General features: G+C 71.4%; 49 protein-coding genes and 1 pseudogene (2 of these 50 running past the window's edge). 13 read left to right on the top strand and 37 right to left on the bottom strand.

Translation table 11 applies throughout. The features are described from left to right. From BGO91_RS00870 to BGO91_RS00815, 12 genes are all read right to left on the bottom strand, one after another. Positions 1-322: the 5' portion of a PaaI family thioesterase gene (locus BGO91_RS00870; protein WP_290471146.1), read on the bottom strand. Its footprint begins 113 nt before the window's first position; 322 of the gene's 435 nt are visible here — the first part of the coding sequence; it begins with the start codon at positions 320-322; its stop codon lies beyond the left edge, outside the window. 53 nt (positions 323-375) lie between these two features. After that, positions 376-2,109 (bottom strand): APC family permease, encoded by a 1,734-nt coding sequence (locus BGO91_RS00865; RefSeq protein WP_290470992.1) that lies wholly within the window; start codon positions 2,107-2,109, stop codon positions 376-378. An 80-nt stretch (positions 2,110-2,189) separates the two neighbouring features. Next, positions 2,190-3,107, bottom strand: coding sequence for an oxygenase MpaB family protein (locus BGO91_RS00860; protein ID WP_290470991.1), 918 nt, complete (start codon positions 3,105-3,107; stop codon positions 2,190-2,192). Next, complete coding sequence (locus tag BGO91_RS00855; RefSeq protein WP_290470990.1) at positions 3,104-3,661, bottom strand: YbaK/EbsC family protein; 558 nt, start codon at positions 3,659-3,661, stop codon at positions 3,104-3,106. Before BGO91_RS00855 ends, BGO91_RS00860 begins: the two co-directional genes overlap by 4 nt. A gap of 113 nt (positions 3,662-3,774) precedes the next feature. Continuing rightward, positions 3,775-5,274, bottom strand: a complete 1,500-nt coding sequence (gene gatB, locus BGO91_RS00850; protein ID WP_290470989.1) for an Asp-tRNA(Asn)/Glu-tRNA(Gln) amidotransferase subunit GatB — start codon at positions 5,272-5,274, stop codon at positions 3,775-3,777. Further along, on the bottom strand, positions 5,274-6,821 hold the full coding sequence (gatA, locus tag BGO91_RS00845; RefSeq protein WP_290470988.1) for an Asp-tRNA(Asn)/Glu-tRNA(Gln) amidotransferase subunit GatA: 1,548 nt from the start codon (positions 6,819-6,821) through the stop codon (positions 5,274-5,276). The genes gatB and gatA overlap by 1 nt, the downstream gene beginning before the upstream one ends. Positions 6,822-6,823: 2 nt before the next feature. Next, positions 6,824-7,120, bottom strand: a complete 297-nt coding sequence (gene gatC, locus BGO91_RS00840) for an Asp-tRNA(Asn)/Glu-tRNA(Gln) amidotransferase subunit GatC (RefSeq protein WP_179702324.1) — start codon at positions 7,118-7,120, stop codon at positions 6,824-6,826. Between the two features lie 62 nt (positions 7,121-7,182). Further along, entirely contained in the window at positions 7,183-8,979 is a 1,797-nt protein-coding gene (locus tag BGO91_RS00835; RefSeq protein ID WP_290470987.1) for an alkaline phosphatase family protein, read from the bottom strand. Positions 8,980-9,007: 28 nt separating this feature from the next. Further along, on the bottom strand, positions 9,008-10,264 hold the full coding sequence (locus tag BGO91_RS00830; protein WP_290470986.1) for an alpha/beta hydrolase: 1,257 nt from the start codon (positions 10,262-10,264) through the stop codon (positions 9,008-9,010). A gap of 192 nt (positions 10,265-10,456) precedes the next feature. Beyond that, positions 10,457-12,829, bottom strand: coding sequence for an NAD-dependent DNA ligase LigA (gene ligA, locus BGO91_RS00825; protein WP_290470985.1), 2,373 nt, complete (start codon positions 12,827-12,829; stop codon positions 10,457-10,459). A gap of 121 nt (positions 12,830-12,950) precedes the next feature. Beyond that, positions 12,951-14,051 (bottom strand): tRNA 2-thiouridine(34) synthase MnmA, encoded by a 1,101-nt coding sequence (mnmA, locus tag BGO91_RS00820; protein WP_290470984.1) that lies wholly within the window; start codon positions 14,049-14,051, stop codon positions 12,951-12,953. A 45-nt stretch (positions 14,052-14,096) separates the two neighbouring features. Next, the gene (locus BGO91_RS00815; RefSeq protein WP_290470983.1) at positions 14,097-15,275 is read right to left on the bottom strand and encodes a cysteine desulfurase family protein; all 1,179 of its coding nucleotides are present in this window, start codon (positions 15,273-15,275) and stop codon (positions 14,097-14,099) included. Positions 15,276-15,344: 69 nt separating this feature from the next. On the opposite strand from BGO91_RS00815, the gene glgX reads away from it, so the two are divergent. Genes glgX through BGO91_RS00800 form a run of 3 tightly spaced genes read left to right on the top strand, consistent with a single transcriptional unit; the run spans position 15,345 to position 18,417 of the window. Beyond that, a complete protein-coding gene (glgX, locus tag BGO91_RS00810) occupies positions 15,345-17,420 on the top strand; it encodes a glycogen debranching protein GlgX (protein ID WP_290470982.1) in 2,076 nt (691 codons plus the stop codon). Beyond that, complete coding sequence (gene ybaK, locus BGO91_RS00805; protein WP_290470981.1) at positions 17,420-17,917, top strand: Cys-tRNA(Pro) deacylase; 498 nt, start codon at positions 17,420-17,422, stop codon at positions 17,915-17,917. The genes glgX and ybaK overlap by 1 nt, the downstream gene beginning before the upstream one ends. Next, on the top strand, positions 17,914-18,417 hold the full coding sequence (locus BGO91_RS00800; RefSeq protein ID WP_290470980.1) for a GNAT family N-acetyltransferase: 504 nt from the start codon (positions 17,914-17,916) through the stop codon (positions 18,415-18,417). The genes ybaK and BGO91_RS00800 overlap by 4 nt, the downstream gene beginning before the upstream one ends. Before the next feature lie 10 nt (positions 18,418-18,427). Here the strand turns inward: BGO91_RS00800 and BGO91_RS00795 are convergent, their stop codons facing one another. Together BGO91_RS00795 and BGO91_RS00790 are read right to left on the bottom strand one after the other, a co-directional pair. Continuing rightward, the gene (locus BGO91_RS00795) at positions 18,428-19,102 is read right to left on the bottom strand and encodes a helix-turn-helix domain-containing protein (protein WP_290470979.1); all 675 of its coding nucleotides are present in this window, start codon (positions 19,100-19,102) and stop codon (positions 18,428-18,430) included. Next, entirely contained in the window at positions 19,099-20,598 is a 1,500-nt protein-coding gene (locus BGO91_RS00790) for an APC family permease (RefSeq protein WP_290470978.1), read from the bottom strand. Before BGO91_RS00790 ends, BGO91_RS00795 begins: the two co-directional genes overlap by 4 nt. 203 nt (positions 20,599-20,801) lie before the next feature. Here BGO91_RS00790 and BGO91_RS00785 point away from each other — a divergent pair, with 203 nt between their 5' ends. The 3 genes from BGO91_RS00785 to BGO91_RS00775 are packed head-to-tail and all read left to right on the top strand — an operon-like array spanning position 20,802 to position 24,858. Beyond that, positions 20,802-22,304 (top strand): APC family permease, encoded by a 1,503-nt coding sequence (locus tag BGO91_RS00785; RefSeq protein WP_290470977.1) that lies wholly within the window; start codon positions 20,802-20,804, stop codon positions 22,302-22,304. 14 nt (positions 22,305-22,318) lie between these two features. Beyond that, the gene (locus BGO91_RS00780) at positions 22,319-24,334 is read left to right on the top strand and encodes a primary-amine oxidase (protein WP_290471145.1); all 2,016 of its coding nucleotides are present in this window, start codon (positions 22,319-22,321) and stop codon (positions 24,332-24,334) included. After that, positions 24,331-24,858 (top strand): hypothetical protein, encoded by a 528-nt coding sequence (locus tag BGO91_RS00775; protein ID WP_290470976.1) that lies wholly within the window; start codon positions 24,331-24,333, stop codon positions 24,856-24,858. The genes BGO91_RS00780 and BGO91_RS00775 overlap by 4 nt, the downstream gene beginning before the upstream one ends. Before the next feature lie 97 nt (positions 24,859-24,955). Here the strand turns inward: BGO91_RS00775 and glgP are convergent. Next, a pseudogene (glgP, locus tag BGO91_RS00770) lies at positions 24,956-27,530 on the bottom strand (alpha-glucan family phosphorylase). Between the two features lie 186 nt (positions 27,531-27,716). Between glgP and BGO91_RS00765 the strand changes: the two are divergent. Beyond that, on the top strand, positions 27,717-29,696 hold the full coding sequence (locus BGO91_RS00765) for an alpha-1,4-glucan--maltose-1-phosphate maltosyltransferase (RefSeq protein WP_290471144.1): 1,980 nt from the start codon (positions 27,717-27,719) through the stop codon (positions 29,694-29,696). A 51-nt stretch (positions 29,697-29,747) separates the two neighbouring features. Beyond that, entirely contained in the window at positions 29,748-31,955 is a 2,208-nt protein-coding gene (glgB, locus tag BGO91_RS00760) for a 1,4-alpha-glucan branching protein GlgB (protein WP_290470975.1), read from the top strand. Here the strand turns inward: glgB and BGO91_RS00755 are convergent. The 3 genes from BGO91_RS00755 to BGO91_RS00745 are packed head-to-tail and all read right to left on the bottom strand — an operon-like array spanning position 31,939 to position 35,640. Beyond that, positions 31,939-32,724, bottom strand: a complete 786-nt coding sequence (locus BGO91_RS00755) for an SDR family oxidoreductase (RefSeq protein ID WP_290470974.1) — start codon at positions 32,722-32,724, stop codon at positions 31,939-31,941. The genes glgB and BGO91_RS00755 overlap by 17 nt on opposite strands. 49 nt (positions 32,725-32,773) lie before the next feature. Beyond that, positions 32,774-33,757, bottom strand: a complete 984-nt coding sequence (locus BGO91_RS00750) for a tetratricopeptide repeat protein (RefSeq protein WP_290470973.1) — start codon at positions 33,755-33,757, stop codon at positions 32,774-32,776. Next, positions 33,754-35,640, bottom strand: a complete 1,887-nt coding sequence (locus BGO91_RS00745; protein ID WP_290470972.1) for a hypothetical protein — start codon at positions 35,638-35,640, stop codon at positions 33,754-33,756. The genes BGO91_RS00750 and BGO91_RS00745 overlap by 4 nt, the downstream gene beginning before the upstream one ends. A gap of 183 nt (positions 35,641-35,823) precedes the next feature. Here BGO91_RS00745 and BGO91_RS00740 point away from each other — a divergent pair, with 183 nt between their 5' ends. Next, complete coding sequence (locus tag BGO91_RS00740) at positions 35,824-38,592, top strand: DivIVA domain-containing protein (protein ID WP_290470971.1); 2,769 nt, start codon at positions 35,824-35,826, stop codon at positions 38,590-38,592. A gap of 20 nt (positions 38,593-38,612) precedes the next feature. Next, complete coding sequence (locus BGO91_RS00735) at positions 38,613-39,650, top strand: AI-2E family transporter (RefSeq protein ID WP_290470970.1); 1,038 nt, start codon at positions 38,613-38,615, stop codon at positions 39,648-39,650. Here BGO91_RS00735 and BGO91_RS00730 read toward each other — a convergent pair. From BGO91_RS00730 to BGO91_RS00685, 10 genes are all read right to left on the bottom strand, one after another. Beyond that, on the bottom strand, positions 39,647-40,372 hold the full coding sequence (locus tag BGO91_RS00730; protein ID WP_290470969.1) for an alpha/beta hydrolase: 726 nt from the start codon (positions 40,370-40,372) through the stop codon (positions 39,647-39,649). The two genes, BGO91_RS00735 and BGO91_RS00730, sit on opposite strands and share 4 nt — an antisense overlap. Before the next feature lie 35 nt (positions 40,373-40,407). After that, positions 40,408-40,716, bottom strand: a complete 309-nt coding sequence (locus BGO91_RS00725) for a hypothetical protein (RefSeq protein ID WP_290470968.1) — start codon at positions 40,714-40,716, stop codon at positions 40,408-40,410. 35 nt (positions 40,717-40,751) lie between these two features. Beyond that, complete coding sequence (locus BGO91_RS00720) at positions 40,752-41,462, bottom strand: lytic transglycosylase domain-containing protein (RefSeq protein ID WP_290470967.1); 711 nt, start codon at positions 41,460-41,462, stop codon at positions 40,752-40,754. Positions 41,463-41,533: 71 nt separating this feature from the next. Further along, complete coding sequence (locus tag BGO91_RS00715; protein WP_290470966.1) at positions 41,534-42,076, bottom strand: DivIVA domain-containing protein; 543 nt, start codon at positions 42,074-42,076, stop codon at positions 41,534-41,536. 12 nt (positions 42,077-42,088) lie between these two features. Then, the gene (locus BGO91_RS00710) at positions 42,089-43,087 is read right to left on the bottom strand and encodes a phosphatidate cytidylyltransferase (protein WP_290470965.1); all 999 of its coding nucleotides are present in this window, start codon (positions 43,085-43,087) and stop codon (positions 42,089-42,091) included. Between the two features lie 2 nt (positions 43,088-43,089). Continuing rightward, positions 43,090-43,644, bottom strand: a complete 555-nt coding sequence (gene frr / locus BGO91_RS00705; protein WP_021763577.1) for a ribosome recycling factor — start codon at positions 43,642-43,644, stop codon at positions 43,090-43,092. A gap of 97 nt (positions 43,645-43,741) precedes the next feature. Next, positions 43,742-44,455, bottom strand: a complete 714-nt coding sequence (gene pyrH, locus BGO91_RS00700) for a UMP kinase (RefSeq protein ID WP_290470964.1) — start codon at positions 44,453-44,455, stop codon at positions 43,742-43,744. A 129-nt stretch (positions 44,456-44,584) separates the two neighbouring features. Next, complete coding sequence (tsf, locus tag BGO91_RS00695; RefSeq protein ID WP_290470963.1) at positions 44,585-45,415, bottom strand: translation elongation factor Ts; 831 nt, start codon at positions 45,413-45,415, stop codon at positions 44,585-44,587. Between the two features lie 45 nt (positions 45,416-45,460). Then, a complete protein-coding gene (gene rpsB / locus BGO91_RS00690; protein ID WP_290470962.1) occupies positions 45,461-46,378 on the bottom strand; it encodes a 30S ribosomal protein S2 in 918 nt (305 codons plus the stop codon). Positions 46,379-46,632: 254 nt separating this feature from the next. Then, positions 46,633-48,132 carry a sugar porter family MFS transporter gene (locus BGO91_RS00685; protein ID WP_290470961.1) on the bottom strand — a complete coding sequence of 500 codons (1,500 nt, stop codon included), beginning with the start codon at positions 48,130-48,132 and terminating at the stop codon, positions 46,633-46,635. A gap of 309 nt (positions 48,133-48,441) precedes the next feature. Here BGO91_RS00685 and BGO91_RS00680 point away from each other — a divergent pair, with 309 nt between their 5' ends. Continuing rightward, positions 48,442-49,137, top strand: a complete 696-nt coding sequence (locus BGO91_RS00680) for a M23 family metallopeptidase (protein WP_290470960.1) — start codon at positions 48,442-48,444, stop codon at positions 49,135-49,137. 43 nt (positions 49,138-49,180) lie between these two features. On the opposite strand, the gene BGO91_RS00675 is transcribed toward BGO91_RS00680, so the two are convergent. Further along, on the bottom strand, positions 49,181-50,086 hold the full coding sequence (locus tag BGO91_RS00675; protein WP_290470959.1) for a tyrosine recombinase XerC: 906 nt from the start codon (positions 50,084-50,086) through the stop codon (positions 49,181-49,183). A 338-nt stretch (positions 50,087-50,424) separates the two neighbouring features. Here BGO91_RS00675 and BGO91_RS00670 point away from each other — a divergent pair, with 338 nt between their 5' ends. Further along, a complete protein-coding gene (locus BGO91_RS00670) occupies positions 50,425-51,036 on the top strand; it encodes an ABATE domain-containing protein (RefSeq protein WP_290470958.1) in 612 nt (203 codons plus the stop codon). Then, positions 51,033-51,656, top strand: a complete 624-nt coding sequence (locus BGO91_RS00665) for a LysE family translocator (RefSeq protein WP_290470957.1) — start codon at positions 51,033-51,035, stop codon at positions 51,654-51,656. The genes BGO91_RS00670 and BGO91_RS00665 overlap by 4 nt, the downstream gene beginning before the upstream one ends. 12 nt (positions 51,657-51,668) lie before the next feature. Here BGO91_RS00665 and dprA read toward each other — a convergent pair whose 3' ends face one another. The 8 genes from dprA to BGO91_RS00625 form a co-directional block, all read right to left on the bottom strand. Further along, positions 51,669-52,940, bottom strand: a complete 1,272-nt coding sequence (gene dprA, locus BGO91_RS00660) for a DNA-processing protein DprA (protein WP_290470956.1) — start codon at positions 52,938-52,940, stop codon at positions 51,669-51,671. Further along, the gene (locus BGO91_RS00655; RefSeq protein ID WP_290470955.1) at positions 52,937-54,478 is read right to left on the bottom strand and encodes a YifB family Mg chelatase-like AAA ATPase; all 1,542 of its coding nucleotides are present in this window, start codon (positions 54,476-54,478) and stop codon (positions 52,937-52,939) included. Before BGO91_RS00655 ends, dprA begins: the two co-directional genes overlap by 4 nt. Further along, the gene (locus BGO91_RS00650) at positions 54,478-54,834 is read right to left on the bottom strand and encodes a YraN family protein (protein WP_290470954.1); all 357 of its coding nucleotides are present in this window, start codon (positions 54,832-54,834) and stop codon (positions 54,478-54,480) included. The genes BGO91_RS00655 and BGO91_RS00650 overlap by 1 nt, the downstream gene beginning before the upstream one ends. A gap of 104 nt (positions 54,835-54,938) precedes the next feature. Continuing rightward, complete coding sequence (locus BGO91_RS00645; protein ID WP_018190696.1) at positions 54,939-55,262, bottom strand: DUF2469 family protein; 324 nt, start codon at positions 55,260-55,262, stop codon at positions 54,939-54,941. A 29-nt stretch (positions 55,263-55,291) separates the two neighbouring features. Then, positions 55,292-55,954, bottom strand: a complete 663-nt coding sequence (locus tag BGO91_RS00640; protein WP_290471143.1) for a ribonuclease HII — start codon at positions 55,952-55,954, stop codon at positions 55,292-55,294. After that, entirely contained in the window at positions 55,954-56,700 is a 747-nt protein-coding gene (lepB, locus tag BGO91_RS00635; RefSeq protein ID WP_290470953.1) for a signal peptidase I, read from the bottom strand. The genes BGO91_RS00640 and lepB overlap by 1 nt, the downstream gene beginning before the upstream one ends. An 88-nt stretch (positions 56,701-56,788) precedes the next feature. Then, positions 56,789-57,136, bottom strand: coding sequence for a 50S ribosomal protein L19 (rplS, locus tag BGO91_RS00630; RefSeq protein ID WP_290470952.1), 348 nt, complete (start codon positions 57,134-57,136; stop codon positions 56,789-56,791). Between the two features lie 195 nt (positions 57,137-57,331). Then, positions 57,332-57,341 carry the 3' portion of a hypothetical protein gene (locus BGO91_RS00625; RefSeq protein WP_290470951.1) on the bottom strand. 485 nt of this gene lie beyond the right edge of the window, so the window shows 10 of its 495 coding nt (coding positions 486-495); the start codon falls outside the window, past its right edge — the gene reads right to left on this strand; its stop codon occupies positions 57,332-57,334.

Genomic DNA, 57,341 nt, shown 5'->3' with positions numbered 1-57,341 from the left:
TTCCGACGCAGGTGAGCGGGCCGGAATCGGCCAGCACCGGGCGGAGGTAGTTCACCTTGATCTCGATGGAGGTGTAGCCCTGCCCCTGCGGGAGCGTGGTCTGCACCGCGCAGCCGAGGACCGAATCCAGCAGGGTGCAGACGAGGCCGCCGTGGACGGTGCCGATGGGGTTGTAGTGCGATTCGCCGGGTTCGCAGACGAACGTCGCCGTGCCGGGCGCGGCCTCCACCAGGGTCATGTCCATGAGGCTCGCGATCGGCGGCGGCGGGAGCACGCCGTCGATCATGGCCCGGAGGTAGTCGAGACCGCTCAGCGTGGGCATCACCGCCACTCCCGGTGCCGGGTCCTCCCATTCGACGATGCGCTGGCGTTCCGTCACGTGCCGTCCTCTCGCGGGGTCGTCGAGCCGTTCTCCGGCTCGACCGGCTCCAGTGTCTCAGCATTCAGCGGGATCTGCCCAGGGGGCAGATTCGAGCGGTCGGGCGCGATGACCGTGCGGGCCGGGGTGGAGTCGGGGAGGCCGAACGTCGGCACGCCCGCCGGGGCCAGCACCAGGGCGTGCGAGCGCATCGGGAGGGTCTTGCCGCGGAAGTAGTCCGGCTTGCGCCACCACCAGATCGCCATCAGGACCGCGCCGATGAGCAGGCCGCCGACGCCCACCACCGCTTCGGCGCCGATCCCGAAGATCGTCACGTTCTTGCCGTTCTCGTCGGTCAGCCAGTCGGGGGCCGCGAAGCTGATCAGGCCGTACACGAACACGCCCAGCAGCATCACGCCGCCCAGGAACGGGAACACGCCGCGCATGATCACGTGCCGGAACGAGGTGAAGAGCGTCCTCCGGTAGAACCACACGCAGGCGAACCCGGTGAGGCCGTAGTAGAACGCGATCATCAGGCCGATCGAGCCGATCAGGGCGTTCAGCAGCACCGGGCTGATGAACGTGAAGATCAGGTAGAACACCGCCGAGACGATCCCCATGCCGATGGTCGCCCAGGTCGGCGTCAGGAAGCGCGGGTGGATGCGGGCGAACTGCGTCGGGATCGCCTTGTACGCCGCCATGGAGAGCGCGGTGCGGGCGGTCGGGAGGATGGTCGTCTGGGTCGACGCCGACGCGGAGGTCAGGATCGAGAAGCCGAGCAGCGCCATCAGGATCGACCCGAGGATCCCCCCGCCGAACAGCGTCGGCCCGATCGCCGAGAACACGTCGCCGGAGTTGGCCGGGTTCGCGAGGCCGATGCCCTTGTCGCCGACGCCCGCGAACGCGACGGTCGCGACCGTGACGACGGCGTACGTGGCGAGCAGCAGGAGGGTGCTGATGATGGCCGCGCGGCCCGGGGTCTTGCCCGGGTCCTTGGTCTCCTCGTTGATCGAGACCGCGGTGTCCCAGCCCCAGTAGATGAAGATCGCGGTCAGCATCGCGGGAGCGATCGTCTTCGCGAAGTCGAGCGTGAACGGGTTGAACCAGTCCCACTGCGGGATCAGCGAGTACGGCTCGGCGTTGCCCGTGTACACCTTCACCAGCGCGAACACCGCGAAGAAGATGAGGATGAGCACCTCGAACGACAGCAGCACGTACTGCAGCCGCGCCGAGATCTCGATGCCGCGATAGCAGATCCAGGTCATGATCGCGATCCAGAGCAGGCCGGCGATGGTCGTGGCCACGACGTTGCTCGCCAGCGCCGAGACGGCGGGCAGGCCGAAGCTGCCGACGAAGGTGAACGAGTACGACCCGGCGATCTGCGCCAGGTTGGCCATCACGATCACGTCGGCGACGATGATCCCCCAGCCGCCCATCCACCCGGTGATCGGCCCGAACGCCCGGGTCGCCCAGGTGAAGGTGGTGCCGCAGTCCGGCTCCGCCTTGTTCAGCTCCTGGTAGGCCACCGCGATCAGGTACATCGGGATGAAGGCCAGGAGCACGATGCCCGGCGCCTTCACGCCGGCGGCGAGCGTGCCGCCGACCACGATGAACCCCAGGCTCGCCGCGAGGCTGTAGGCCGGGGCGGTGGACGCGACGCCGACGACGACGCTGGACACCAGTCCGAGTGCGCCGTCTTTCAGGCCCTTGGACTCGACGTCGTCCGGTTTGGATGGAACGGTCGCGGTCATGTGCACCTCCACAGCTGAGGTCCGCTCATCTATGGGCGGGCGCAGGACTCAGCGTAACGCCGATCGGCCCGGATGAGCCGCTATGCGCGACCGCGCTCTTCTGACAGTCTGCTCAACCGGCTGCGGGCCGAGAGCTCGGCCTGGGGAATCGGCCCGAGCAGTGCGCCGGCACCGCCCAGCACGGCCGCCGTGGCGCGATCGATGGGGATGAAGCGGTCGCCGGCCCGCTCGCGGAACCCGAGCATCGCCCGATGCCGCGGCTCGAGGGTCGAGACGGCCGCGCGGAACAGCACGCGATACGACGGGCGCAGCATCCGGCGCAGCGGGGGTCGGCGGATGAAGCGGACGATCTCCTCGACCTCGGGGCCTCCCCGCAGCTCGCCCGCGTCGGTGACCGCGTCGATCGCGGCACGCAGCTCGGCGGCGGTCGTGGGAGCATCCTCCACCCCCATCAGGCGGGCGGCACGCGTCCACTCGCCCACGTACCCGTCCGACCCGCCCGGGATGGGGGCGCCCCAGCGCTCGTGTGCCGTCAGGAAGGCGTCCGTGAACGCCAGGTGGACCCAGGAGGCGAGCTCGGGATCGTTGGCCGAGTACGGACGCGTGACGCCGTGGCCGTCCACGAACGTGCCCGCCACCCGCTTGTGCAGCGAGCGGACCATCGCGGAGCTCGCGACGGCCTGCTCGGTGCTGCCGTAGGTGACGGTGTGGATCCAGCGGATCGTCCCGGCGAGGCGGCCGAGCGGATCCTCCCGGTAGCGGGAGAACTCCCGCACCCCGGCCAGGGCGCCGGGGTGCAGCGCCTGCAGCAGGAGCGCGCGGATGCCCGCGACGAGCGTCGGCATCCCGCCGTGCACGACCCACGCGGCGCTGCCGGGACCGAAGTAGCCCTCGTCGTCGCCGCGTTCGAGCTCGACGATCCACTCCGGGACCGCGTCGGAACGGCCCGCGAGCGTCTCGATCAGGCGCGAGCGCACCGGCTGGAGGAGTCCGCTCATGCCGAGGGGATCTCCAGCCCGAGGCCGTCGATGACCTGCGCGTCCGGCAGGGCGGCGAGGAGGCGGCCGGGCACGAGGATCTTCGACCGGCGCACTCCGGAGCCCACGATCACGACCTCCGCCTGCTCGACGCGGGAGTCGACGAGGACCGGCCATCCGTCGGGCAGGCCGATCGGCGTGATGCCGCCGTACTCCATCCCGGTCAGCTCGACCGCGCGGTCCATCGGGAGGAACGACGCCTTGCGCACATCCAGCAGCCGCTTGACGGTGCCGTTGACGTCGGCGCGGGTCGTCGAGAGCACGACGCACGCCGCGATCCGCTCGACGCCCTCGCGCTTGCCGCCGACGACGACGCAGTTGGCGAGGGTCGCGGCATCCAGGCCGAACTCCTCGCGCGTCGCAGCGGTGTCGGAGACGTCGGGGTCGATCTCGACCACGCCGACGTCGTCCAGCCAGCCGAGCGCGGTCAGCGTGTCGAGCGCGGCCGGAGCGAGCAGGTCGGTGCGAGAGGAGGCGGGAGCCGAGGTCAGCCCGCCGAGAGTGAAGACGCCCATGCGTCTACTCTGCCGCGCGAGGCTGGGAGTGTCCACGCGAGAGCATCCACCTGACGAGACACGCCGTGCGAGCGGATGCTCGCACGGCGTGTCTCGACCACTCGATGGGGGCGCTACTGCGCGGCGCGCTCCAGGACGAGCTCGCGCACGCGTGCGGCGTCGGCCTGGCCCTTCATCGCCTTCATGACCGCGCCGATGACGGCGCCGGCGGCCTGCACCTTGCCGTCGCGGATCTTCGCGAGCACGTCCGGCTGGGCGGCCAGCGCCTCATCGATCGCGGCGATGAGCGCGCCGTCGTCCGAGACGACCGCGAGGCCGCGGGCGTCCACGACCTCCTGCGGGCGGCCCTCGCCGGCGACGACGCCCTCCAGCACCTGGCGGGCGAGGCGGTCGGTGAGCGTGCCTGCCTCGACCAGCCCGGCCAGCTCGGCGACGTGCGCCGGGCTCACCAGCGTGCCGGCGGGGACGTTCGACGCGTTCGCCAGGCGGGCGATCTCACCGGTCCACCACTTGCGCGCGGCGGCCGGGTTCGCGCCCGCGGCGACGGTGGCCTCGACCTCGTCGAGCAGATCGGCGTTCTCGACGTCCTGGAACTCCAGAGCGGTGAAGCCCCAGTCGGCGGCCAGGCGCTTGCGGCGGAGGGAGGGCTGCTCGGGCAGCGTGCCCCGCAGCTCCTCGACCCACTCGCGGCTCGGGGCCACGGGCACCAGGTCCGGCTCCGGGAAGTACCGGTAGTCGTCCGCGTCGCTCTTCGGGCGGCCGGCGCTGGTCGTGCCGGTGTCCTCGTGCCAGTGGCGGGTCTCCTGGGTGATCGTGCCCCCGGCGGCCAGGATGGCGGCCTGGCGCTGGATCTCGTACCGCACCGCGCGCTCGACGGAGCGCAGCGAGTTGACGTTCTTCGTCTCGGTGCGGGTGCCCAGCGTGCCGGAGCCGCGGGGACGGAGCGACACGTTCGCGTCGCAGCGGACGTTGCCCTCCTCCATGCGCGCGTTGGACACGCCCAGCGCCTTGACGATGTCGCGGATCGCCCGCACGTAGGTGCGACCGATCTCCGGCGCGTCGGCCTCGGCGCCCTCGATCATCCGCGTGACGATCTCGACGAGCGGGACGCCGCCGCGGTTGTAGTCGACGAGCGAGTAGTCCGCGCCCTGGATGCGGCCGGTGGCGCCGCCGACGTGCGTCAGCTTGCCCGCGTCCTCCTCCATGTGGGCGCGCTCGATGAGCACGGTGACCTCGCGGCCCGACTCCAGCTCGATCGTGACCGAGCCGTCGTGCGCGATCGGCTCGTCGTACTGCGAGGTCTGGAAGTTCTTCGCGGTGTCCGGGTAGAAGTAGTTCTTCCGGGCGAAGCGGCTCGTCTCGGCGATCCCGCAGCCGAGCGCGAGGCCCAGGCGGATGCTGGACTCGATCGCCTTCTCGTTCACCTGCGGCAGACCGCCGGGCAGGCCCAGGCAGGTCGGGCAGGTGTTCGTGTTCGCGCCCGAGCCGAACTCGTTGGCACAGCCGCAGAACATCTTCGTCTTGGTGTTGAGCTCGACGTGCACCTCGAAGCCGAGCACCGGCTCGAACAGCTCCAGGGCCTTGTCGAAGTCCATCAGTTCCGCACCGGCCATCAGACGGCTCCCTCTTCGCTCGCGAACATCTCGGTGGCGGCCAGGTCAGGGGCCTGGCTCAGCAGGGTGCGACCCCACTTCTCCTCCAGCAGCCGCTCGAGGGCGGCGCCGATCGTGTAGAGCCGGGCGTCGGCACGGGCCGGCGCCATCAGCTGCATGCCGACGGGGAGGCCGTCCTCCGGCGCGAGGCCGATCGGCAGGCCCATCCCGGGCACACCGGCGAGGTTCGCCGGGATGGTGGTGATGTCGTTGAGGTACATCGCCATCGGGTCGGCGAGCTTCTCGCCCAGCTTGAACGCCGTGGTCGGCGCGCTCGGGCTGACCAGCACGTCCACCTTCTCGAACGCGGCGGAGAAGTCGCGCTGGATGAGCGTGCGGACCTTCTGCGCGCTGCCGTAGTAGGCGTCGTAGTAGCCGGCGCTCAGCGCGTAGGTGCCGAGGATGATGCGGCGCTTCACCTCGGGGCCGAAGCCGGCGTCGCGGGTGGAGGCCATGACGCGCTCGACCGTGACCGGGCCGTCCTGCGGGTCGACGCGGAGGCCGAAGCGCACGGAGTCGAAGCGCGCCAGGTTGCTGGACGCCTCGGCCGGCAGGATCAGGTAGTAGGCGGCGACGGCGTACTCGAAGCTCGGGGCGCTGACCTCGACGACCTCGGCGCCGGCGCTCTCGAGGAGGGCCACCGCCTCGTCGAAGCGCTGCTTCACGCCGGCCTGGAAGCCCTCTCCGGCGATCTCCTTGATGACGCCGACGCGGACGCCGCGCAGGGCGCCCTCGGCCTGCCCGGCGCGGGCGGCGGCGGCCATCGACGGCCAGGTGTCGGAGAGCGAGGTCGAGTCGAGCGGGTCGTGCCCGGCGATCACGTCGTGCAGCAGCCCGGCGTCGAGCACCGTGCGCGAGACGGGGCCGACCTGGTCGAGGGAGCTGGCCAGCGCGATCGCGCCGTACCGGCTCACGCCGCCGTAGGTCGGCTTGACGCCGACCGAGCCGGTCACGGCGGCGGGCTGGCGGATGGAGCCGCCCGTGTCGGACCCGAGCGCGAACGGCGCCTCGAAGGCCGCCACGGCCGCGGCCGAACCGCCGCCGGAGCCGCCGGGGATGCGCTCCAGGTCCCACGGGTTGCGGGTGGGGCCGTACGCGGAGTGCTCGGTGGAGGAGCCCATCGCGAACTCGTCCATGTTGGTCTTGCCGAGCGGGACGAGGTCGGCCTCGCGCAGCTTGCGCACGACGGTCGCGTCGTACGGCGGCAGCCAGCCCTCGAGGATCTTCGATCCGGAGGTCGACGGCATGTCGTTGGTCGCGAGCACATCCTTGATCGCCACCGGCACACCGGCGAGGGCCCCGAGGGCGTCCCCGGCGGCGCGGCGGCCGTCGATCTCGGCGGCGGTGCGGAGGGCCTTCTCCCCCGCCACGTGCAGGTACGCGTGCACGTCGGTGTCGACCGCCTCGATGCGCTCGAGGTGGGCGCGGGTCGCCTCGACGGACGACACCTCGCCCGCCGCGAGCAGGTCGGCCAGGGCGGCGGCGCTGAGTCTGGTCAGGTCCGTCATGGTCACTCCTCGTCCAGGATGGCGGCGACCTTGAAGCGGTCGCCGTCGCGTGCGGGGGCGCCCGAGAGCGCCTGGTCGACCGTCAGCGACGGCACGACCTCGTCGCGCCGGAAGACGTTCGTCAGCGGCAGCGGGTGGCTGGTGGCCGGCACGTCGGGCCCGGCGACCTGCTGCACCTTGGCGACCGACTCCACGATCTGGCCGAGTTCGCTCGTGAGGCTCTCGATCTCTTCCGGGCTGAGGTCGATCCTGGCGAGACTCGCCAGGTGCGCGACCTGTTCTGCGCTGATTTCGGACATACGTCTCCGTCGGTGCTGGTGTGTTGAGGTGCCGCGGGTGCGCCCGGCGGCCTACATCGATTCTATTGCTCGCCGAAGAGCCCGAGGCCGAGCCGGTGCACGGCCTCGTACGCCTCCTGGTACGTCACCGGGACGGCGTCGCCCGGCTTGCCGTAGCGAGCGGTCAGCAGGCCGACCAGTCCCACCCCGGGCGGGCTCAGCGGGCGGTCCTGGTCGCCGGGCGCCGGGGCGTCGGCCTCCGGGTTCGCCGGAAGGTACTGGGGGTGCGTGTCCGGCCAGGTCCCCGGCTGGCGCGGCGTCGACAGGTTGACGGCGTCGCGCAGCGTGCGAGCACCGCGATCCCGCTCCGTCAGGTTCTCCAGCCCGTACATCTCGCACAGCGTGGCGATCACCGCGCCGTGGTGCATCTCCTCGTGCAGGATGGACCCGCGCTCCGTGTAGGCGGAGATCGCGATGGCCGGCACGCGCAGGCCGAGCCGGTCGAACAGGAAGCCGTTCTCCCCGGGACCGCTCCGGTCCGGCGGGGTCGCGGGGCCCGGGGGCACGTGGTCGTACGTGCCGCCGTGCTCGTCGAAGGTCACCAGCAGCATCGTGTTCAGCGCGTTGGAGCCCTTCGCGCTGCGCGAGGAGCGCATCGCCTCGTACACGTTGTGGAGCAGCAGGTCGCCCGCGCGCACGTCGGAGATGGCGCCTCCGACGATGACCTCGCCGCCGACCTCCTCCTCGGTGGCCGGGCCGCCCGGCGGGTGCATGTCGTTGTGGTCGTAGAGCAGTCGCGGCTCGACGAACGCGTAGTCGGGCAGCGTGCCCTCCTCGACGTCCTTGTAGAAGTGCGACATGGTCCGGAAGTTGGTGTGCCAGTACGGCTCCAGCGCAGGGGCGTGGATGAAGCCCGTCAGCGAGATCAGCTGGCGGTCGTCGAAGTACACGCGCCAGGTGCGCCCCGCCTCCTCCAGCCGGTTGAAGATCGTGGGCGCGTCGTTGGCGGGATCGAACCACTTGCGCAGTCCCCCGTCGCCGGCGTTGTCGACGTAGCCGTGGGAGGTGGAGGCGTGGAAGAACGACCGGTTGCAGAAGGTCTGCGACGGCACCGCGCAGTGCCAGTCGTCGTAGACCGCGAACTGGCGGGCGAGGGTCGAGAACACCGGCAGCATGTCCGGGGTGAAGGACCCCATGATCCGGCGGTAGTCGTCCACCCCCGGCTCCTGCCCGGTGTCTTTGCGCAGCACCCCGATGTAGTCGCGGACGAAGCCGTCCATCCCCGGCTTCTGCCCGGGCCGCGGCGCGTTGTACGGCGGCAGCATGTCCTTGACGAGGGCGTCGGCGTTCGACGGCGGATCCACGACGTCGAAGAGCTGGGTGTTGACGTGCGGGTACACCTCGCCCGGGTCGGGCGACGGCTGGCGCATCACGAAATCGGTGGTGCCCTCATAGGCGTGCACGGCGATGTCCGGGCCGCCGTTGGGATCGGGGTTGGCGTAGTCGCCGAACGCCAGCCCGTCGAAGCGCTTGCCCTTCGGGAGGCTCTTCTCGTCGTAGAGCCAGCCCAGGAGGTTGTCGAACGACCGGTTCTCGTACATGAGCACGATCAGGTGGTCGAAGCCCGGCGTCGCCCGCGGGGGCAGCGGCGGGTACTCCTCGCCGGGCTCGGCGCGCGGAGCCTCCCCCGGCACGGGACGGGACGCGAACGCGGCACCGGCCGCCGCTCCCCCGGTGCCGCCGGCGACGGCGCCGGCCGCCACGAGTCCGGCGCTCTTGAGGAAGGCGCGGCGCGACGAGCCGCGCTTCTCCTGCTGCGCGCCGTCCGCCTGCGCGCCATCCCGCTGCGCAGCGTCCCGCTGCTCGTCGTCGGATCCCATCCCGTCCATTATGCGGGCGTCGGCCGGATCAGAGGACGAGGCGCCCCTGATCGATCCCGATCATCGCGAGGTTGCGCATGCACTCGGTGCCGGCGGTGAAGTACTCGTTGTGGCCGCTCGACCCCGCGAGCGTGCGGTGGGTGATCGGGTCGACCGCCCCGCCGACGCCCATCTTCTTCGCGCCGTAGGACGGCGAGCCCGGATCGCTGCCGAAGAACGCGCTGTCGACGATCGGGTCCATCGGTGCCTCGCCGACCCAGACGTTGCCGCCGCGCACCGAGAGGTCCTTCACCGACTGCGCGTCGCTGCCGGGCGACCCCATGAGCGCCAGCGCGTCGACCTGCACCGTTCCCCGCTCCAGGGCGAGGAGCGCAGCGGTCGAGCCGTACGAGTGGGCGAAGACGCTGAGGTAGGGCGGGTCGGCCGCGCGGAGGCTCCTGATCCCCTCCAGCGTGCGCTCGAGGCTGTCCGCCCCCTGCTGGGCGAGCGCCAGCCCGCCGATGTTGGTGAGCACCGGCGTCTGGTAGCCGATCCAGGCGACGACCGCGACTCCGGGAGTGCTCCCTCCGGCGCGGGATCCGGCCACGCGCTTCAGGAAGCCGGCCTCCTGGTCGTGCAGGTCCTGTGCGACCGCGGCCCACGCCTCGATCTGCTCCCCGACGGACATGTACATGCCGGGGACGAGCACGCTCACGTACTTCGCCGTGCTCAGGTCGCCGACGACGATGGCCGCCTTGGCGTCGGAGGAGGTGTCGAGCGAGACGAGGGTCCGTGTGACGCCGTCCTTCTTCTCCAGCGCCGCCTTGACGTTGCCGAGGGTCGTCAGCTGCCGCTGGAGGACGAGGCGCTGGGTCTTGCCCCGCTCGGACTTGAGGTCGCTGGTCGCGGACGCGATGGTGCGCTTGAGGTCGAGCGCGTTGGCGCGGCCGCGGACCGTGTACGGCACGCCCTCGAGGTTGCCGATGAGGTGGGGGGCCTCTTTCAGGAGCACCGCCTGCTGCTTGGCGTCGAGGATCGACCAGACCCGGCTGACGTCGGTCGCCGCGGGCGGGTCGGCGATCAGCTTGTCGATCTCGGAGCGGTGTCCCGAGAGGAAGGCGGGGAGGGCGGAGGCGCTGATGCCGGCGAGCCGCCCGAGGGTCGAGGACGCCGTGACGGAGGAGGCTCCCGACACCGGAGCGTCGGAGGTGATCCCGGCGACCGCGACGGTGTGCGACACCGGCGCGACGACGGTGTCGACGGGCACGACGAAGGCCCCGGTCAGTCCCGAGACTGCCGAGGTCACAATGGAAACAGCTGCAAAGCCGACCAGCACTCCGTCCGGGTCCCTCCGAGAGCGAGCGAGCTAAGCCCTTGCAGTGCGCACCGGGTGAGCGCACCCCTGAATGCTACCGGGGAAAACATGGACGTCGGCAGGCCGTTCTACCCCCGATTCAGGGGGAGACTTCGGATCCTGTCCGCGCTTTGACTGACAGTTTCAGGCCTCTCCGAGGGCATCCGGACCCTGTTCGACGAGGATGCGGAACTGGGCGGCGTCGAGGACCCGGAGCCCGAGCTCCTCGGCCTTGGTCAGCTTGGACCCCGCGCCGGGACCGGCGGCGACGAAATCGGTCTTCTTCGAGACGCTGGAGGCGGCTTTGCCGCCGGCCGCGATGATCGCCTCCTGGGCCCCCTCGCGGGTGTACCCCTCGAGCGATCCGGTGGCGACCACGGTCAGTCCCGCGAGCACGCCGCCGGCCTCCGCCGCGGCACCCGGGCCGGGGTGGCCGGGAGTAGAGAACTGCACGCCCGCCTTCGTCCAGCGGTCGACGATGTCGACGTGCCAGTCGACGCCGAACCAGTCGATCACCGCGTCGGCGATGATGCCGCCGACGCCGTCGACCTCGGCGAGCTCCTCCCGGGTCGCCGCGCGGATCGCGTCGAGCGAGCCGAAGTAGTCGGCCAGCGCACGGGCCGCGACCGGGCCGACGTGGCGGATGTTGAGGGAGACCAGGATGCGCCAGAGCGGCTTGGTCTTCGCCTTCTCGAGCTCGGCGAGCAGCTTGGTCGCGGCCTCCGAGGGCAGCACCACCTGGTGGTCCTTCCGGATGCCGCGGCGGCGACGCTCCGCCGGGTCGAGGTCCTCGGTGCCGGGCGGGTAGGTCTTGGCGCCGAGGCGCTGGAACGGGGACCGGCGGATGGGCTCGCCCGTGACCTCGTCGAGCTTGATCTCCCCCGTCTCCGAGTCACGCACGAGCACCTCGATCGGGACGAGCTCGTCGATCTCGAGGTCGAACAGCCGGGCCTCGGTGGCGAGCGGCGGCGTCGCGGGCACGACCGGCTGGGTCAGTGCCGCCGCGGTGACCTCGCCGAGCGCCTCGATGTCGAGGCCGCCGCGCGAGCCGATGTGCTCCACGCGCCCGCGCACCTGCGCCGGGCACGACCGCGCGTTCGGGCAGCGGAGGTCGATGTCGCCCTCCTTCATCGGGCGCAGCGGCGTGCCGCATTCCGGGCAGACCTCGGGCATCTGCCACTCGACCTGGGTGCCGTCGCGCTGCTGCTCGACCGCGCCGAGGATCTCGGGGATGACGTCCCCCGCCTTGCGCAGCACGACGGTGTCCCCGATCATCACGCCCTTCGCGCGGACGACCTGCTGGTTGTGCAGCGTCGCCTGGCGCACGGTCGAGCCGGCGACCTTCACCGGCTCCATCACGGCGTACGGCGTCGCACGCCCGGTGCGGCCGACGCCGACGACGATGTCGAGGAGCTTGGTGTGCACCTCCTCCGGCGGGTACTTGTACGCGATCGCCCAGCGCGGGGCACGGCTGGTGGCGCCGAGCTCGACGTGGAGGTCGAGCTCGTCGACCTTGACGACGATCCCGTCGATCTCGTGCTCGACGTCGTGCCGGTGCTCGCCGCGATCGGCGATGTAGCCCGCGACCTCCTCCACCGAGTCGAACACGCGCGAGTGCGGGGACACGGGCAGACCCCAGCCGGCGAGCAGCCCGTAGATCTCGGACTGCGCGACGACGTCCGGGTGCTGCCAGGCGCCGATGCCGTGCAGGTAGAGGGAGAGGCGCCCGAGCCGCTCGCGCATGAGCTCGAGCTCGAAGGCGTTCTTGTTCTCGCGGCGCTGGCGGAGGCTGCCTGCCGCGGTGTTGCGGGCGTTCGCGAACTCGGGGAAGCGCGTCTTGATCCGCTCCTCCGGCCGCCCCTTCGCCCGCTCCTCCGCCTCGTACGCGGCCTGCAGGTCGCGCTGGCGCTCGTTGAGGGCCTCGAAGTCGACCGTGCGCAGGAAGACCTCGCCGCGCACCTCGAAGAAGGCCGGGTAGCCCGTGCCGGTCAGCTGCCGCGGGATGGTCGGGATCCAGTCGACGTTCTCGGTGATGTCCTCGCCGACGCGCCCGTCGCCGCGGGTCGTCGCGGTCTCGAGCACGCCGTCGCGATAGGCGAGGCTGATCGCGAGGCCGTCGATCTTGAGTTCGGTGAGCCAGCGCACGGGTCGCCCGGCTGCGGCGGCCGTCTTGGCCGCCCACTCCCGGAACTCGTCGATCGAGAAGACGTTGTCGAGACTGAGCATGCGCTCGGCGTGCTCGTGCTCCGGGAAGCCGACGGAGGCCACGACGGCGCCGACCTGCTGGGTGGGGCTGTCCTGCCCGGCGAGCTCGGGGAACGCCCGCTCGATCGCCTCCAGCCGGTGGAAGTCGGCGTCGTACTCCGCGTCGGAGAGCGCCGAGTCGCCGTCGCCGTAGTACGCCACCCGCGCGCCCTCGATGCGCCCGGAGAGCCGCTCGGCCTCCGCGCGTGCGGCGTCGAAGTCGAGGTCGCCGAACTCGACCGGGGTGTCACTCGTCTCAGAGGTCTCGCTCACGGACCAATACTAGGCAGCGCCGCCGACACCGCCACGGCGCCTCCCCGGCCCGTGCGCATTCGGCACGAATCGCGGGATACCGCGCGCCATACCCCGCATTCGTGCCGAATGTGCGGGCGGGTCAGGCGGGGACGGCGGAGACGGTGCGGTCGATCGTGGTCTGGCCGAGCACGCGGGTGCCGACGTAGACGACGGCGGTCTGGCCGGGGGCGACGCCGTCGAGCGGGGTGTGCGGGCGCACGACGAGCTCGCCGTCCGCCACGAAGGCCACCGCGGGCACGGGGTCGGAGTGGGCGCGGATCTGCACGTCGCAGTCGAACGGCGTGGCCGGATCGGCGGGCGCGAGCCCGGCCCAGGTGAAGCGCGACCCCGCGATCTCCGCGATGTCCAGCGCCTCCTTCGGGCCGACGACGACCGTGTTGTCCTTCGGCCGCACCTCCAGCACGAAGCGCGGACGGCCGTCGGCGGACGGGTAGCCGATGTTGAGCCCCTTGCGCTGCCCGACGGTGAACGCCAGCGCGCCCTCGTGGCTGCCGATGCGGTTGCCCTCGCGGTCCAGGATGTCGCCGGTCTCGGCACCCACGCGCTCGGCGAGCCAGCCGCGGGTGTCGCCGTCCGGGATGAAGCAGATGTCGTGCGAGTCGGGCTTGTTCGCGACGCTGAGGCCGCGCGCTTCGGCCTCCGCGCGGACCTCCGCCTTCGACGGGGTCGCGCCGAGCGGGAACATCGCGTGCGCGAGCTGGTCGGCGGTGAGCACTCCGAGCACGTAGGACTGGTCCTTGGCCCAGGCGCTGGCACGGTGCAGCTCGCGGTTGCCGTGCTCGTCGGTGACGACGGCGGCGTAGTGCCCGGTGCACACGGCGTCGAAGCCGAGGTCGAGGGCCTTCTCGAGCAGCGCGGCGAACTTGATCCGCTCGTTGCAGCGCATGCACGGGTTGGGGGTGCGGCCGGCGGCGTACTCGGCGATGAAGTCGTCGACGACATCGAGCTTGAACCGCTCGGAGAAGTCCCACACGTAGTACGGGATGCCGATGATGTTCGCCGCGCGCTGGGCGTCCATCGAGTCCTCGATGGTGCAGCAGCCGCGGCTGCCGGTGCGCAGCGTGCCGGGCATCCGGCTGAGGGCGAGGTGCACGCCGACCACGTCGTGGCCGGCCTCGACCGCACGCGCCGCCGCCACTGCGGAGTCCACTCCCCCGCTCATCGCTGCCAGAACCTTCACCCCGGGATTCTACGCCGTCGGGGCTGAGGGTCGGCCGGGCGGCGCTCAGGCCAGGCGGGACGCCCGCTCGGCGTGTCCGGCGCGGGCCGCCTGGGCGTACGCCGCGGGCAGAGCGGCGAGCAGCGCGTCCACGTCCGCGTCGGTGGAGGTGCGGCCCAGGGTGAACCGCAGCGCGCTGCGGGCATCGAGCTCGCTGCGCCCCATTGCGAGCAGCACCTGGGACGGCTCCGGGATGCCGGCGGTGCACGCCGATCCCGTCGAGACCGAGAGGCCCGCCATGTCGAGCAGGAAGAGCAGGGAGTCGCCCTGCGCCCCCGGGAACACGAAGTGGGCGTTGGACGCCACCCGCTCCCCCGACGCCGGCTCCGGACCACTCAGCACGGCCTCCGGGACCGCCGAGCGCACGCCGGCGATGAGGCGGTCGCGCAAGGCCCCGAGCCGCGCGGCCTCGGCGACGCGCTCGGCCTCCGCCGCGCGGGCCGCGACCGCGAACGACACGGCCGCCGCGACGTCCTGCGTGCCGCTGCGCACCTGGCGCTGCTGGCCGCCGCCGTGGATCAGCGGTACGACCGTGGAGGTGCGGCTCAGCACGAGCGCACCGATGCCGACCGGGCCGCCGATCTTGTGGGCGGAGACGCTCAGCGCATCCACACCGAGCGCCGCGAAGTCGATCGGCAGGTGGCCGTAGGCGGAGACCGCGTCGACGTGCACGGGCACACCCGCCTCGCGCGACGGAGCCGCCAGGTCGACGACCGGCTGGATCGTGCCGACCTCGTTGTTGACCGCCAGGAAGGTGAGCAGCGCCGTCTCGTCCGGCGCGGTGATCGGCGCGGGCACGATGCGCCCCTCGGCGTCGAGCTCCAGCCACTCGGCGTGCGCGCCCTCGGCCCGCTCCAGCCACTCGATCGTGTCGGTCGTCGCGTGGTGCTCGCCGCCGGGCACGAGGATGCGCGGCCGGGATGCCTGCGCGTTGCGCGCCCAGTACAGCCCCTTCACCGCGAGGTTGATCGATTCGGTGCCGCCGGAGGTGAAGACGACCTCGATCGGGTCGCAGCCGAGCGTGGCCGCGACCGCCTCCCGCGCCTCCTCCAGCATCCGCTTGGCCTGCTGGCCCTGACTGTGGATGCTGGAGGGGTTGCCGACGACGCCCATCGCGTCGGCGAAGGCGGCGATCGCCTCGGGGCGCATGGGGGTCGTCGCGGCGTGGTCGAGATAGACCGGCACCGGGCCCTCCTCGGTTCGCGGGTGCGGCGCCGGACGGATGCCCGCGCGCCACTCACTACTCTAGATCGCATGACCTCCGCCGATCCTCTGCGCAATCTGGGCGTCCGCGTCGGGCCGAACGGCGGCGAGCTGCGGGTGTTCTCCGCCAACGCCGACGCGATGGAGCTGTGCCTCTTCGACGAGCGCGACCCCAACTGGCTCGTCAAGACCCGGCCGATGACCCGGGATGCGAATGGCGTCTGGTCGGTGCGCTCGCGCTCGCTGGCCGTCGGCAGCCGCTACGCGGTCCGCGTCTCGGGCCCGACGTCGCCGCAGAACATGTTCAACCCCGAGACGCTCCTGCTCGACCCGTACGCCCGCGGGATGGTGCGCGCCGGGTCGGACGCGTGGCGGGGCGTCGTGATCGAGGACGGCTTCGACTGGGGCGAGGTCGGGAAGCCCGCCACCCCGCTCGACCACACGGTGGTCTACGAGACGCACGTGCGCGGCTTCAGCAAGGTCAACCCCGACGTCCCGGAGGAGCTCCGTGGCACCTACGCGGGTCTCGCCCACGAGTCGTCGATCGGGTACCTCCGGGACCTCGGTGTCACGGCTGTCGAGCTGCTGCCGGTCCAGACCTTCGTCTCGGAGCAGCGCCTCATCCAGCAGGGCCTCACGAACTACTGGGGCTACAACACGCTCAACTTCTTCACCCCGCACGCGCCGTACGCCTCGCGCGGGGCGCAGGCGGCCGGCCCGGAGGCGATCCTCGCCGAGTTCAAGGGGATGGTGAAGCTGCTGCACCAGGCGGGCATCGAGGTCATCCTCGACGTCGTCTACAACCACACGGCCGAGGAGGGCATCGGCGGTCCGCGCACGAGCTTCCGCGGCATCGACAACGCCACCTACTACCGGCAGGACGACCAGGGCGTCTACATCGACGTCACGGGATGCGGCAACACCGTCGACTTCGGCAAGCCCGTCCCGCAGCGGCTGGTGCTCGACTCGCTGCGCTACTGGGCGAACGAGATGCAGATCGACGGCTTCCGGTTCGACCTGGCCGCGACGCTCGGTCGCGGCGCCGACGCCTCCTACTCCCCCGACCATCCGCTGCTGCACGCGGCGATCGACGATCCGGCGCTCCAGGGCGTGAAGATGATCGCCGAGCCGTGGGATGTCGGGCTCGGCGGCTGGCAGACCGGCAACTTCCCCGACGGCTGGTCCGAGTGGAACGACCGCTACCGCGACCGCGTGCGCAACTTCTGGCTCGCCGACATCGCCGAGGCGCGGCGGCACGGTCAGGCGCCCGTCGGCATCGGCGGCTTCGCGACGCGCCTCGCCGGGTCGTCGAACACGTTCGCCCCGGAGCGCGGCCCGCTCGCCTCCGTCAACTTCGTGACCGCGCACGACGGCTTCGCCATGGCCGACCTCACCGCGTACGACGTGAAGCACAACCTCGGCAACGGCGAGGACAACCGCGACGGCACCGACAACAACCGCTCGTTCAACCACGGCGTCGAGGGCCCGACCGTCGACGAGAGCGTGCTGCTCGAGCGGCACAAGGCGATGCGCAACCTGATGGGGACGCTGCTGCTCTCGGCCGGCGTGCCGATGATCACCGCCGGCGACGAGTACGGCCGCACCCAGCGCGGCAACAACAACGCCTACTGCCATGACAGCGAGCTCACCTGGCTGAGCTGGCTGCGCTCCCGGGAGCAGCGGGAGTTCCAGGAGACGACCAAGCGCCTGCTGGAGCTGCGCCGCACCAACCCGGCGCTGCGGCCGAGCCGGTACGCCGTCTTCGGCGAGACCACGCCCAACGCGAGCCACATGGACTGGTATGACGCGACGGGCAACCGGATGGACGACGAGGACTGGAACTCGCCCGAGAACCGCACCCTGCAGTACCTGGTCGCCTCCACGCCCGACAAGGAGGAGTTCAACCGCGTGCTGCTCATCGTGCACGGCGTGGAGGACGACGTCGAGGTCTCCCTCCCGGTCGCTCCCGGCGTCGAGTCGTACCAGCTGCTGTGGGACAGCGCGACGGAGGTGCCGATCCCGGAGGATCCGTCCCGTCTCCTCCCCGGGGCGACACGGCTCGTCGGGGGCGCGTCGATGCAGCTGTTCCGCGCGGACGGCCCGCGCGTCACGGAGCCCGCGGACTGATGGCGAAGCAGAAGGCCTCGGCGGGGACGCCGGCCACGGTCGCGCTGACCGCCGCCGGCCTGCCGTTCGCGCTGCACCCCTACGAGCACGATCCCGCCGCCGCGTCGTACGGGCTGGAGGCCGCCGAGGCGCTCGGAGTCGAGCCGGACCGCGTGTTCAAGACGCTGCTCGCCGACACCGAGCTCGGCCTGGTGGTCGGCGTGGTGCCGGTGACCGGCCTCCTCGATCTGAAGGCCCTCGCCTCGGCCGTGGGCGCCAAGCGCGCGACGATGGCCGACCCCGCCGTGGCCGAGCGGCGCACGGGCTACGTGGTCGGCGGCATCAGCCCGATCGGCCAGAAGACGCGGCACGTCACCGTGGTGGACGAGACCGCGCAGCTCTTCGAGACCGTCTTCGTCTCGGGCGGCAAGCGCGGCCTCGACATCGAGCTCGCGCCGGACGACCTCCTGCGCGCCACCGACGGCACGTACGCGGCGATCGCCAAGGAGACGGCGTGACCGCGGGAGTGTCCGCGATCACCGTGCGTGCGGCGACGGCGGAGGACGTTCCCGGCATCGCGCAGGTCCACGTGGCGTCCTGGCGGGAGGCGTACGCGCGCCAGCTCCCGCCCGAGGTGCTCGCCGGGCTCGATGTGCAGCGGCGCGCGCAGGTGTGGACCGGCATCATCGAATCGGGCGACACGACGGTCCGGGTCGCCGAGAAGGACGGGTCGATCATCGGCTGGGCGAGCGCGGGAGCGGGTCGCGACGACGACGCGCCCGTCCCGCTCGAGCTGGAGGGCATCTATCTGCTCGCGAGCGCGCACGGTTCGGGGGCCGGGCAGAGCCTGCTCGATGCCGTCGTGGGCACGGCCGACGCCTACCTCTGGGTGATGGCGGACAATCCGCGGGCCCAGGCCTTCTACCGCAGGAACGGCTTCGCCGCGGACGGCGCCGCGAAGGTGGAGCAGCTCGGCGACGCCGCCGTGGAGGTCGTGCGCTTCGTGCGCTCGCGCTGACCGCCGCGCGTCACACCCGCTGCAGCAGTGATCCCAGCCGGAGCGCCGTGTCGGCCACGAGCGACACCAGGCCGTCCCGGTCGGCGAGCCGCGCGGCGGGCACGGCGAGGGCGAGCCCGGCGATGAGGCGGTCGTCCTCGCCGCGCACCGGTACGGCGAGGCAGCCGAAGCCGGGGGTGAGCTCCCCCTCCTGCGTCGTGTAGCGGGTCGGAGAGGGGATGGTGCGCGCCGCCTGCTCCGCCAGCAGCAGCCGGCCCAGCGCCGAGACGCTGAGGTCGCTGGCTATCCGTCGGGGGTCGGACAGCGGGAAGTCGGGGTCGACGTCGACCGGGACGACGCGCCCTTCCCGGTAGACCGCGAGATGCACGCCGCCGCGGATGTGCGTGCGCAGATCGGTGACCGCCTCCCGCGCCGTCGCCGCCGCGTCCTGCGCCTGCGCCACGTCCGCCAGCTCGGCGACCTTGCGGCCGAGGGCGAAGCCGCGGAGGTCGGGCATCCGCACCAGGTACTCGTCCTGCACCAGGAGGTTGAGGAGCCGGTACGCCGTGGCGCGCGGCAGGCCGAGGCGCACCGAGATCTGCTGGGCCGTGATCCCGGGGCCGGAGCGCGCGACCTCCTCCAGCACGGCGAGCGCGCTGTGCACCGCGCCGGGCTGCCGTCCGCTCAGCTCCGGGATGGCGTTCATGGCGCGCCGCCGAGCACGTCCCCCGTCGTCGGTTCGTCGTAGAGGCCGATCCGGCCCAAGGCGTCCGCGCGGCTCCTGCGGCAGAGCAGATAGAGCGCCACGGCGATCAGCGCAACCCCGCCGAGCAGGAGGACGGCGAGCCAGCGGGTGCCGGAGACCTCCAGCCAGAGGTCCAGGCCGAGCGCGGCGGCGAGGCCGACGGCGGCGATCCCCGCCGCGACGGCAGGGCCGGCCGTCAGCTCGCCGATCCGGCGGAGGAAGAACGGCGTCGCGACGCACACGAGCGCATAGGCGGTCATGTAGCCCGCGGCCGCGCACACGACGATCACGCCCATGGCCTGCCAGGCGCCCATCCCGGAGGCCACGAGCACAGCGGGCACGGCGACCTCGGCGGCCAGACCGGCGGCGAGCGCGATGTGCGGCGTGCGGAACCGGGGATGGGTGCGGCCCAGAGCGCGCGGTGCGATCCCCTCCCGGCCGAGGGAGAACAGCACGCGGGCGAGGGCGGTGGTGGAGGCCAGCGCGCAGGCGAGGAAGGAGCAGGCGAGCGCGGCGTCGAGGAGGAGTCCGATCCACTCGACGCCGGCGCGCGCGGCGAGGTCGTTGACCGGGCTGTCGCTGGTGGCCAGGTCGCCGCCGAGCGCGTCGAAGCCCGCGAGCTGCGTGTATGCCGAGAGCAGGTAGAGCACTCCGGCTGCGATCACGGTCCAGCGGATGGTGCGCGGGATGGTGGCGAACGGCCGGCGGGACTCCGCCCCGAGCGTCGCCGCGCTCTCGAAGCCGACGAACGCGGTCACCGCGACGGTCGTCCCGGCCGCGAGCTGCGGGAGGCCGACGTCGTGCGGCAGGGCGACGCTCCAGAACGACGAGACCGGCACGCGCACGAGCAGCACCGCGATCAGCACCAGGATGGCGGCGATCGAGAGCAGCTCGATGACGAGCGTGACCCGGGTGGAGAGCCGGATCCCCCGCCACAGGACGAGCAGGCAGAGCGCGCCGAACCCGGCGAGGAGCAGGAGGACGAGGCCGCGCGAGCCGGCCATCCCCGGCGACGCGTGGGAGAGGAGGGTCAGCGAGTAGTAGGCCGCTCCCAGCAGGGCGAACATCGCGACGAACCCGTAGCCGACGAGCATGGCGGCGCTGGTCGCGAATCCCGCGCGGACCCCCAGGCCGCGTGCGGCGAATGTGTACAGCGAGCCAGTGGCGGCCAGGCGTCGCGTGAACTGGTTGACGGCGTACGCGACGAGGGCCATCAGGACCGCCGCGAGCAGGAACGCCAGCAGCGTGCCCGACCCCGCCCGCGCCGCGACCAGCACCGGACAGGTCGCGGCCGCCGCCGAGGGCGCCACCGCGCCGACGGACTGGGCGAGCACGTCCACGAAGCCGAGGCTGCGGCGGTCGAGCCCGGCCAGCGGCGAGCGCGCGGGGAGGCCGTCGACCGGCCGCGGATCGGCGATCGCCCGGCTCAGGGCCGTCACGGGTGGGTGTGCTGTCACGGGGTGCTCCTCGCTCGCGAGGCTACGTCGCGTGTGTTGCGTCCCCGTTTCGGCCGCGTCACGGGAGCGTGACCGGCGAATGCGACGCGGGCCGTCCCATTCGGCGAGCGCCGACTCTTCACGCCCGCGGAACGGCGGCGCAACACCCGGTCGTGAGACTGGCCGCACCATCCCCTTCCCGCCTCTCCCCTCTGGAGGAACTCATGACCGCAGCACAGGAGCCCCAGGCTCTGCTCGGCGATCCGCTCGCGCTCCGCGGTGCGGGCGCCTCGCGTCAGCTGTCTGGCCGGCTCGGCGTCGGCTCGATCGTCTTCATGGTGGTCGCCGCGGCGGCGCCGCTCACGGTGATCGGCGGCGGCTTCCCCGTCGCGGTCCTGCTCGGCAACGGGGCGGGGGTGCCGAGCATGTTCGCGATCGGGGCGATCATCCTGCTGTTCTTCGCGGTGGGGCTGAGCGCGATGAGCCGGTTCATCCCGAAGCCGGGCGCCTTCTTCACCTATGTCGGGTACGGGATGGGGAGGCCGCTCGGACTCGCCGCCGCGTATCTCGCGCTGCTGACGTACACGACCGTGCAGGTCGCGGTGTACGGCTACCTGGGGGCGACGCTCGAGTCGTCGGTGGTCGCCCTCCACGGCCCCGACCTCCCCTGGTACGTGTACTCGCTGGCGATGATCGCCCTGGTCGGCGTGCTGGGGTACCGCCACATCGAGCTGAGCTCGCGGGTGCTGGGCGTGCTGCTGATCGCGGAGGTGGGGATCGTGATCGTGCTGAGCGTCGTGATCATCGGCACGGGTGGGGCCGACGGCCTGTCGCTCACCCCGTTCGAGCCGAACACCGTGCTGTCGGGCTCCCCGGGCATCGGCCTGATGTTCGCGCTCGCCGGGTTCATCGGGTTCGAGTCGACCGCCATCTTCCGCGACGAGGCCAAGGAGCCGGAGAAGACCATCCCCCGGGCGACGTACATCGCGGTCATCGCGATCGGCGTCTTCTACACGTTCGCCTCGTGGGCCCTCGTGATGGGCTGGGGCCCGGCACAGATCGTGGACGTGGTGGCGAAGGACACCGGTGGCTTCATCGTCAACACCGCCGTGCACTACCTCGGTTCCGTGGGCGGGGTCATCGTGAACGTGCTGCTGATCACGAGCCTCTTCGCCTGCGTCTTGTCGTTCCACAACGTCGTCACCCGCTACCAGCACTCGATGTCCAACGCGTCGGTGCTCCCGGCCCGGCTCGGCCGCGTGCACGGCACCCACGCCTCCCCGTACATCTCGTCGCTCGTGCAGACCGTGACGGCCGCCGTCCTGATCGGCGTGTTCGCGCTGTTCCACCTCGACCCGGTGCTGCAGGTCTTCACCTGGTTCAGCGGCATCGCGACGCTGGCGATCGTGGTCCTCATGGCCCTGACCTGCCTCGCGGTGATCGTCTACTTCGCCCGCAGCAAGACCGGCGCAGGACCGTGGCGGACCGTGATCGCCCCGGTCATCGGGCTGATCGGCCTGGTCGGCGTGACGGCCATCATCGTCGACAACTTCCCCCTCCTCATCGGCGACGTGGATGCGCAGGGCACCCCGGTGCTCGGCCCGCTCTCGATCGCCTTCTTCGCCGCCATGCTCGCCTTCCCGGTGATCGGCGTGGTGCAGGCCCTCGTCCTGCGCCGCAGCAAGCGCGACGCCTACGAGAACATCATCGACACCATCAGCGCCTAGGAGACGTGAGCACCATGACCACCGAGCTTCCCCTGACCCTGCCCGCCGACGACACGGCCGCCCCCGGCCCCCTTTCCAGCCTGACCGCCGCCGAGATCGAGACCGCTGCCCGCATCCTCCGCGACGCCGGAGCGGTGACGGACACCACGCGCTTCGTCTACGTCGGCCTCCTGGAGCCCGACAAGGCCGACGTGCTGGCCGCCCGCGCCGGCACGGCTCCGGCTCCCGACCGCGAGGCGCGCCTCCTCCTGCTCGACGTCGCGACCGGCGACAGCACCGACGCCGCCGTGTCGCTGACGCGCGGGGAGGTCGTCGCCCTCGTGCCCATCGACGGCGAGCGCGGTCAGGTGCCCATCCTCGAGGAGGAGTTCGAGGCGATCGGCGGCATCCTCGTCGCGGACGCCCGCTGGCTGGCCGCCCTCGAGAAGCGCGGGCTCACGGCCGAGCAGGTCGTGTACGCGCCCCTCTCGCCCGGCTCGTACGACATCCCGGGCGAGGAGGGCCGCCGCATCATCCGCGTCTTCGCCTTCCGGATGGACCACGCCGAGGACCACCCGTGGGCGCACCCCGTCGACGGCCTCTGCGCGTACGTCGACGTGATCGCCCGCGAAGTGACGCAGGTCGTGGATGCAGCGGAGCACCCCGTGCCCGAGGAGCCGGGCAACTTCCACCTGGAGTCCGACCGCCCCGCACCGCTCGACACGCTCAAGCCGATCTCCGTCACCCAGCCCGAGGGCCCGAGCTACGCGGTCGACGGCGACACCGTCACCTGGGCGAACTGGTCGTTCTCACTCGGCTTCGACGCCCGCGAGGGCCTCATCCTGCGCGACCTCTCGTTCGCGGATCCCGACCAGGACGGCGCGGTGCGTCCCGTCATCTACCGCGCCTCCATCGCCGAGATGGTGGTGCCCTACGCCGACCCGTCCCCCACCCGGTACTGGCAGAACTACTTCGACACCGGCGAGTACCTGTTCGGCCGGTTCGCCAACTCACTGAGGCTCGGCTGCGACTGCCTCGGCGAGATCCGCTACTTCGACGCCGTGCTGTCGGACGAGTTCGGCCGGCCGAAGACCGTGGAGAACGCGATCTGCCTGCACGAGGAGGACTACGGCACGCTCTGGAAGCACACCGACATGTTCACCTCCGCCAACGAGGTGCGGCGGTCGCGGCGGCTGGTGATCTCGTTCTTCACCACGGTCGGCAACTACGACTACGGCTTCTACTGGTACCTGTACCTCGACGGCACGATCGAGTGCGAGGCCAAGCTCACCGGCATCCTGTTCACCTCCGCGTACGTGGAGGGGACGCAGACCGCCAGCGAGGTCGCGCCCGGCCTCGGCGCCCCGTACCACCAGCACCTGTTCTCGGCGCGGCTCGACATGATGGTGGACGGGCTGGCGAACGCGGTCGAGGAGGTGGATGCGGTCCGCCTCCCGATCAGCGAGGCGAACCCCTACGGCAACGCGTTCACCAAGCGTGCGACGCGGATCGTGAGCGAGGCGGAGGGCGCGCGCGCCGCCGACGCCTCGGTCGGGCGGACCTGGCACATCGTCAACACCGAGAAGACCAACCGGCTCGGGCAGCCGACCGGCTACGTGCTGCACGCCGAGCAGAACCCCACGCTGATGGCCGACCCCTCCGCGACGGTCACGGCGCGCGCGGCGTTCACGACCAAACAGGTCTGGGTGACGCAGTACGCGAGCGACGAGCGCTACCCCGCCGGCGAGTTCGTCAACCAGAACCCGGGCGGCGACGGCCTCCCGGCGTACATGGCGGCCGACCGGTCCCTGGACGGCGAGGACATCGTGCTCTGGCACACGTTCGGGCCGACCCACTTCCCGCGGGTCGAGGACTGGCCGGTGATGCCGGTGGACTACGCCAAGTTCACGCTGAAGCCGTACGGCTTCTTCGGGCGCAACCCCGCACTCAACGTGCCCGCCGCCGAGCCGGCGCACTGCGCGCCCGGCCACCACGACCACGGTGGGCACGCGCACGGCGACGCGCACGGCGACCGCGCACACCACGGATGATCGAGGCCCTCCACCTCGGCAGCATGCTCCCGGCCACGCTGGGAGCATGCTGCGTCGCCGGGGGCGCCGACCGCCGCTCCCCGCTGACCTGGCTCGGGATGCTGGCGATGCTCGCCGCGATGGCCGACACGATGCTGCTCCCCCGGCCGGTGCTCGCGCCGGTCGTGTGGGCGGCGCTGCTCGTCGCGCTCGCGCTGGCGACCGGCGTGCGGGAACGGCTGCGACCGGCACGGCAGGCGCTCGGCGCCCATCCGGTGCGGACCATGGCCCTGCACCGCTCGCTGCAGGCGGTGCTGATGGCGGGGCTGCTCGTGGTCGGCGCCGGCCACCATGCCACGGGAGGCGGGGCGCACGCCGGCCACGGCCTCCCCGTGGTGCTCCTGCTCGCGGCGGCCGCCCTGGTGTTCACGTTCGCGTCGGCTGCCGTCGCCCTCCGCCGCCGCCTCCCACCCCTGCCGCGCGCCGAAGCCGCCCTCGGCGCAGCCTCCATCGCCCTCATGACCCTCCCCCTGCTCACCGCCTAACCGCCGCAGCCGCCGAGCACAGGAAAAGGGCTCGATCGCAGCGCGAAAACGAGCCCTTTTGCTGTGCTCGGCGGCTGGTCACCGCGCGGCGATGGGGTCAGGAGGCGACGGAGACGAGGCCGAGCTCGGCGGTGGAGAGCAGGAGGTCGTTGACCGGCACCACGCGCACCGTGTAGCCGAACGAGCCGGCCCAGGCCAGGGTCACGGTGCCGACGTACTCACGGGCGACGGACGGGTCGTCCGTGCCGGGCACGCCGTCGTCGAGGTCGAGGCGCTGGTGCCGCACGTCGACGAGGTCGTCGCCCTCCTGGCTGCGGCCGTAGACGACCTGCACCTGGACGTCCTCGGGCTTCAGCCCGTTGAGGTGCACGAGGGCGCGCACGTGCAGCTGGTCGCCGACCTGGGGCACCGCGTCCACGCCTCCCGCGTCGACGTGCGCGACGTTCACGCCCGGCCAGGCCGCGCGGACGCGGGCCTTCCACGCGGCGAGTCCCCGCGCGGCGGCGAAGCCGTCCGCACTGAGCAGTTCCTCGTTCCGCGACGCCGGGATGTAGAGCCGCTCCACGTACTCCTTCACCATGCGCTCCGCGCTCAGCGCCGGGGACAGGGTCGAGAGGGTGTGGCGGATCTGGCCGACCCAGGCGGACGGCACGCCGTCCCCGTCGCGGTCGTAGAAGCGCGGCGCGATGATGTGCTCGATGAGGTCGTACATGGCCTCGGCCTCGAGCGCGTCCCGCTCCGCCCCCTTCGCCGGCGGCGTCGGCCGACGGGATCGCCCAGCCGTTCTCGCCGTCGTAGAACTCGTTCCACCAGCCGTCCAGGATCGACAGGTTGAGCGCCCCGTTGAGCGCCGCCTTCATTCCGGAGGTGCCGCACGCCTCGAGCGGGCGCAGCGGGTTGTTCAGCCAGATGTCCGTGCCCGGGTAGAGCAGCTGCGCCATCCCGATGTCGTAGTCCGGCAGGAAGACCATGCGGCCGCGGATCTCGGGCTCGGAGGCGAACTGCACCAGCTTCTGGATGAGGCGCTTGCCCTCGTCGTCGGCCGGGTGCGATTTGCCCGCGATCACGAACTGCACCGGACGCTCGGCGTGCAGCAGGATGTTCCGCAGCCGCTGCGGGTCGTGCAGCATCAAGGTGAGCCGCTTGTACGTCGGAACGCGCCGGGCGAAGCCGATCGTGAGGACGTTGGGGTCGAGCAGGTCGCTCATCCACACGGGCGCGATCCCGCCGGGGTTCTGTTCCTCCCAGGCGGCCTGGAGGCGCTGGCGCGCGTCCTGCACGAGCTGCTCGCGCATCCGGTTGCGCACCGACCACAGGTCGCCGTCGCTCACCGCACCGGAGTTGGCCCAGTCGGCGTGCGTGGTGTCGTCGGTGCCGAGGCGGTCGAGCGCGAGGGCGCGCAGCATCGGGTCGGTCCAGGTCGGCGCGTGCACGCCGTTGGTGACCGAGTCGATCGGCACCTCCTGCGGATCGAAGCCCGGGTACAGGCCGCTGAACATCTGCCGGCTGACCTCGCCGTGCAGCTTGGACACGCCGTTGGCGTGCTGGCCGAGCCGCATGCCCATCACGGCCATGTTGAAGACGTCGGGCGAGCCGCCCGGGTAGTCCTCCGCGCCCAGGGCGAGCACCTGCTGCGCCTCGACGCCGGGGAGGAGGGAGGTGGAGAAGTAGCGCTCCACGAGCGGCCGGTCGAACCGGTCGATGCCGGCGGGCACCGGGGTGTGGGTGGTGAAGACCGTGCCGGCGCGAACGACCTGCAGCGCCTCGTCGAAGCTGAGCCCGTCGCCGATGAGGTTCGCGATGCGCTCCAGCCCGAGGAAGCCGGCGTGGCCCTCGTTGGTGTGGAAGACCTCCGCCGCCGGGGCGCCCGTCAACTCGGACCACGCCTCCAGCGCGCGGACGCCGCCGATGCCGAGCAGCAGCTCCTGCAGCAGGCGATGCTCGCCGCCCCCGCCGTAGAGCCGGTCGGTGACGGAGCGCAGGCGCTCCTCGTTCTCGGGGATGTCGGTGTCGAGCAGCAGCAGCCGCACGCGCCCGACCGCCGCCTGCCAGACCCGCGCGTGCAGCACGCCGTCCGGGAGGGCGAGGGAGATCTCGACGGGCGTGCCGTCGGGGGTGCGCAGCACGCTCAGCGGGAGGCCGTCCGGGTCGAGCGACGGGTAGCTCTCCTGCTGCCAGCCGTCCGGCGTGATCGCCTGCGAGAAGTAGCCGGACCGGTAGAACAGGCCGACGCCGACCAGCGGGACGCCGAGGTCGCTCGCCGCCTTCAGGTGGTCGCCGGCGAGGATGCCGAGGCCGCCCGAGTACTGCGGCAGGGCTGCCGCGATGCCGAACTCGGGCGAGAAGTACGCGATGGTCCGGGGCGCCGTCTCGCCCAGCGTCTGGTACCAGCGCGGGTCGTTCTGGTAGGCGCGCAGCTCGTCGCGGGTGTGGTTCGCCCAGTCGACGTAGCCCTGGTCGGCGGCGAGCTCGGCCAGCCGTCCGGGGTCGACGGCGCCGAGGAGCGCGACCGGATCGTGCTCGACCTGGTGCCACAACTCCGGGGAGATGCGGGCGAAGAGCTCCTTGGTCGGCTCGTGCCACGACCAGCGGAGATTGCCCGCCAGCTCCTCCAGCGCGGAGAGGTTGTCGGGCAGGACGGCTCGGACGGTGAATCTACGGATGGCCTTCACCCGCCCCACCCTACGGGAGGCTCATGTCGAGCAGGTTAATGAGTGTACGGTCGGGATGTGGGAAAGAGCGCAGCGACCAGCCCGTCCGCCGCAGCGGCACCGGGGGCCACCGTCGACCACCTCCCGGAGGAGGGGGCGCGGCAGACGACGTCCGAGACCGCAGCACCGGCCGAATACGTGCCCCTGCTGACACGCATCCCGATCCTCGGCCTCTCGCCGCAGGTCGACGAGGGGCACTGGCCGGCGACCGCGTTCCGCGGCGAGGTCGTCCCGTTCCGTGCGACGTCGTTCCGGGAGGGCCACGACCGCATCGGTGTCGATCTGCTGCTGCTCGACCCGGCCGGCGTGCAGACCGAGCACCACATGCACCCGATCAACCCGGGCACCGACCGGTGGGAGGTGGAGGTCCAGCTCGAGACCGAGGGCCTCTGGCGCTACCGGGTGCAGGCCTACGCCGACGACTACGCCACCTGGAAGCACAACGCCGAGGTCAAGGTGCCCGCCGGGATCGACGTCGAGCTCATGCTGACCATGGGGCGCGAACTGCTCGCGGGAGCCGCGAAGGACAAGCGCCGCAGCCCGGCCGAGCGCCGCCACCTCGGCGAGGCCGCGAAGCTCGTCGCCGACGCCGCCCTGCCCGTCTCCGAGCGCTTCGCCGCCGCAGTCGACGAGCGCATCGTCGGCATCCTGACGGAGCGCCCGATCGTCAGCCTCCCCTCGCTGTCCGAGACGCGCGCCGTCTCGGTCGAGCGCACGCGTGCCGGCGTCGGCAGCTGGTACGAGTTCTTCCCCCGCTCCGAGGGCGCCAAGAAGCTCGCGGACGGCTCCTGGAAGTCGGGCACGTTCCGCACGGCCGCCAAGCGCCTCCCCGAGGTCGCCGCGATGGGCTTCGACGTCGTCTACCTGCCGCCGATCCACCCGATCGGCCGCACGTTCCGCAAGGGGCCGAACAACTCCCTCGACGCCGGGCCGAACGACCCGGGCTCGCCCTGGGCGATCGGGTCTGCAGAGGGCGGCCACGACGCCATCCACCCGGACCTCGGCACGGAGAAGGACTTCGTCTACTTCGTCGGCAAGGCCAAGCAGGCGGGCCTGGAGGTCGCCCTCGACCTGGCCCTGCAGGCCTCCCCCGACCACCCGTGGGTGACCGAGCACCCCGAGTGGTTCACGACGCTGCCCGACGGCACGATCGCGTACGCCGAGAACCCGCCGAAGAAATATCAGGACATCTACCCGATCAACTTCGACAACGACTACGACGGCCTCCGCGCCGAGGTGCTGCGCATCGTGCGGCACTGGATGTCGCTGGGCGTGCGCATCTTCCGCGTCGACAACCCGCACACCAAGCCGCTGCACTTCTGGGAGTGGCTCATCCACACCGTGAACGCCACGGATCCCGACGTGGTGTTCCTCGCCGAGGCCTTCACGCGCCCGGCACTGCTCCACACGCTCGCGAAGGCCGGCTTCCAGCAGTCCTACACCTACTTCACCTGGCGCAACACGAAGGAGGAACTCGAGGAGTTCCTCACCGGGCTCGCCACCGAGACGGCCGACTTCCTGCGCCCGAACCTGTTCGTGAACACGCCGGACATCCTCACCGAGTACCTGCAGTTCGGCGGACCGGCGGCGTTCAAGATCCGTGCGGCGGTCGCCGCGACCGGCGCTCCGACCTGGGGCGTGTACTCCGGGTTCGAGCTGTTCGAGAACGTCGCGCGCCCGGGTGCCGAGGAGTACATCGACAACGAGAAGTACGAGTACCGTCCGCGCGACTACACCCGCGCCCAGACGCTCGGGCGCTCGCTCGCGCCCTACCTGACGATGCTGAACCGCACCCGCAGCGAGCACCCCGCCCTGCGCCAGCTGCGCAACCTGCACGTGCACCGCAGCGACGACGACGCCATCCTGGTCTACTCGAAGCACCTGCCGGGCGCGTTCACCCGCAGCGGCAAGGCGGACACCGTCCTCGTCGTCGCCAACGTCGACCCGCACTCCGCCCGCGAGACCATCGTGCACCTCGACGTCGCCGCGCTCGGGCTGCCGCCCGAGTCCTCGTTCGAGGTCAAGGACGTCGTCACCGGCCAGCGCTGGACGTGGGGAGCCGACAACTACGTCCGCCTCGACGCGTTCACCGAGCCCGTGCACATCCTGGTCGTCAAGCCGCTCTAAGGCGCGGCCGCCCCGCCGCGCCCCAACGACCACACCCTCCGAAGGAGTCCGATGAGCCCGATCCCCGAAGGCGCAGCCGCCGTCGACCTGCCCACGCTGGACGACGGCCTGCTCCTCGCCGTCGCCACCGGCGCGTACCACGACCCCCACGCGGTGCTCGGCCAGCACCAGGTCAGCGGCCCCGGCGTCGCCGACCCGGTCACCGTGATCCGCGTGCTGCGGCCGCTCGCCACCGAGGTGTTCGCCATCCTCCCGACCGGAGCCCACCTGGAGCTCGCCCACCTCGCGCACGGCATCTGGCAGGGCGTCGACATCGTCGGCCCCGGCGCCTACGAGATCGAGGCGCGCTACGCCGACGGCAGCACCTGGACGGCCGACGACCCGTACCGCTTCTCCCCCACGATCGGCGAGCTCGACCTCCACCTCATCCGCGAGGGCCGGCACGAGCAGCTCTGGACCGCCCTCGGCGCGCACGTGCGCGACCTCGGCGGCGTGACCGGCACCTCCTTCACCGTGTGGGCGCCGCGAGCGAAGGCCGTCCGCGTCGTCGGCGACTTCAACGGCTGGGACGGCACGCAGCACGCGATGCGCACCATGGGCGTCTCCGGCGTCTGGGAGCTGTTCGTCCCGGGGCTCGGCGACGGCGAGCTGTACAAGTTCGACATCCTCGGCCGCGACGGCGCGTGGAAGCGCAAGATCGACCCGATGGCGCAGACCGCCGAGATCCCCCCGGCGACGGCCTCCGTGATCACCACCTCCCGCCACGACTGGCAGGACGGCGAGTGGATGCGCCGCCGCAGCGAGACCGACCCGCACTCCGGCCCGATGAGCATCTACGAGCTGCACTTCGGCAGCTGGCGCCCGGGGCTCGGCTACCGCGAGGCCGCCGACCAGCTGATCGACTACGTGGTCGCCCTCGGGTACACCCACGTCGAGTTCCTGCCGCTCTCGGAGCACCCGTTCGGCGGCTCCTGGGGCTACCAGGTCACCGGGTACTATGCGCCGACCAGCCGCTTCGGCTCGCCCGACGACCTCAAGCACCTCATCGACCGCCTCCACCAGGCCGGCATCGGCGTGATCATGGACTGGGTCCCCGGCCACTTCCCGAAGGACGACTGGGCGCTCGCCCGGTTCGACGGCGAGGCCCTGTACGAGCACCCGGACCCGCGCCGGGGCGAGCACAAGGACTGGGGCACGTACATCTTCGACTACGGCAACTCGCAGGTGCGCAACTTCCTCGTCGCCAACGCGCTGTACTGGCTCGAGGAGTTCCACGTCGACGGCCTGCGCGTCGACGCCGTCGCCTCGATGCTCTACCTCGACTACTCGCGCAACGCGGGCGAGTGGGAGCCGAACATCCACGGCGGCCGTGAGAACCTCGAGGCGATCGGCTTCCTGCAGGAGGTCACCGCCACCGCGTACAAGCGCAACCCCGGCACCGTGATGATCGCCGAGGAGTCGACGAGCTACAGCGGCGTGACCGCGCCGACGTCATCGGGCGGCCTCGGCTTCGGCCTCAAGTGGAACATGGGCTGGATGCACGACTCGCTGCAGTACATGCACGAGGACCCGATGTGGCGGTCGTACCACCACAACGAGCTCACCTTCTCGTTCGTGTACGCGTGGAGCGAGAACTTCCTCCTCCCGATCAGCCACGACGAGGTCGTACACGGCAAGGGCTCCCTGCTCGGCAAGATGCCCGGCGACCACTGGCAGCAGCTCGCGAACGTGCGCGTGTTCCTCGCCTTCATGTGGTCGCACCCCGGCAAGCAGCTGCTCTTCATGGGCCAGGAGTTCGGGCAGCCGTCCGAGTGGAGCGAGGAGCGCGGCCTGGACTGGTGGATCCTCGACCAGCCCGCGCACCAGGGGCTCTGGAACCTCGTGGCGCAGCTCAACGCCGTGTACCGCTCGCATCCCGAGCTCTGGGCGCTCGACAACGAGCCCGCCGGCTTCGAGTGGATCGACGGCTCGGACGCCGCCGGCAACGTCATCGCGTTCATCCGCAAGGATCGTGACGGCTCTCCCCTCGTCGCCGTGTTCAACTTCTCCGGCGCACCGCACGAGGGCTACCGCGTCGGTCTCCCCTTCGCCGGGGAGTGGGAGGAGTTGCTCAACACCGATGCGGATGCGTTCGGCGGCTCGGGCGTCGGCAACCTCGGCGGTGTGACAGCCGCGGACGAGCCGTGGATGGGCCGGCCCGCCTCGGCGGTGCTGACGCTGCCGCCGCTCGGTGCCCTGTGGCTCAAGCCCCGGCGCTGAGCCAGGCCGCGTAGTCCACGCCGTCGACGGCGTGCTCGGGCGCCAGGTTGCGCCCGGCACGCCACGTCGCGCCCAGCGGGCCGGCGAGACGCAGCGGGAGGATCGGCCGACGGGAGCCCTTCGCCGCCTTCCACTGTTCGGCGAGGGCGCGAGCGCTCTCGACGGCCGGACCGCCGACGGTGCGGACCGAGTCGGGCGCGCCCTCGAGTTCGGCGTCGTCGAGCAGCGCGCGCGCCACGTCGTCGACGGAGATCGGCTGGAAGCGCGTTCCGGCCGGTGCGATCAGCGCGCCGAACGGGCGCCCGCGCTCGAAGACCGCGGTGACGAAGTCGTGGAACTGGGTCGCCCGGACGACGTGGGTCTCGAGCGGCGACTCCGCGTACACCCGCTCCTGCGCGAGCTTCGCGCGGTAGTACGGGTAGCGGGAGCCGTCGATCCCCGCGATGGAGAGCAGCACCGCCCGGCGCACGCCGAATCGGGCCGCGGTGTGGAGCAGGTTCTGCGAGCCGACCGCGAAGACGTGCGCGGCCTGTTTGCCCGACCCGTTGCTCGCGTCGATCAGCACGTCGACGCCGTCGACGGCCTCCTCGAGCCCCACTCCGCCAACGAGGTCGGCCGTCACGTACTGGGCGCCCTCGACGAACGCCGGTGCGTCGTCGTCGGGCACCCGGCGCGAGGCGACGACCACATCGTGACCGCGGTCGACGGCTTCGGAGGTGACGGCGCGTCCGGCCAGGCCGGTCCCGCCGACGACGAGCACGCGGGTCATGCGGTGCCTTCCGGGAGGGGGACGAGGGCCGCCTCCGACGTCCGCGACGTCAGTACAGCAGCGACGTCAGCCTAGCCCGCGCCTTGGCGACGCGGGGGTCGTCCACCCCGACGATCTCGAAATAGTCGAGCATGCGGGTCCGGACGGTGTCCTTGCCCGCGGCGTCCAGTGTCGGGAAGAGCGAGAGCAGCCGGTCGAACGCGTCCTCCACGTGACCGCCCGACAGGTCGAGGTCGGCGACATCCAGCTGGGCCTGCGCGTCACGCGGGTCGGCGGCCGCGGCGGCGCGGATGGCGTCGAGCGTCTTGCCCGCCAGTCGCGCGAGCAGGCTGACCTGCGCCAGCCCGGCGACGGCCATGGCGTCGCGCGGATCCTGCGCGATCGCAGTCTTGTACTCCTGGATCGCGGTGTCGTAGTCGCCGCGCTCGATCGCCTCGTACGCCTCGGCGTGGTGGGGCGGCAGCGGCTCGGGCTCGGGCTCGGCCTGCTCGGCCGCCTCGCCCTCCGGGGCGAGCCCGGCGTCGCCGTCGACCGTCACGGTGCCCGTGACGCCGTTCTGCGCCGCGAGCTCCAGGAGCTGGGCGAACACGTCGCGCACCTCCTGCTCGGGAAGGGCCCCGACGAAGAGCTGCACCGGGCGTCCGCCGACGAGGGCGGCGACGGCCGGGATGGACTGCGCCTGGAAGGCCTGGGTGAGCTGCGGGTTCGCGTCCACGTCGACCTTCACGAGCACGACGCGGCCCGCGTACTCGGCGACGACGCGGTCGAGGATGGGGCTCAGCTGCTTGCACGGACCGCACCACTCGGCCCACAGGTCCACGACGATCGGCACCCGCATCGACAGGTCGATGAAGTCGTTGAAGTTGGCGTCGGTGCCCTCGAAGTACAGGCTCGGCAGCGCGAGCGCGTCGCCGGGCGCGGACGCTGCCGGCGCCCCGTCCACGGGGGCAGCGGGCGCGGCCGGACGGTTGACCAGCGAACTGAGGTCGACGGCGCCCCGCAGGTTCGTGGGCGGCGGTGGGATCTGACTCATTGCACTTCCTTCACTGCGACGAGACCTTGAGCGAAACCCAAGAGGGTGATTTTGGCGTCCGACCCCGCCGGGGGGACGTAGAACGCGAGCTGGTAGCTGTACGTGCTCTCGACGCCCGTCTTGCTCCCCGGAGCCCCGAGGAGGGCGGCGGTCGCGCCTCCCGCCGGCTGCAGAGTGATCTCGGCCCCGGCTTCGGTCACCTTGATCGTCTCGAACTCGAGGAGGTCCGTCCACACGATCGCGCCGGAGTCGTTCGTCGCCATCGCGACCGTGTCGTTGGCCGGCACCTGGTTGGTGAAGGTCAGCGACGCGGTCGAGGCCAGGCTCGACTTGCGCTCGTTCTTGTACGGCAGTCCGACGGCGGTGCGGAGGGTGTCGCCGTCGCTGTCGAACAGGGAGGCGTACTTGCTGTCGTCGCCGTTCATGAGCACGTCGCCGTACGCTGCCGCCACCTGGTTCGGCGGCAGGGCGAGGAGCTTCGAGTCGGGGCGGACGGCGGCGGCGCCGATGCTCGCCGGTGCCAGGTTCGGGACCTTGGCCTTGGGTTCGAGCGACACGGCGTACTCGACCATGTAGTTGTCGCGAGGCGTGTCCTGGACAAGCGTGATCGCCTGCGGCGCCTGGTCCTTCCCCTCGGCGTCCTTCGGCATGTCGATGACGGCGACGACCGTGCGCGGCCACGAGTCGGTCGACTGCGGCAGCGAGAGCACGATCGGATCGGAGGGGATGGCGGGGAGAGCTGCCTGGTCGGCCTTTTTAGCGCGGATGGCGTAGTTCGCCTCCCGCAGCTGCAAGGCTGCGCCCGTGAACCGCTCCTTGGCGAGGTTCGGGTCGGCCTTCGCGTCCGCGTTGGCGGCGGAGACCGAGATGCGCTTGATGATCCGCTCGAGCTGCGGGACGGTCACCGCGGGCGGGAGCTGGTTCACCGGCTTGGGCACCGCGGTCGACGTGGACGTCGGCGTGGAGGTCGGCGTGGGCGTCGGCGTCGGGGTCTCGTCGGCGAACGCAGCTCCCGTGCCGACGCCGGAGAGCGTCAGGGCTCCGACCAGGACGGCGGGGGCGATCATCCGGGAGCGACGCGTGGAGCGGCGACCACGAGAGGTCACCTCCACGTCCGCGCTGGGCTTGTACTTGGGGGCTTTGGGGAGTTTGGGCATCTTGGGTCCGCTCTTCCGGCGCGGTCCGCGCGATTTGCGGTGGGTGTAGAGCCCCCAGAGATAGAGGGCGATTCCGATGACGAGCAGGACGAGGCCGCCGATGATCAGCGGGAACGCCCAGGGGGTGCTGGAGTCGACGGGCCAAGTCACGAGGATCTTCGACGGCGCGGGCTTCGTGCCGTCGGAGGCCACGAGCACGCTGACCCCGTCGGGGATGCTCATGCGGGTGACCTGCGCGTTGGCGCCGTCGTACTCCTCCAGCCAGAGGTCGGACCCGGTGGGGTTCGGTCCGGCCACCGTCTTCTCCGTGGCCCCTCCCGCCGGGGCGGTCGCCGTCGGCGTCGGGGTGGGGGTCGGGGTGTCGGTCGCGTCCGTCGAGCCGGTCGACGCCTTCGGCGTGACCGTGCGCGTGGTCAGCTTGTCGGCCGCCGAGTCGTAGCCGACGGCGACGTACTTCTCGGTGCCGAGCCACGCCGTCACATCCTCCGTGCGCCCGATGGCGACGACCTGGGACTTCACGTCGGGGGCGCCGCTGACGGACAGGGTCTGCTGGCCGCTGTGGGCGTTGAGCGCCGAGCCGGCGATGACGACGTAGCGCGCGTCGTCGGGCACGGTGACGCTCGCGGTCAGCTGCGTCGGGGGTGCGAAGACCGTCCGCTGGGCGATGCCGGCGACGATCATGACGGCGGCCACCACGAACGCGACGATGGCGAGTACGAAACGCAAACAGATCTCCTCGTGTGCCGGGAGGGGGCGGGCACAGACACTCCACGATAGTCGAGCACCCTGAAAGGCATCTAACCGTTCCCTGCACGAGACTGCAGTCCCCCATGCGGGTACCCGGCACCAAATGTAAGATCGATGCGGCGTGCGAGCAGCTCGCGTCCGGACATTTCAGGAGTAACACACGTGGCCATCGATGAATCGAACTTCACGCAGGTCTTCCGCGGGTACGACAAGGACGAGGTCGACAAGGCGGTTCAGGACCTGCGGCGCGAGCTCATCAAGTCGAACACCCAGGCCGCGGACTCGACCAAGGAGATCAAGCGGCTCCAGCTCCGCATCGACGAGCTGAGCGCCGAGATCGAAGAGGTCGGCAGCCCCACCTACTCCGGGCTCGGCACCAAGCTCGAGAACACCCTCCGGGTCGCCGAGGAGCAGTCCACGCGCCTGATCGCGCAGGCCGACATCGACGCCGAGAAGCTCCGTGCCGGGGTCGCCGGCGAGATCGAGAAGGTCAAGAAGGCCGCCGCCCAGCAGGCGGAGCGCCTGATCGCCGACGCCACCGCGCGGGCGACCACCACGCTCGAGGACGCGCAGATCGAGGCGACCGAGCTGCAGGCGAAGACCCGCGCCGCCAAGGAGACCCTCCTCAACGACGCCATGCGGGAGGCCGCAGGCATCCGGGGCGCCGTCGCGACGGAGGCCGCCGAGCTGCGCGCCACGAGCAAGCGCGAGGCCGCCGCCGTGCGTGCGGAGGCCGACCGCGAGGCCGCCGAGCTGAAGGCCGTCGCCTCCCGCGAGGCCGAGGCCGCCCGCGCCGAGGCCGCGGAACTGGAGCGCACCATCGAGGCCCGCCGCGGCGAGCTCGAGGGCGCCTTCGCGCAGGACCGGGCCGCGTTCGAGCGCGAAGCCGCCCAGATCCGCCTGGACCTGGACCGCCGCGTGGCCGAGACCGCGGACCGACTCGCGGCCGACGAGGCGCGGATGCGTGCCGAGCTCGCCGCCGAGGCGGCGCAGACCCGGGCCGACCTCGCCGCCGAGGTGGAGCAGCAGCGCGCGACGCTGGCGGCCGAGTCCGCGCAGACCCGCGCCGACCTCGCCGACGAGGACGCCACCACGCGGCTCTCCCTGAAGACCGAGGTCGAGCAGACCACGAAGGCGCTCGCGCTCGAGGTCGAGCAGACCAAGGCGGCCCTCGCAGCCGAGGTGGAGCAGACGCGCTCGGCCCTCGCCGACGAGGTGACCACCACCCGCTCCGCGCTGACCGACGAGGTCGAGCGCGCGCGCACCGAGCTCGCCGACGAGGTCGCGCGGACGCAGTCCGCCCTCGCCGAGGAGGTCACTCGCACCAAGGCCGAGCTCGCCGACGAGGTGACGCAGACCACGTCCGCCCTCGCCGACGAGGTCACCCGCACCAAGGCCGAGCTGGCGGACGAGGTCGAGCGCACCACCACGAAGCTCGCCGACGACACGCTCCAGACGCGCACGGCGCTCGAGAAGGAGTCCACCGAGACCCGGGCCGCCCTGGAGGCGGAGCGCACCTCCACGGCGGCCGCGCTGGCAGCGGATCGCGAGCGCAGCGCCAGCGAGCTGGCCGCCGCGGCCGAGACCTCCCGCGCCGAGCTGGAGGCGGAGACCGAGCGTCGCCGCCGCGAGCTGGATGCCGAGGCCACGCAGCTGCGCGCCGACCTCGCCGCCGAGGTGGATGCCGCCCGCACCGCCCTCGCCGACGAGCTCTCGCAGGGCCGCAGCGCCCTCCAGGCCGAGGTCACCTCGACCCAGGCCGCGCTGGCGGCCGAGGTGGAGTCCACGCGTGCCGCACTGGCGGCCGAGGTCGAGCAGACGACCTCCACCCTCGAGTCGGAGGTCGCCACCACGAAGTCCGCTCTCGCCGCCGAGGTCGAGCAGACGAAGTCCGCTCTCGCCGCGGAGGTCGAGCAGACGAAGTCGCGCCTCGCGACCGAGGTCGAGCAGACCACCACGAAGCTGGCCGCCGACACGGAGCAGGCCCGTTCCGCGCTCGAGACGGAGATCAGCACCACGAAGTCGGCCCTCGCCGCCGAGGTCGAGCAGACGAAGTCCGCCCTCGCCGCCGAGGTCGAACAGACGAAGTCGCGCATCGCCGAGGAGACCGAGCGCAGCCGCACCACCCTCGCCGAGGACGCGCGCCGCACGGCCGTCGAACTCGCCGACCAGCGCGAATCGACGGCCAACGAGCTCGCCAACGACCGCGAGCAGCAGCGGATCGCCCTCGAGGCCGAGGCGGAGCAGACGCGACTGACCCTCGCGGACGAGACGCAGCAGGCCCGCGTCGCCCTCGAGAAGGAGACCGGCGAGGCCCGCACGGCCCTCGCGGCCGAGGTCGCCGAGGCGCGCACCGCCCTCGCCGCCGAGATCGCGGAGCGGACCGCCGAGTTCGAGCAGGAGGCCGCCGACGCGCGCACCGCGCTCGAGACCGAGCTGACGACGCTGCAAACCACCACGCTCGCCGAGCTGGACGCCCGCACCCACGAGGTGCAGCAGGCACGCATCGACCTCGACGTCGAGCTGCGCGCCCGCCGCGACGAGGCCGAGAAGGAGTACCTCGCCCGTCACCAGGAGGCCGTCGCGCAGACGCAGAAGTACCTCGACGACGCGAACGCGCAGCTCCAGGACGCCACGAAGCGCACGGCGCAGGCGCGCTCCGAGAGCGAGGCCCTCGAGGCCGAGGCGCGCGAGACGACGAAGAAGGCGCGCAAGGAGGCCGAGCAGACCGCCGCGGCGATCGTGCGCGACGCCGAGGAGCGGGCCGCCGCCCAGCTCGAGGAGGCCGAGGAGCGCAGCAAGCGGCTCGTGGCCGACGCCGAGGAGAGTCTCGCGAAGATCAAGATCGAGCGTGAAGCGGTCGCCGGCTACTTCGAGAACCTCCGCGGTATGCTCCAGCAGGCCGAGAGCGTCTCCACCGAGCGCGACTGATCGACCGGACCGGGGGAACCATGAAGATTCAGAACGCCTTCCGCGTCGGGCTGATCGGGACGCTCGGCGTCGGGCTCGGCATCCTCATCCTGACGTCGATCGTCAGTCTCGCGACGATCATCACCTACATCGGCGCCGCGCTGTTCCTCGCGCTCGGCATCGAGCCGCTCATCTCGTTCCTCGAGCGGCGGCGCTTCCCGCGCTGGCTCGCGCTGACCATCACGCTCGTCGTGATCATCGGCGCGTTCGTCGGCGTGATCTGGGCCATCGTGCCGGTCGCGATCTCCCAGGCCACGCAGCTGGTGAACAACACCATCAGCTGGGTCAACAGCGGAGGGGCGGAGGACTGGTTCCAGAGCCTCCAGCACCAGTTCCCGTCGGTGATCAACGACCAGAACATCAACGCCGTCACGCAGTGGCTGCAGCAGAACCTCCCGGACATCACGTCCAAGGTGCTCCAGACCGCCACCGGCATCGTGCAGGGCGCCTTCGGGGTCATCATCGTGATCATCCTCACGATCTACTTCACGGCGTCGCTGCCGAGCATCAAGCGCGCGGCCTACCAGCTGGTACCGGCCTCCCGCCGTTCCCGCTTCGCGGATCTGGGCGACCAGATCACCGACTCGGTCGGAAAGTACGTGATGGGTCAGGTGTCGCTCGCGCTGGTGAACGGCGTGCTGAGCGCCATCTTCCTGACGATCATCGGCGCCAAGTTCCCGGTGCTGCTGGCGACGATCGCGTTCTTCTTCTCGCTGATCCCCCTGGTCGGCACGATCACCGGCTCGGTCATCATCGTGGCCGTGTGCATCCTGTCCGGTCCGCCGACGGCGATCGCCGCCGCGATCTACTACCTGGTCTACATGCAGGTCGAGGCATACGTGCTCAGCCCCCGCATCATGAACCGTGCCGTCTCGGTCCCCGGTGCGCTGGTCGTGGTCGCGGCCCTCGCGGGCGGCACCCTGCTCGGCATCCTGGGCGCGCTCGTCGCGATCCCGTTCGCGGCGGCGCTCCTGCTGATCATCAAGCAGGTCGTCATCCCGCGGCAGAACGAGCTCTAGGCGCCGGCCCACTCGGTCGGCAGCGGGAGCGCGGCCGGGTTGAGGCGCGCCACGATCTCGTCCAGCACGCGCCGCGTCTGGTTCTCCCCCACCCACAGGTGCTTGCCGCCGGCCACGTCGATCAGCTCGATCTGCGGCAGCGGGGCGAAGCGCTGCGCCGCCTCGGCCGGCTGGAGGTAGTCGTCGTGCTCCGGGATGAGGGCGACGATCGGGCGGGTGTCCCCCGCCCAGGCGGCGAGATGCTCCGGCTTCGCCCGGTGCAGGGGCGGCGAGAGCAGGATGACGCCGTCGACCGGGCACTCGCGGCCGTACATCAGCGCGAGCTCGGTGCCGAACGACCAGCCCAGCAGCCACGGGTGCGGGAGGCCACGCTCGGTGACGAAGGCCATCGCCGCCTCGACGTCGTAGCGCTCCTCCACGCCGTGCCCGAACTCTCCCTCGCTTCGTCCTCGCGGGGAGGCCGTCCCGCGCGTGTTGAATCGCAGCACGGCGATGTCGGCCAGCGCGGGCAGCCGCCCGGCCGCCTTGCGCAGGATGTGGGAGTCCATGAAGCCGCCGGCCGTGGGCAGCGGGTGCAGCGTCACCAGGGTCGCGACGGGCGGGCGGTCCAGCGGGCTCGCGAGCTCTCCGACGAGCGTGAGGCCGTCGCGCGTGCGCAGCTCGATGTCCTCGCGGCGGGCGGGCAGCTCGATGCCTCCGCGGATCTCGGTGGTCGTCGTCACGTGATCGTTCTCGTCTCTCTCGGCGGCGCGAGCCGTCAGGCGATCTTCCAGCAGGACTCGTGCCAGTGCCGGCGGGCCGCCAGGTCGGCGGAGTCCCCCAGCACGCCGTCCGCGCGCCAGGCGACCAGGTGGGCGACCCCCGGCAGGATGTCACGGCCGCAGCCCGGGCACACGTAGCTCTTCTGCGCCTGCGCGGCCGAGACGGGCTGCACGTTCCACTCGGTCCCGCGCCGGGTCTCCGTGCGGCGCCAGCCGGCCATCAGTCGGTCGAGGCCGTCGTTGTGGTGATCGTCGTGCCCGCGCGCCTGGCCGTGTCGGCCTCGGGGACGGTTGCTGCGCGGCATCGGACCAGTCTAAACCGACCGAGCCGGGCTACCGCTCAGTACCAGCCGGTGGACTGCGAGTGGCCCCAGGCGCCGCAGGGGGTGCCGTAGCGGCCGGTGATGTAGCCGAGGCCCCAGGTGATCTGCGTCGCCGGGTTGGTCGCCCAGTCGGCGCCGGCCGAAGCCATCTTGCTGCCGGGGAGGGCCTGAGGGATGCCGTACGCGCCGCTGCCGCCGTTGCTGGCGTACACGTTCCAGTGCGACTCCTTGTTCCACAGAGCGACGAGGCAGCTGAACTGGTCGTCGCCCCAGCCGCGGGCCTGCAGCATCTCGTACGCGATGGCCTGGGCGGATCCCGGGTCGGGAGTGCCAACGGCCGGCGCGGAGCCGGTGGACTTGCCGCTGCTGCTGCTGGTGGGGGTCGGCGTGGGAGTCGGTGTCGGCGTCGGCTTGGCCTTGACGCTCACCGAGTCGCGCTGGACGACCGTGGCCGCCGCGTCCGGCGCGGTCAGCGACTGCGTCGGTGCGCCGCCGAACCGGGACGTCGTCTGGGGGCTGGGAAGCGTGTCGGCATACGCCGGGGTCGAGGCGGAACCCGAATACGGGTCAACCACGTTCACCAGGGCGAAGCCCACGGCGGCGCTGAAGGCGAAACCCCAGAGCAGGGCTCGCGACCGGATGTGCGGTCGTCGGGATCGCTTGAATGCGACTCCGACCGGGTTGGCCGGTGTCAGCGGAACGATCTCTGCTGTTTCTCGTCTACCCACGATCACAAGACCATAACGGACTTCGGCGGACAATCCAAGAAACCGCGCCCTCGCTCAGGCAACAGCCAGCCTCACCGGACGGCGAGCATCACGTCCGTGACGCTGTCGAGGAGCAGGTCCACCTGGACCTCCCGGTAGCCGCCGCGCTGCTCGCGGAACGTGGCCGTGCGCACCTCTTCGACGCTCATCGGGCGGCCGTCCTGGAAGTACTTCACCAGGCGGTTCGCGAACCGGTCGACGTCCTGCCGGTTGTAGCCGAGGGTCAGGACGCTCACGCGTTCGAACCGGTGGCCGACGGGACGGTCGAGGCGGTTGAGCACCACCTGCGCCGTCGTGCGGGCCTCGGCGAACCAGGCCTCGTCCCCCGCGGCCTGGCGTGCGGCCTCGCGCTCGCGCTGGGCGAAGGCGTCCTCCAGGCGCTCCAGGGCCGCGTCGACGTGCGTGGTCGAGTAGCCGCCCTTCTGCATCGAGAAGGCCGTGCGACGGATGTCGGCCGCCGTCATCGACGCGGTGGCGTCGTCAGCGTCGTAGGCGCGCCGGGCGGTCTGCAGGAAGCCGTCGACCTGTTCGACGTCGTATCCCTGCTTCTTCGGGGTGCGGGGGAAGGTGCTCACGCCCCCATTCTGTCATCGGAAGATGAGGAAGAGCACGTACGTCGCCGCGGCCGACGGAAGGATGGAGTCGAGCCGGTCGAGGAATCCCCCGTGACCGGGCAGCCAGGAACTCATGTCCTTGATTCCGAGATCGCGCTTGATGAGGGATTCGGCCAGGTCGCCCGCCGTCGCGGTGAGGAGCAGGACCACGCCGAACACGATGCCGAACCACCACGGCTGGTCGATCATGAATAGCGACAGCAGGACGCCGGCGACGACCGCGGTCGCCGCCGCACCCGCGAAGCCCTCCCAGGTCTTCTTCGGGCTGATCGTCGGCGCCATCGGGTGCTTGCCCCAGGAGAGGCCGGCGGCGTAGGCCCCCGTGTCGACCGCCACCACGACGATCACGAACGCCAGCACCCACCACTCGCCGCCGGGCTCCGCCAGCAGCAGGAGCACGAAGCTCGCGAGCAGGCTCACGTACAGCTGGACGAGGACGCTCCAGGTCAGGTCGCGGCCGAGCGCGGCGGCCCCCGCCCGTCGTGCCGGAACAGCGAGCTCCTCGATCAGGCGCCACACGACGACGAGCGCGATGCCCGCGGAGAGCGCCACGAGCTGTCCGCCGGCATGGAACCAGAACGCGGCCGGGATGATCGCGACCGCCGCCAGGACGGTCGGGATGCGCGGGATGCGGCGGCCTGCGCCGCGGAACGCCTGCGTCAGCTCGAACGCCGCGAAGCCGGCCATCGCCATCCCGAACGGGATGAAGAGCTCCTTGATGAAGATCAGGCTGCCGACGACGATCACGCCGGCGACGAGCCCGATCAGGATCGCCAGGATGAGGTTGCGCCCCGTCCGCTGCTCGATCAGCTCGTTGGTGGCGTCGAGCTGCGCCTTGCGCGCCTGCACCTGCCGCTCGAAGTCGGCGCGGGTGGCCTGCACCTGGGCGCGCAGCTCTTCACGCGAACGCGGCTTCCCCCGCCTGCCCGTCTCCGGCGTGCGGGGCGCGCCGGTGCCGCTGCCCTCGCTCATGGTTAGACCTCGAGGAGCTCGGCTTCCTTGCGCTTCAACGCCTCGTCGACGGCCTCGACGTGCGTGCGCGTGATGGTCTCCAGCTCCTTCTCGCCGCGCGCCACCTCGTCGTCGCCGACCTCGCCCTTGAGGGCGTCCAGGTCGTCCTTCGCCTTGCGGCGGATGTTGCGGAGGGCGACCTTGGCGTCCTCGCCCTTGCCGCGCACGATCTTGACGAACTCCTTGCGGCGGTCCTCGGTCAGCTCCGGGAGCGTGACGCGGACGATCTCGCCGTCGTTGCCGACGTTCGCGGAGAGGCTGGGCATCGCGACGATGGCCTTCTCGATCTCCTTCAGCGCCGACTTGTCGTAGGGCGTGACGAGCAGGACGCGGGCCTCCGGGTTCTGCAGACCGGCCAGCTGGGCCAGCGGGGTCGGCGAGCCGTAGTAGTCCACGAGGACCTTCTGGAAGAGGGCCGGGTTGGCACGGCCCGCGCTCACGGTGCCGAAGTCCTCCTTCGCCGCGTCCACGGTCTTGCTCATACGCTGGCGGACGTCGGAAATCACGTCGGCGATCACGGTTTCTCCTTCAGATCGGTCAATCGGTCTCTAGTCTAGAGCCCCGGCACCGCGCGGGGCGCCGGGGCAGGGCGGCGAGGGCCGCGTGGGGGCCCGGTCAGCCGAGCAGGGTGCCGATCTCGGCGCCCAGCAGAGCGGCCGTGACGTTGCCGGCCGGCTCGATGCCGAAGATGCGCATGGGCATGCCGTTGTCCATGCAGAGGCTGAGCGCGGTGGAGTCGACGGCCTTGAGGTTCTGCTGCAGAGCCTCCTGGTGGCTGATGTGGTCGATCTTGCGCGCGTCGGGGTTGGTGCGCGGGTCGTCGTCGTACATCCCGTCGACGCCGTTCTTGGCGACCAGCACGACGTCGGCGCTGATCTCCAGCGCGCGCTGCGCGGCGACGGTGTCGGTCGAGAAGTACGGGAGCCCGGCGCCGGCGCCGAAGATCACGACGCGGCCCTTCTCGAGGTGACGCTCCGCGCGGCGCGGGATGTACGGCTCGGCGACCTGGGTCATCGAGATGGCGGACTGCACGCGGGTCTCCGCTCCGGCCTGCTCGAGGAAGTCCTGCAGGGCGAGGGAGTTCATCACAGTGCCGAGCATCCCCATGTAGTCGGCACGACCGCGGTCCATGCCGCGCTGGGAGAGCTCCGCGCCGCGGAAGAAGTTGCCGCCGCCGACCACGATCGCGATCTCGACGTCCTGCGCGGCCTGGGCGATCTCGCGGGCGATGCCGCTGACGATGTCGGGGTTGACGCCGAGCTGACCGGCGCCGAACGCCTCACCCGAGAGCTTGAGAAGGACCCTGCGCCTCTTGGTAACTGCCGACATGCGTGATTGGTCCTTCCGTGACTGAATTCGTTCTTACGCTAGTGCGTGGTGTGTCGTGCGCCTATGGGTGGGCGCACAGAAAAGGAGTCCGGATCGCTCTCGAGCGATCCGGACTCCTTCATCGGTGTGTTAGGCGCCGACCTTGAACCGGGCGAAGCCGGACACGGTGAGACCCGAGTCCTTCAGCACCTGGGCGATGGTCAGCTTGTTGTCGCGGGCGTACTCCTGCTCGAGCAGGGCGACCTGCTTGAAGAAGGCACCGAGGCGACCCTCGATGATCTTCGGGAGCGCGGCCTCCGGCTTGCCCTCGTTGCGCGAGATCTCCTCGACGATACGACGCTCGTTCTCGACCTCGGCGGCCGGGACGTCCTCGCGGGTGAGGTAGGTCGGGTTGGCGAAGGAGATGTGCTGCGCGATGCTGCGGGCGGTCTCCGCGTCGTCGCCGGCGTAGCCGACCACGACACCGACCTGCGGCGGCAGGTCCTTGGAGGTCTTGTGCAGGTAGATCGCGAAGTGCTCGCCCGAGACCGACGCGACGCGACGGAGCTCGACCTTCTCGCCCAGGATTGCGGCCTCGTCACCGATGAGCTCGGCGACAGTCTGGCTGCCGGCGCGGGCGGCCAGGGCCTCCTCGACGGTGGTCGCGCCCGCGGCGGCGGCCGCGTCCAGGACCTTGTCGGCCAGGGCGATGAACTTGTCGCCCTTCGCCACGAAGTCGGTCTCGCACGCGAGCTCGATCATGGTGGCGGAGCCGTTGCCGTTCTCCTTGGCCGCGACGAGGCCCTCGCTGGTGGAGCGGTCGGCACGCTTCGCGTTGCCCTTCGCACCCTTCAGGCGCAGGATCTCGGTCGCCTTCTCGATGTCGCCACCGGCCTCTTCGAGCGCCTTCTTGGTGTCGACCATGCCCGTGCCGAGCTGCTCGCGCAGGGCCTTGATGTCAGCGATGCTGATGTTTGCCATGTTCTGACTGGAACCTTCTTGTCGAAAGCGGGTTGGTGGTGGGGACTACTTGGTCTCGGCCTCGGCGTCGGCGTCGGCCTCCGCCTCGGCTGCGACCTCAGCGTCCGCCTCGCCCTCGGCGACGACCTCGGCGGAGTCCGCCTCGGCCTCGGCGAGGTCGGCGTCGGCCGCCTTCTCGGTCTCGGCGCTCGACTGCACCTCGGCCTGGCCCTGGAGCAGCTCCTGCTCCCACTCGGCGAGCGGCTCGGCCGGCTCGGTGCCCTCTTCGGGCTTCTGGTGACGCTGGATGAGGCCCTCGGCCGCGGCGTCGGCGACGATGCGGGTCAGGAGGCCGACCGAGCGGATCGCGTCGTCGTTGCCCGGGATCGGGTACTGGACCTCGTCCGGGTCGCAGTTCGTGTCGAGGATGGCGATGACCGGGATGCCCAGCTTCTTCGCCTCGTCGATCGCGAGGTGCTCCTTCTTCGTGTCGACGACCCAGAGCGCGCTCGGGGTCTTCGTCAGGTTGCGGATGCCGCCGAGCGACTTGTGCAGCTTGTCCAGCTCGCGCTTCTTGATCAGCAGCTCCTTCTTGGTGAAGCCGCTGGTGGTGCCCTCGAAGTCGAGCTCCTCGAGCTCCTTCATGCGGGCGAGGCGCTTGGACACGGTCTGGAAGTTGGTCAGCAGACCGCCCAGCCAGCGCTGGTTGACGTAGGGCTGGCCCACGCGGGTCGCCTGCTCGGCGATCGCCTGCTGCGCCTGCTTCTTCGTGCCGACGAAGAGGATGGTGCCGCCGTGGGCGACCGTCTCGCGGACGAAGTCGTAGGTCTTGTCGATGTAGGTGAGCGACTGCTGCAGGTCGATGATGTAGCTGCCCGAGCGCTCCGTGAGGATGAATCGCTTCATCTTCGGGTTCCAGCGGCGGGTCTGGTGTCCGAAGTGGACGCCGCTGTCGAGCAGCTGGCGCATGGTGACGACGGCCATTGCCGTTTCTCCTTGTGTTCTTCGCGCCCGGCGACACGTTCGTCGCGCGGGTGCGGTGTGCGGTTGTCCACGGCGGCCGGCGGCCACCGCTCCTGGTGCCCCGCGCACCTCCGCTCCCCGTTCGTCCCGCGCGGAAGAACCGTGGGGATCGATGAGGGAGACCGGTGGAAGTGCGCCCCACCCTGCGGGTGTCCGGGCACGCGTAGTCACTCCGACGAGCGGAGTGCTTCGCACATCCTATCAGGAACGGTCGGTCACGCGGAGTCGCCGCTGGAGCGCACCTGGGGACCGCGTCCGCGACCCTTCGCGTTGGTGAAGAGCGTCTCCGCCTGCTCGAGCGCCATGCCGTTCGTCTCCGGGATCTTGAAGAACACGAAGAAGAATGAGAGGGCGGCGAAGAAGGCGTACATCCCGTAGGTGAACACCAGCGAGAAGTCCGCCATCGGCGGGAACGAGACGGTGATCAGGAAGTTGGCGATCCACTGGGCCGCCGCCGCGAGGCCGAGCGCCTTGCCGCGGATCTTCGTCGGGAAGATCTCGCCCAGCAGCACCCAGACCAGCGGTCCCCACGAGGCGCCGAAGCAGATCACGAAGATGTTCGCGGCCACGAGAGCGATCGGACCCCACGCGCCCGGGAGGCTCACGGCGCCGTCCGCTCCCTTGTCCGCGAAGGCGAACGCGAGCGCCATCGTGCCGAGGGAGACCGCCATGCCGACCGAGCCGGTGAGGAGGATGGGGCGCCGGCCGATGCGGTCGACGAGCAGGATCGCGACCACGGTGACCACGACGTTCGTGATCGAGGTGATCACACTGATCGTCAGCGAGTCCGCCTTCGTGAAGCCCACCGCGCTCCACAGGGTGGTCGAGTAGTAGAAGATCACGTTGATGCCCACGAACTGCTGGAACACCGACAGGATGATGCCGATCCAGACGATGCCCTTCAGGCCCAGCACATTGCCGCGCAGGGTCGCCTTGAGGCCCTCCTTGTCCGTCTTGATCGAGTCCTCGATGTCCTTGATCGAGCGGTCGAGGTCCTCCGCGGGCACGAGCGTCTGGAACACCTTGCGCGCCTCGTCGCGACGGCCTGTCGCGAGCAGGAAGCGCGGCGACTCAGGGACGGTCAGCGCGATGATGCCGTAGACGGCCGACGGGATGACGCCGACGAGGAACATCCACCGCCACGCCTCCAGCCCGAACCAGATCTCGCGCGACGGGTTGCCGTTGGCGAGCAGCGCGTCGGAGAGGAGCGCGGCGAAGATACCGATGGTGATCGCCAGCTGCTGCAGGGAGGCCAGCCCGCCTCGGCGCTGCCGCGGTGCGATCTCGGCGATGTACGCCGGCGCCACGACGGACGCGATGCCGATGCCCAGACCGCCCACCACGCGCCACAGCCCGAGGTCCCAGACCGAGAACGCCAGACCGGCGCCGATGGAGCTGACGAGGAACAGCCCGGCGCCGAGGAGCATGACCTTGAGCCGGCCCCAGCGGTCGGCGAGCCGGCCGGCGACGTAGGCGCCGAGCGCGCAGCCCAGGAGGGCGACGGCCACGACGAATCCCTTGACGAACGCGTTCAGCTCGAAGTGCGTGCCGATCGAGTCGACCGCCCCGTTGATGACGGACGAGTCGAAACCGAAGAGGAAGCCGCCGACGGCCGCCGCGATGGCCAGTCCCGTCGCCTTGCGTCGCATCGCGCCGCTGGGCTGGTGGGCGACCTCGTTCCCGGCCTCGTCGGTGCCGCTGCGTTGTCCAGACATGTCTTCCCCTTGTTCGGTTGTGTCCCGCCGTGGTCCGCTGGCCCGCCCTGGCGAGCGCGAACCGGCGCTAGACACGGTACGCCCGGATCGCCGTTGGGCAATATCGACATGCGTCGGATGTGCAGAAAGTGCGTTCTCCCCCGGTCTCGGTTCCGACCGCGTGCCGCTTCGCGCGTCCGGGAGGGTGGGGGTGACGGGAGGGCGTGAGCGATGAGACGGATCAGACGAACGGGTGGGAAGAGGGTGCGCGCTGAGCACTGGCGGCGGGGCGGGGGCGTGCGTGAGCTGGTGCTACTCGCGGCGGCGGGGGTGACCGCTGTGCTCGCGCCGGGGGCGGCGCCGGGCTCAGCTGAGCAGGGTGCGGCCGCGAGTGCGGGCTCAGCCGCGAGTGCGGGCTCAGCCGCGAGTGCGGGCTCACCCACGAGTGCGGGCTCAGCCGCGGGAGCGGGCTCAGCCGCGGGAGCGGGCTCGACCGCCGGAGCGGGCTCGACCGCGACTTCAGGTTCGGGTTCGGCCGCGGGAACGGTTGCGGACGCGCAGTCGGCCGCGGCTGCGGGCACGACCGCGTCCGCGTCCCCGGCTGCGGTCACCTCGCCGCGCTGGGCGTGGCCCGTCCTGCCGCCCCGGGTCGTCGGCGCGTTCGCGGCTCCCCCGACCCCGTACGCCGCCGGACACCGCGGCATCGACCTGGCGACGGCGCCCGAGCAGCCGGTGACGGCCCCGGCCGACGCGACGGTCCGCTTCGCCGGCGTCGTCGTGGATCGCCCGGTTCTCACGCTCGATCACGGCGGCGGTGTGCTCTCGAGCTACGAGCCGCTGGCGACGGAGCTCGTCGCCGGTCAGCCTGTCGCGCGCGGCGCCCCGATCGGGCGCCTCGCGTCCGGCGGTCACTGCGCCGCGTCGTGCCTCCACGTCGGCGTGCGGGTCGACGGTGCGTACGTCTCACCGCTGCTGTTCTTCGACACGGTGCCGCCATCAGTGTTGCTCCCGCTCGACGACGGCTGACCGGCCCGTCGAGCGCGGCGCTCCCGCGCTTCGCTCCCGCGGTTCAGGCGCGCGGGTGCGCGATCCGGTAGCTCTCTTTGAGCCGCTCGGTGGAGACGTGCGTGTAGATCTGCGTGGTGCCGAGGCTGGCGTGGCCGAGGATCTCCTGCACGGCACGCAGGTCCGCACCCCCGTCGAGCAGATGGGTGGCCGCCGTGTGCCGCAGGGCGTGCGGCCCGGCCGGTCCCGATCCCGGGATCCCTTCGAGCAGTCCGGCGACGAGTTCGTAGACGGCGCGGGTGCCGAGCCGGCCGCCGCGCGCTCCGAGCAGCAGGGCCGGTCCCGAGCGCGCGATCGCGAGCGCCGGACGCGCCTCCGCGAGGTAGCGGCGGAGGATGTTCCGGGCGGGCACCCCGAAGGGGACGACACGCTCTTTCGCCCCTTTGCCCAGGACGCGCACGGTGAGCCGGTCGAGGTCGACGTCGTCCACGTCGAGCCCGGTCAATTCGGAGACGCGGACCCCCGTGGCGTAGAGCAGTTCGATGACGGTCAGGTCGCGCAGCGCGCCGGGGTCGCCGTCGGCCGCGAGGGCGGCGAGCGAGGCGAGGAGCTCATCCATCTGCGCCCGGGTGATGACGCGCGGCAGCGTCTTGTCCGCCCGGGGCGCCCGGAGGCGAGCGGCCGGGTCGACGGCCTCGCCACCGGTACGCGTCACCCAGGCGCTGAATCCGCGCGCCGCCGCCGAGCGCCGCGCGAGGGTGGCTTTGGCGAGCCCGCGCTGGGATCCTTCCCAGAGCCAATCGCGCAGCACGTCGAGCGTCACCCCCTCGGTATCCGCCACCGCCCGCTCCGAGGCGAATGCGGCGAGCGCCGCCAAGTCGGACCGGTAGGCGCGCACGGTCTGGGCGGAGTACCCGCGCTCGACCTGGAGGTGGCGCGCATACCCGTCGATCGCGTCCGGAAGCTGCACCCTCCCAGCATCCCCCGCCCGCGCCCTCCTCGCGTGCAGCGACCCTCGGCTGATCGCGCGTGGCGATCCTCGCCTGCGCGCACGAGGCGACCCTCGCCTGCTCACGCGCGACGACCCACGGCCGCTCACACGCGACGACCCTCGGCTGATCGCGCGTGGCGACGCTCGGCTGCTCGCGCGTGACGACCCACGGTCGATCGCGCGCGGCGGCCGTCTGAGAGCGGTCGGGGCGGGCGGTTGCGGCCGCGAGCGCCTCCCCTCGACTCACCGCCCGTCGACGCGCCTCACCTCAACTCGCCTCGCCTCGCCTCGCCTCGCCTCGCCTCGTGTAATGGTTTTTGCGCAACTTCGCATTACGGGATCATGATGGCTCTGTGATTCCTCGTACACGCTGGGTATGGCTCGGCGACCATCTGGCCGTCGACTTCGTCAACACGACGATCGGGTTGGACGACGATCGCGAGGAGCTCATCGGCACCGTCGTGGAGTTCCTGGGGTGGATCGACGCCGAGCCGGCCTGGTTGCCTGCGCTCGGCGGCGATCCGGTCGGCCTGGACGCGGTGCTGGAGCAGCGGGACGCCACCAGTCGGCTGCTGCGTGCCGCGGCCCTCCAGGAGGAACTCGACGGTGCCGACGTGGAGCTCATCAACGAACGGGTACGCGCGGGTGGTGCGACGCGACTCCTCGGCACCGAAGCGGGGACGAGCCGGTTGGTGGCGGGCGGCACCGGCTTCGTGGCGCTTCTCGGTGTGTTGGCGGCGGCGACCGTGGATGTCCTCGCCCGTGAGGACCTCGCCGCGATCGCGGTGTGCGAGGCGCCGGGTTGCGGCCAGATCTTCCATCGGTCGCGGCGGAACCAGCGGTGGTGCAGTCCGGGCTGCGGCAACCGTGCACGCGTCGACCGCCACCGGCATCGGAATCCCGCCGCCGGTGCGGGCTCGTCGCGATGATCGATGTCAGCGTCCTCCCCGTCTTCCTCCTCGCCAGTCTCCTGATCTGCGTCGCGCCGGGCACCGACATGGCGTACATGCTCGCGGTCGGCATCGCGGGCGGCCGGGGCGCGGCCCTGCGCGCCTCAACCGGGGTCGCTCTCGGCGTCCTCGTGTACTCCGTCGTCGTCGCAGCCGGGATGGGAGAGCTCGTCCGGCAGTATCCGTGGACGTTGACCGCGATCCGTGTCGTGGGCGCGCTGTACCTGATCTGGCTGTCGGTTTCAGCGTTCCTGGACGCGCGCCGCGGCACGACCGTCGCCGCCGGCCCCGGCACGACGCGCTGGTTCCGGCAGGGGCTCGTGGTGAATCTCACCAACCCCAAGATGGCGCTGTTCTTCCTCGCCTTCCTTCCGCGGTTCCTGGGGTCGGCCGCGTCGAGCGTCGCGCAGTTCATCGTGCTCGGCCTCTGCTTCATGCTCATCGGCTTCATCGTGGACACCACCGTCGGCCTCCTGGCGAGCACCCTCCAGCGCAGACTGTCCGACAAGCCCTCCGCCGGCCGGGCGCTGAGCATCGTGGCGGGGACGGTCTACCTCGGCCTCGCGGGCGTCGTCGTCTGGGAACTCGCCACCGGCTAGCGGCGGAAGCCGTCACCGGGTGGCCTCCCAGCCTGTCGCGGTCGGGCGGACGGCACCGGAGAGGCTGAGGCGACCGAGTGCGGCGATGACGGAAGGCAGGGAGAGCCCCGTGACCTGCGCCAGTTCGTCCGGCTCGCGACCGCCGCGAATGGAGGCCGCGGCCATCACGGCCCGATCGTCGGCGCCGCCGTCCGCGCTCCCGTCAGCGCCGGGAGGCTCGCTCCCACCTTGTGCGCCGACGGCAGTGCCCAGCGGATCGGCGAGTTCGGCCATCTCGTCGACCGTGGTGACGCACGTCGCGGCGTACTCGCGGATGAGGCGGTGGCAGCCGGCCGACGCCGGCGAGGTCACCGGTCCGGGCACGGCGCCGAGCGGACGTCCGATCTCGGCCGCGTGGCCGGCCGTGTTGAGAGAACCGGAGCGGTGCCCCGCTTCGACGACGACCGTCGCTCCACTGACGGCGGCGATGAGCCGGTTGCGCATCAGGAAGCGCCACCGGGTCGGCGTGGAGCCGCAGGGCAGTTCGCCGATGAGCAGTCCGGTGTCCGCGACCCGGCGCAGCAGATCGCTGTGCCCGGCCGGATAGAGGCGGTCCACTCCCCCGGCGAGGAACGCGATGGTCACGTGCCCGCTGGTGACCGCCGCCCGGTGCGCGGCACCGTCGATCCCGTAGGCGCCGCCCGAGACGATGGCGAAGCCCCGGTCGCCGAGACCCGCGGCGCTCTCCATGGCGACGTGCTCGCCGTACCCGGTCGCGGCACGGGCACCCACGAGCGAGACGGACCGCTCGAGCGATGACAACCGCGCCGGATTCCCGCGCAGCCAGAGGGCGAGCGGCTCCCCCGCTCCCAGAGCGGCGAGCCCCTCCGGCCACCCGCTCGTCTCGGGGGTGAGCAGCCGAGCGCCCACGTGCGCCGCCATCTCGAGCGCCCGGACGCCGGCGTCGGGCGACCCGCGCGTTCGCCAGCGGTTCAGAGCCTCCGCCATCCGAGCGCGCTGGCGTGCGCTCGACGGGTCCGCGCCGAGGCGCCCGAGAACCTCGGTCGCGTCCAGCTCGTCGACCACGCACCGCACCGCGGCCACGGGGCCGAGCCCGCTCACGAGCATTCCGGCATCGGTGTCACCGGGCTCGGTCATCGTGCCGAGGACGACGCGGGCGAAACTCGTCTCCAGCGCTTCCCGTCCGGTCGGCGGATCGTCGTCGACGTCCCCGAGCCCGACCGGGGCGAGGAGCTTCGCGATCGTCCGGAGCGGGACCCCCGCCACGGTGTCGTGGCCGCTCATGCGCCGATCCCCCTGCGCAGGAACAGGGCGCGGCCGATGTGATCCGCGGACGGCCCGGCAGCGCCGTCGAGGTCGGCGAGGGTCCAGGCGAGCCGGAGCGCGCGGTCGTACCCGCGCATGGTGATCGCGCCTCGCTCCAGCGCCCGGTCGAGCGGGCCGACGGCCGTCGGCCCGATCCGCCGGGCACCCGCCCGCAACCAGGTGCCCGCGACGTCCGCGTTGCGTCGCCACCCCGTGCCGGCGAGGCGGGTCATCGCGACCTGCCGCGCCGCCTCCACCCGCTCGCGGAGCGCTGCGCTCGATCGCACGAGCCGGTCCCCGTCCGCGCTGGAGCGCAGCGCGGCCAGCCCGAGCCGTCGCACGGTGAGATGGATGTCGACCCGATCGAGGAGTGGCCCCGACATGCGAGCCAGATAGCGTCGGCGGGCGATCGGGGTGCAGGTGCACTCCTCGTCGACCGAACCGTAGCGCCCGCACGGGCACGGGTTCGAGGCCAGCACGAGCTGGAACCGGGCCGGGAACGTCGCTGCCCCGCTCGCCCGGTGGATGCTGACCGCTCCCGATTCCAGGGGCTGCCGCAGCGCGTCCAGGACCGAGGGCGGGAACTCCGCCGCCTCGTCGAGGAAGAGCACCCCGTTGGTCGCCCGGACGATGGCGCCGGGCACGATGCGCCCGCTGCCGCCGCCGACGAGCGAGACGGCGCTGGCGGTGTGATGGGGCGCTTCGAAGGGCGGACGCCGCACGAGGCCTCCGCCGACCCCGAGGCCCGCCAGCGAGCGGATGGAGGTGGACTCGAGCGCCTCGTCCCCCGTCAGGTCGGGCAGCAGGGATGGCAGGCGCCGGGCGAGCATGGTCTTCCCCGCCCCGGGCGGCCCGACCATCGCCACGTGGTGCCCGCCGGCAGCGGCCGCCACCAGGGCGTCCACCGCCTCGTCGTTGCCGGCGACGTCGGCGAGGTCCGGTTCGGCCGGCGCGGCGTGCTCGAGCGCGGGACCCTCCACGGGATCCAGCTCCACGGGATCGAGCTCGGCACCGTGCGCGATGGCGGCGGCGCGCAGCCCCGTCACCGCGACGACGTCGACGCCGTCCACGAGTTCCGCCTCCGCCGCGTTCGCTGTCGGAACCAGAACGCGCCGAAACCCCGCGTCGCGTGCCGCGAGCACCGCCGGCAGCACGCCGGGCACCGGGCGCAGGCGCCCGTCGAGCCCCAGCTCCCCCAGGTGGACGGCTCGCGAGGCCGACTCGGCGGGCACGTCGCCCGCGGCCGCCAGTGCGGCGATCGCGATCGCGAGGTCGAATCCGCTGCCCTGCTTCCGCAACGACGCCGGCGACAGGTTGACCGTGAGCTTGCGCTGGGTGAGCGGACTCCCCGCGTTGACCGCGGCAGCGCTGACCCGTTTGCGCGACTCCCCGAGAGCGGCATCCGGGAGACCGATGAGGACGAACGCCGGGAGCCCGGCGGAGATGTCGGCCTCGACCTCGACGATGTCGCCGCGGACTCCGGTCAGCGCCACGGCGAACGCCCGTGCGAGCGCCATCACGCCACCCCGCGCAGGTGCTCGATCGACGGCTCGCTGCTCCACGCGTCGATCACCGCGACCGCGTCGATCCGGATAGGCCCGGAGACCGGCCCGTGCGCCCGGCACCACTCGGCCACCAGCCGCCGCAGGCGTGCTCGCTTGGCCGCGGTGATCGCCTCGAACGGGTGCCCGTAGGCGACCGACGTGCGCGTCTTCACCTCGACGAAGACCGTCGCCGTGCCCTCCCGCACGACGAGATCGATCTCGCCCATCGGGCACCGCCAATTGCGCTGGAGCACGACGCAGCCCACCGCCTCGAGCCATTTCGCCGCCACCACTTCTCCGCGGCGACCGAGTTCGTCCTTCTCTGCCATGTTTCCTCCCGCAACCAGCCTCGGCGGCGGGAGCCCTCGGCGGGCGGGAAACGGCGGATCAGTGGAGAGACGTCAGAAGGAGGAGGGCTGTGGAGCGGAACGCCCTACTCGTCGAGCGCGAGCTCCTTCGGGAGTTCGAACTCCTTGCTGGAGAGCTCCTCGATGTTGACGTCCTTGAACGTCAGCACGCGCACGGACTTCACGAACCGGTCGGCGCGGTACACGTCCCACACCCACACGTCGTTCATCGTCAGCTCGAAGTAGAAGTCGTGCTCGGTGTCCCGGCGCACGAACTCCACCTCGTTCGCGAGGTAGAAGCGGCGCTCCGTCTCGATCACGTACTTGAACTGCGAGACGACGTCCCGGTACTCGCGATACAAAGCCAACTCGACCTCGCGGTCGTAGTCGTCGAACTCGTCTTCATCCATCGTCTGCCAAGTCTATGCCGCTCCGAGCCTCAGAGCGGAATGTCGAGCGTCGCGGTGTCCTTCAGCCAGGTGAGACGGTGCAGCGCGCTCGGTCCGAGTTCGGACAGGGCGGCGAAGTGCTCGCGCGAGGAGTATCCCTTGTTGCTCGCCCAGCCGTAGCCCGGGTACTCCGTGTCGTGCTGGATCATGAGCCGGTCCCGGTGCACCTTGGCGATGACGGAGGCCGCGGCCACGGACGCGCAGTCGCGGTCGGCCTTGACGCGGGTGACCACGCGGGCGGGACGCATCAGCGAGGGGTTGAGGTAGTCGTAGTTGCCGTCGAGGATGAGCGTGCTGTCGCGCACCTGCGCACCCTGCTCCTCAAGCTGGGCGAGCGCGCGGGCGCCGGCGAGCCCCAGGCACTTCATGATGCCGAGGGAGTCGACCTCCGCCGCCGAGGCCAGGCCGACGGCGTGGAACATCGCCCAGCGCCGGCAGGCCGGGTCCAGCGCCTCGCGGGCGGGCTCCGGCAGCAGCTTGGAGTCGCGCAGGCCGACGGGGATGCGCCTGACCGCCGTGTCGATCACGACCATCCCGACCGCGACGGGGCCGGCGAGGGCTCCTCGACCGACCTCGTCCACCGCGACGATCGACGTCACGCCGTCGCGGTACAGCGCCTTCTCGAACCGGAGAGTGGGCGTCACCGGGGCCATCATCCTGACTTCTCCTCCACACGTGCGAAGACTTCAGGATAGTCGTCCAACCACGTCCATCGGCTGACCGGCCAGCTGATGACCGCGGCCCGACCGACGACGTTCGCGACGGGCACGAAGCCGTGCCCGGGAAGGCCCTGGTTGAGGGAGGAGTCCTGCGAGTCGTAGCGGTTGTCCCCCATGACCCACAGCTCGCCCTTCGGCACGATGACGTCGAACGCGAGGGTGGCGGCGTCGGTCTTCCCGGGTGGGATGACGATGTAGGGCTCGTCGATCGCGACGCCGTTGACCGTCAGGTGGCCGCCGGTGCTGCAGCAGGCGACGCGGTCGCCCGGGAGGCCGATCACCCGCTTGACGAGATGGTCGTCGCTGTCGGAGGCGGAGAGGCCGACGAAGGTCAGAGCGGTGTCCACCGCCTGCCCGATCGCGCTCTGGTGCGTCGGAGGCGCCGGCTGGAGCCAGCCTCCCGGATCGCGGAACACGACCACATCGCCGCGGGCGAGGGGGAAGAGCGAGGGCTGGAGCTCGTTCACGATGATCTTGTCCTGGATCTGCAGCGTGTTCTCCATCGACCCGGAGGGGATGTAGAACGAGCGGACGACGAACGTCTTGACCAGGAACGACACGAGCAGGGCGACCACCACGATGATCGCGATGTCGCGGACGAACCGCAGCAGCGAACGCTGCCGATCGCGCTCTCCCCGCGACGCCCGCTGTGCGCCGGTGGGTACCGTCTCTTCCGTCATTTAACCGCCTGAGCTCCCGGTCCAGTGTAGGACCGGGAGCTCAGGATGACGGCTTCAGAGAGCCGCGCGAGTCGCTGCGCGAAGCAGCTCAGTTGTCGCGCTTCTCCTTGATCTTCGCCTTCTTGCCGCGCAGCTCGCGCAGGTAGTAGAGCTTGGCGCGACGGACGTCACCGCGGGTGACGACCTCGATCTTGTCGATGACCGGCGAGTGGACCGGGAAGGTGCGCTCGACGCCGACCTGGAAGCTGATCTTGCGGACCGTGAAGGTCTCGCGGACGCCTTCGCCCGAGCGGCCGATGACGACGCCCTGGAAGACCTGGACACGCGAGCGCGTGCCTTCGACGATGTTGACGTGCACCTTGACGGTGTCGCCGGCGCGGAACGCGGGGATGTCCGACTTGAGGGACGCGGCGTCCACGTGGTCGAGGATATGCATGGATATTCGCTCTCTGTACCCGCCGACAGGTCGGGGACGGATTCAGGGCCGCCTCGCGCTCGCGCGGAGACGGACGATCATTCGGTTGGGGTGTGCGCGAGAGATGCTGGCTCCCCTGTGGCAGAGCCTGGCCGCGGCACAATCAACAATTCTGCCATGCCGACCCCCCGATCGCCAAAGCAGGACGCGCGCCGGTCAGCGCTCG

Origin of the sequence: Leifsonia sp. 71-9, assembly GCF_001898805.1 — a bacterium.
Taxonomy (GTDB): Bacteria; Actinomycetota; Actinomycetes; order Actinomycetales; family Microbacteriaceae; genus Leifsonia.
The sequence above is the reverse complement of the archived record's forward strand: the minus strand, read 5'-3'. Positions and strand labels throughout refer to the sequence as shown.

Bases quoted from the DNA above. Each gene is read 5' to 3' on its own strand.
- BGO91_RS00865 (WP_290470992.1), bottom strand. From the start codon at position 2,109: ATGACCGCGACCGTTCCATCCAAACCGGACGACGTCGAGTCCAAGGGC.
- BGO91_RS00860 (WP_290470991.1), bottom strand. From the start codon at position 3,107: ATGAGCGGACTCCTCCAGCCGGTGCGCTCGCGCCTGATCGAGACGCTC.
- BGO91_RS00855 (WP_290470990.1), bottom strand. From the start codon at position 3,661: ATGGGCGTCTTCACTCTCGGCGGGCTGACCTCGGCTCCCGCCTCCTCT.
- gatB (WP_290470989.1), bottom strand. From the start codon at position 5,274: ATGGCCGGTGCGGAACTGATGGACTTCGACAAGGCCCTGGAGCTGTTC.
- gatA (WP_290470988.1), bottom strand. From the start codon at position 6,821: ATGACGGACCTGACCAGACTCAGCGCCGCCGCCCTGGCCGACCTGCTC.
- gatC (WP_179702324.1), bottom strand. From the start codon at position 7,120: ATGTCCGAAATCAGCGCAGAACAGGTCGCGCACCTGGCGAGTCTCGCC.
- BGO91_RS00835 (WP_290470987.1), bottom strand. From the start codon at position 8,979: ATGGGATCCGACGACGAGCAGCGGGACGCTGCGCAGCGGGATGGCGCG.
- glgX (WP_290470982.1), top strand. From the start codon at position 15,345: ATGACCTCCGCCGATCCTCTGCGCAATCTGGGCGTCCGCGTCGGGCCG.
- ybaK (WP_290470981.1), top strand. From the start codon at position 17,420: ATGGCGAAGCAGAAGGCCTCGGCGGGGACGCCGGCCACGGTCGCGCTG.
- BGO91_RS00795 (WP_290470979.1), bottom strand. From the start codon at position 19,102: ATGAACGCCATCCCGGAGCTGAGCGGACGGCAGCCCGGCGCGGTGCAC.
- BGO91_RS00785 (WP_290470977.1), top strand. From the start codon at position 20,802: ATGACCGCAGCACAGGAGCCCCAGGCTCTGCTCGGCGATCCGCTCGCG.
- BGO91_RS00780 (WP_290471145.1), top strand. From the start codon at position 22,319: ATGACCACCGAGCTTCCCCTGACCCTGCCCGCCGACGACACGGCCGCC.
- BGO91_RS00775 (WP_290470976.1), top strand. From the start codon at position 24,331: ATGATCGAGGCCCTCCACCTCGGCAGCATGCTCCCGGCCACGCTGGGA.
- glgB (WP_290470975.1), top strand. From the start codon at position 29,748: ATGAGCCCGATCCCCGAAGGCGCAGCCGCCGTCGACCTGCCCACGCTG.
- BGO91_RS00755 (WP_290470974.1), bottom strand. From the start codon at position 32,724: ATGACCCGCGTGCTCGTCGTCGGCGGGACCGGCCTGGCCGGACGCGCC.
- BGO91_RS00750 (WP_290470973.1), bottom strand. From the start codon at position 33,757: ATGAGTCAGATCCCACCGCCGCCCACGAACCTGCGGGGCGCCGTCGAC.
- BGO91_RS00735 (WP_290470970.1), top strand. From the start codon at position 38,613: ATGAAGATTCAGAACGCCTTCCGCGTCGGGCTGATCGGGACGCTCGGC.
- BGO91_RS00725 (WP_290470968.1), bottom strand. From the start codon at position 40,716: ATGCCGCGCAGCAACCGTCCCCGAGGCCGACACGGCCAGGCGCGCGGG.
- BGO91_RS00710 (WP_290470965.1), bottom strand. From the start codon at position 43,087: ATGAGCGAGGGCAGCGGCACCGGCGCGCCCCGCACGCCGGAGACGGGC.
- pyrH (WP_290470964.1), bottom strand. From the start codon at position 44,455: ATGTCGGCAGTTACCAAGAGGCGCAGGGTCCTTCTCAAGCTCTCGGGT.
- tsf (WP_290470963.1), bottom strand. From the start codon at position 45,415: ATGGCAAACATCAGCATCGCTGACATCAAGGCCCTGCGCGAGCAGCTC.
- rpsB (WP_290470962.1), bottom strand. From the start codon at position 46,378: ATGGCCGTCGTCACCATGCGCCAGCTGCTCGACAGCGGCGTCCACTTC.
- BGO91_RS00685 (WP_290470961.1), bottom strand. From the start codon at position 48,132: ATGTCTGGACAACGCAGCGGCACCGACGAGGCCGGGAACGAGGTCGCC.
- BGO91_RS00665 (WP_290470957.1), top strand. From the start codon at position 51,033: ATGATCGATGTCAGCGTCCTCCCCGTCTTCCTCCTCGCCAGTCTCCTG.
- dprA (WP_290470956.1), bottom strand. From the start codon at position 52,940: ATGAGCGGCCACGACACCGTGGCGGGGGTCCCGCTCCGGACGATCGCG.
- BGO91_RS00655 (WP_290470955.1), bottom strand. From the start codon at position 54,478: ATGGCGCTCGCACGGGCGTTCGCCGTGGCGCTGACCGGAGTCCGCGGC.
- BGO91_RS00650 (WP_290470954.1), bottom strand. From the start codon at position 54,834: ATGGCAGAGAAGGACGAACTCGGTCGCCGCGGAGAAGTGGTGGCGGCG.
- BGO91_RS00645 (WP_018190696.1), bottom strand. From the start codon at position 55,262: ATGGATGAAGACGAGTTCGACGACTACGACCGCGAGGTCGAGTTGGCT.
- BGO91_RS00640 (WP_290471143.1), bottom strand. From the start codon at position 55,954: ATGGCCCCGGTGACGCCCACTCTCCGGTTCGAGAAGGCGCTGTACCGC.
- lepB (WP_290470953.1), bottom strand. From the start codon at position 56,700: ATGACGGAAGAGACGGTACCCACCGGCGCACAGCGGGCGTCGCGGGGA.
- rplS (WP_290470952.1), bottom strand. From the start codon at position 57,136: ATGCATATCCTCGACCACGTGGACGCCGCGTCCCTCAAGTCGGACATC.